Below are 55,390 nucleotides of genomic sequence, written 5' to 3' on the forward strand. Positions count from 1 at the left end.
GATCGGTCATACCGCCACGGTGCCCACACCGAAACATTTGCGCCAGTTCTTATGTGGCCAACAAGCGCCGGATTCCGGACATCTCGCTCGGTCGCGGTTGCATTCTAGGCGAAGAATCGCCGCAACTGATCAGCGATGACTCGGGGGTTGCCGCCGGAATCTTGTGCGCCGCCGTGATTGAGCCCCGGAAGTTCGATGCGCGTCGCCGCGGGCAACACGCTTTGCAACGCGTCGAGGGTGCCGGTGAAAAGTGTGGGAGCGCCTGTGCCGCAGAGAAGTAGAACGTCGGCGGTCACGTTCTGGTAGTCGTCGAGGGTGCCTTCGGTCGACTTGACGACGTTCAACTCCTCTTTCCACGCGATGATCAAGTCACGCAGCGAGGCGTCGTCGCCGGTGACCCTCTTGGCGTCGGCCCACAGGATCGCCCGGCAGATCAGCGGCTGAGTCATGATCGTGCCCAACAGACGAAGCGGCGCGGCGACCTGCTGTACCCGGGGGTCGCCGTCGGCGGCACCCTTGGCCAGACTCGCCATCGCGTCGGCGATGTCGCCGCTGTCCACGAGACGCTGCCCACGGTCGATGGTGGTCTTGAACTTGTCGAGGTCCGGCTGTCCGACGAACAGGACCGGTTCGAAGACAGCGACTTTGCGTATCGCCGGAACGGACATCGAGGCATGTAGCGCGAACAGGCCACCGTCAGCGGCGCCGAAGACATTCTCCGCGCCGGTGGCGGCGATGATGGCTGCGAGGTCTTCGTCCTCACGTTCGATGCAGTAGTGCGGACCGTACGGTCCGCTCATCCCGCGGCCGCGCCGGTCGGGCAGGTAGACGGTGAACTCTTCAGCAAGAGCGCCTGCCAGTTTCATGTAGTGCTGAGAGCCCAGCGCTCCGCCATGCTGCAGCACTATGCCGGGGCCGTGACCGAGCTGACGAAAGCCCAACTTCGTGCCGTCTTTCGATGCCACAAAGTGTTTCTCGTACGCACCCGGCATTGCGCAACCTCCCGCTCCCCTGGGACGATTCGAGGCGATATGTAGCGCCGGTACTGCGATAATCCTATTACCGACAGCGGGGGTGGCTGATGGTGATTCAGCAGCGGGTGGAGGTTTCAGAACCCGTCCGCCGGGAGCCGGCTCAACTCTGGCACCCGGGCGAGGGCGAGACGGTCGAGAGACCGGAGGGTCTGGCCGCGCCGCCGCCGTTGACCCCGCCGTCGGAGGCGGATCGTTATGTGACCGTTGACGAGCGGGTCGGGAACACCATCGGGGTCGTCTTCGCTGCATGGCCTGTTGTCGACGAGTTCGGGCTCCGGTTTCCAGACCAGCCCGAAGCCGCCTGGTTCGACGCCGATGATCTCCAGGCTGTCGTCGACAGGCTCCGCTCCCAGGCCGGAGATATGCTGCGGCCCTTACGGATCGGCGACACATTCTGGGTGCACAGTTTCTCTGCGAAGTCGCCGAGCGACTGGGAAGCTCTGCGAGACATCACCTCGCAGGCGCGGACGATGGCCAAGGTCGCCGTCGCCGTGGCAGCGCTGGGAGAGGTCCGGCCGCCGGTGGATGACATGACCCTCGCCGCCGACGACGAATATTCGGGTGTGACAGAACAGGTCGCCCAAATACCAGGGGGGCCGGCGACGGCCCGTCCGACGATCTGAGCGGGCCTCGATGAAACCGCTGCCGCTGGAGGACCACCGACTGACCGCGGCCGACTTCGTCAATGCGGTCCGAGACAATGACCTCGTCTACTTCTGCCTGAGCGTCGGAGATGCCGACGCTCAAGTGATTGTGTTGCCCCTGGGACCCGATGGCATCCGCCGGGTGATCGTCGTCGATGCCGGTGTCACCGATAAGGTCATCGATCTTCTCGACGCGCTGGAACAGGTGGGCCTCATTTCATTCGCCAACCCGGCGGACGCCACCATCGCGCTCGTGGTCGCGACCCATCCACACCACGATCACATCGCAGGTATGGCCCAACTCTTTCAGGCCCGCGGTGAGCACGTAGCCGAGGTGTGGGAGCCTGGGTTCTTCCACACCGCCGCGTCCTACCAGAACATGCTTCGAGAGATCGGTACCCGCACGAACATCGTTTACACCCAGCCGACCAGCGGAATGCATCGTTTCTTCGGCCAGGTCGCGGTGACAGTGCTGAGCCCCTCGATTCACCTGCGAAACCGTTTCGACACTTACGGAGTCGAGATCAACGACTCCTCGATCTCGTTGCGGATCGAGCATCCCGCCCGCGCGCTGGCCGACCTCGCCTCGCTCGGCGGACAGTCCAACTGGGCGGCCAACCCGGCCTCGGCGACGCTGATCCTCGGCGGCGACGCCCAGACGTTGTCCTGGTCGTTCGTGGCGACCGACTTCCCGTTCCTGGCGGCATCGGGCAGCGCGCAGGCCAGGGCGATCGCGGCCGCGACGGGAAACCGAGACCTGCTGTCGGCCGACGTTTTCAAAGTTTCGCACCATGCGTCGAAGCACGGCGTCAACTTGGAACTCGTCGAACGCATCCATCCTGCGATCACCCTGGTGTCGTCGACTGCCAGCGGCACGAAATACGGCTTCCCCCACACCGTGTCTCAGGAAGCCATTCGGGAGGCACTCGATCCCGTCGCGAGCAAGCTGAACCCTGCCACCGGGCTGCCCAAAGATCACAAATCCGACGCCGAGTTGCGCATTTTCTACACCAGCGATACCACCACCGCACCGGACAGTCCCGACGCCGGATCCTTCGGCCTGCTACTGCGGGGACGGCGTCGGGAGTTGTGGCGCTTCGGCGACCGTCCGACCCAATCGGTCGACTTCAGCCGCGCCAAACTGTGGACCTAGATTTTCGACCCCGCTCGGGGCTGCTAGATAACGATTTGAAACCTGTTGCGTTGCAACATGAGACACGACAGCAAACATTTCGATCCGCGACATTATGGTCGTCTGGTGCACCGGCGAACTGCTCTCAAGCTCCCGTTGTACCTGGCAGCGGCCGCGGCGCTGACCAAGATTCCCGTCGCCTCCGCTGCGGCGAGTCGATGGTCGGCAGATCGCGCGAACGCCTGGTACGCGCAGCAAGGCTGGTTGCTTGGCGCGAACTATGTCACGTCGACCGCCGTCAACCAGCTGGAGATGTTCCAGGCGGGCACCTACGACGCGCGCCGCATCGCGGGCGAGTTGAGCGTGGCCCGGCGCATCGGGATGAACACCATGCGGGTGTTCCTGCACGACCAGTTGTGGGCGACCGATCGGGCCGGGTTCAGCAGCCGGCTTTCCGAATTCGTGGCCATCGCAGCGAGGCACCAGATCAAGCCGCTCTTCGTTTTGTTCGACTCGTGCTGGGATCCCTTACCGAAGGCGGGCCGTCAACGCGCACCCATCAAGGGGGTGCACAACTCCGGATGGGTTCAGAGCCCGGGCGCCCATCGTCTTCGGGACCCGGCCTACACCCGCGTGCTGCAAAGCTATGTCACCGGCGTCGTGGGCATGTTCGCGAACGATCCTCGCGTGCTCGGCTGGGACGTCTGGAACGAGCCGGACAACCCGTCGAAGGACTACAGCGATGTCGAGCACCAGGACAAGATGGAACTGGTCGCCGCCTTCCTCCCGCATGTCTTCCAATGGGTGCGCGCCGTCAACCCGATTCAGCCATTGACCAGTGGCGTGTGGCAGGGCCACTGGAAAGATCCGGGAAGCCGCAGCAAGATAGCCGGCCTGCAGCTCGAGCACTCCGACATCATCAGTTTCCACAGCTACGCCGAACCCGCTGAATTCGACGCCCGCATCGACGAACTCACCCCGCTGGGGCGCCCGATCATCTGCACCGAGTACCTGGCGCGGAACTTGGGGAGCACGGTCGAAGGAATTCTTCCGATCGCCAAGCGGCGCAACGTCGGCGCCTATAACTGGGGGTTCGTCGCCGGACGCACGCAGACCTATCTGCCCTGGGATTCGTGGCAGCAGCCGTACACCGAGCTCCCTGACACGTGGTTCAGCGATCTGATCCACCCCGATGGACGAGCCCACAATGACGACGAGATTCGCGTCATCCAGAAGCTCGCAGGGGTTGGTCAAATTGCGACGGGCGCACCCGCCGTTCGTTAGGGGGCGCGTTTTCGCGGTGCGGCCGAACGGGGTGGCCGTTCACGCATGTGATCGCGCACGCGACTCATGAGGTCACCGAGTATGTGCACGTCGCCGTCGGAGAGTGCGCCGTACAGCAGGTCGCGGACCACGTCGATGTGACCGGGAAGAACCTTGGCGACCAGCGCACGACCCGCCTTGGTGATGTCAACGACGGTGGCACGCTTGTCATCGGGGCTGCCTTTGCGGACGATCAGTCCCGCCGTCTCCAGCAGTCCTGCCTGATGCGTCAGGCCGCTGCGGCTGTAGACCACACCGTCGGCGAGCTCAGTCATGGTGAGCGGACGCTTGGCGTCGACCAGTTTGGCCAAGACCTCGAACTGCACATAGCTGAGGCCGCCCTCGGCCTGCAACTGTTCCTGCACCGCGTGCTGAAGCAGGCTGACCGCCTCGGTCAGTGCGAAGTAAGTACGCATTTGCGCAGGCTTCAGACCGCTCGCCATGGCGTCATCCTAGTGTTTCAACATCGAAGCAATAAGTAACGCCGCGTGTTCAGCTTTCTCAGCGGCGGGTGAATTGGGTGACGAGCAGATCCAGCCGCTCCGATTCGTTGCCCGGGCGTAGTCGTCCGGTACGGCCGAGGGTGACCAGCCCGTGCAACGTCGCCCAGAGGACCTCGGTGAGCGCGTCGGCATCCTGTTCGTCGGTGACGAGGCTGACCGCGTGACGCAACTCGGTAAAGGCTGCCTCCAGCTGGGGAGGTGTGTCGTCGGCGGCGAAGCGTAGCGCGGTGGTGCGGGTGAACATCGCGTCGTAAACGGCGGGGTTGTCGCGGGCGAAGTCGAGGTAGGCGCGGGCGCTGGTGTGCAACGCCTCGGCCGCCGCGCCTGCACCGCGGCGAGCGACCCTGATCACCTCGGCGAGCTCGCCGAACCCCTCGACGGCGATCGCATCGGCGATCTGTTCCATGCCGGTGAAGTGCTTGTAGAGGACAGGCTGGCTGTACTCGATCTCAGTCGACAGCCGACGTGTGGTCACGGCATCCCAGCCCTCGTCCTCGGCCAGCCTGCGGGCCGTCGTGACGATCAGCCGCCGCCGGGCGGCGCGCTCACGTTCGCGGCGGTCATCGATGGCCATGCCGAACTCTAGCACCGCTAGAATAGATAGCACCGCTATTGACAGCGAGATCCAACGGGGTTAGCGTTGCTAGCACCTACTCCCGAAGGGTGCTGTGACATGGCTTTGGAGCTCGCCAGGATCGCCGCACTGCTCGCGGTGCTCGGGACCGCAGTCGTATACGGCACCGACGTGTTCTGCGCGATTGTGCTTCGACCTGCCCTGGCGTCGCTCGACGACGGTGCGCTGGTCGCGATCATGGGACGAGTGCACCGATATGGGGACCGGCGCATGCGTGTGCCAGGAGTGCTCGGTGTCGTGGCCTCCGCGACGAGCGCGATGCTGGCCGCCGTCAGTGGACATTGGTCGCAGACGATCGCGGCGGGCGCCGCTCTGCTGCTGCTCTTGGCCTGGATAGCGCTCTACACACAGGTGAGCGCGCCGATCAATCGACAACTGACAGCGGCCGTCGATGCCGGCGCAACATTGTCGAATGGACGTGTGCTGCAGACAAAGTGGGATCGCGTCATCGATGCCCGTGCAGCGCTGCAAGGCCTGGCGGTGGCTGCCCTCTGCGTAGTGCTGATGATCCCGTGACCGCCATCGCCATCGGCTATACACTCGCCGGACTCATCGCAGCGGGCATCATCTTCATCGGCGCACGCTTCATCGTCGCGCCGCGCGTTGCGGCCGCCGGCTACGGTGTGCTGCCCGATTCAGAGCAGACGTCGGTTCACGCCTACTTGCGCGCCAAGGGCGTGCGCGACATCGCATCGGGTCTGTTCGTCATCGTCCTGATGGTCGGCGGTGCGACCCACCTTCTCGGCTGGCTGATATTGGCAGCGACCTTCATTCCGATCGCCGACGCGACCATCGTGCTCCGCAACGGCGGCGCCAAATCGATCGCCTTGGGAGTCCACGGCGGCACCGCTGTCGCCATCACTTCTGCGCTGCTACTCCTTCCCTAGGCGCGTTCCCTAGGCGCGTTGCTGGACCACCCGAGACCGGCATCGCGGAATTACTTCGACATCGAAGTAGTTACTCCACTTGAATGCTTCGAAATCGAAGCACTACTGGAGGAGGAGAACATGAAGGCTGTGCGATACCACCGCTACGGCGGCAGCGATGTGCTGCGGTACGAGGAGGCCCCGCGGCCGGTACCTGGGCCGGGGCAGGTTCTGGTGAAGGTGGCGGCGACTTCGTTCAACCCGGTGGACGCCGGTATCCGCGGCGGCTACCTGTCCGACGTGTACGAGATCAGCTTCCCGCACATCCCGGGTGTGGACGTCGCGGGCACGATCGCGGAACTCGGCGACGGCGTCCAGGGATGGAAGGTCGGCGACGCGGTAGTCGCGTTTCTGCCGCTGGACGCTGACGGCGCGGCCGCTGAGTTCACCCTCGTGCCGGCCGAGTCGCTGGCGGCCGCGCCGCGTTCGGTGGACCTGACCGATGCGGCAGCGTTGCCCGAGGCTGCGTTGACAGCGTGGCAGGCCCTCTTCGACGTCGCCGGTCGAGATCGAGGGGGCACCGTTCGACGTGGTGCTCAACCTCGTCAGCACAACCGACGAGCAGACCGAAGCGTTGATCGGCGCGATCGCCGACGGCGGCTTCCACGTGGGCACCATGGTTTTCGGGCCGCAGAACCCCGGCCGCGGAGTCCGCTCGCAGCGAGTATTCGTCCGCAGTGACGCCGCGCAGTTGGCGGGGCTGGTCGGTCGCGTCGACGAACGACAGCTGCGCATCGAGGTCGCGGACCGCCGGCCACTGGAACAGTCCGCGGCCGTGCATGAGGACTCCGACGCAGGACGTCTGCGGGGAAAGACGATTCTCCTGGCCGCCACGAGCAATTGACACGGGGCCCAAATGTTGACGGGAGCGACGAAAAATCGAGAGCCCGAGCATATTTCGTCACCTTCTAGTCCCTTTTTGTTACCCGATCCCACCCGAAGCGCGACAATCACGTCCAATCCCACGACAAGGAGCGACAGATGAGCCGTCTAACCGCCAGGAGCTCAGAAGCGTGCAACGCCGCGGGGCGCCGACGTCACTGCTTGTCGCGCCACCGGAGCGGATCGACCTCGAGCGCGGCCCGGTCCCAATCGCCCAAATCAGCGGCCGCCCGATAGGTCGCATGCAGAAACTCCAGCAGGGTGCGGTCCGGGTCGGCGGCGGTGCGTACCGCCTCATAGGGCAACAGAAACTGCTTGTAGTCCGTGCTGTAGAAGGCCTGCGAGGGCTTCACGGGATAGTCGGCGAAACCCTCAGGCTCGGGATATGCGTATGCGTAGAAAGCGCCTTCTTCACCGCCGCCGGCCCAGAAGCCGCAGCTGCTCAGCTCGTGCGAATAGCCCTCGACCATCACCCAGTCCCCGCAGTTCGGCGCACCGCCCGGATGCTCGGGCGCGGTGCGACCGGAGAACCGGGTGCACGCCAGATCCATTGCGCCCCAGAAGAAGTGCACGGGGCTGACTTTCCCAAGGAAGTGCGAGCGGAACTCGTGCAGCACGCGGTCAGCGGACACGAGTTGACGCCAGAACAGGTGCGCCGCCTGGGCGTCATAGGAGGCGTGCGTGTGGTCGTCGGCGAACGGGATCGCGGGATCGACTTCGTTGGGGCTCGCCCGAAGCTGCACAGCGATGCCGAGTTCGTCGAGCGCAGCCATCACTTCGGCATAGAAGGCGGCGACCGACTTGGGTTCGAGCGCGATCTGACGGAGGCCGCCGTCACTGCAACGGATGTGCAGCCGGTGCTCGATGAAGTCGAACTCGATGTCGAAGACGCCGGCTTCGTAGGGAATCGCCGAGGTGGTCAGGCCTCGCGGACTCACGTACAGGGTGACCTGCCACCAGTGGTTGACCAGCGGTGCCTGGGCGAGGCGTATCTTGCCGACGATCTGTGTCCACATGTGCAGGGTCTCACGCGTGGCAGTCCAGTCATCGACCCGCAACGACGGCCAGTTCTGCGATGCCGCAGCCGCTTTCGTGGTGATATCAGTCATCTACGCACTCTAGCGTTCCCGCTTGGCCGGGGCCGCTAGTCTGCCGAACGGTTGCCCTGGTGTACGGGCGACTCCCAGGTGTAGGGCTCCTCCGGATGGCCGGATCCACCGAGGATGAACGAGCGGTCGCTGCGGTTGGCGCGCGCAATCGTCGCCATCCATGTCGCGACCGTGCTGAAACGGTTGCGCACGCCGGTGAGAAACGCGATGTGGATGAAGCCCCAGCCGAGCCAACCCATCATGCCCGCGAGCTTGACCGGTCCCGCCTGCACCACCGCATGACCGCGGCTGATGTACGCCGCCGACCCGAGATCGCGGTAACGGAAATCCTTGCGCTTGCGTTGAGCGACATCACGCCGAATGCAGGCCGCAGCATGCCAGCCACCCTGCATCGCGTTCTCCGCGACCCCCGGCAACCCGTCGCGACCCGCCAGATCACCGATGACGAATACCTCGGGATGCCCCGGCACCGACAGATCGGGGTCTACGGTGATGCGGCCCGACCGATCGGTGGCGGCGTCCAATTCCTTCGCGACGTGCTTCGCGAACGGCACAGCCTCGACGCCGGCGGTCCACAGCACCGTTCGGGTGGCGTAATCCTGTTTGGGACCACCGTCTTTCGGGCTCACCGTGACGCCGTCGCGCCGGACGTCGGATACGTGCACGCCGAAGTGCAGCTCGACCCCCAACTCCTCCAGTATCCGCGACGCCCGTTCGGACAGCGCCGGCGCAAAGCTCTTGAGCACCCTGTCGCCGCCGTCGAACAGCAGCACCCTGGCGTCCTCCGGCTCGATGCTGTGGAATTCGTTAGCCAGTGAGCGGGTCGCGAGTTCCCGTATCTGTCCGGCCAATTCGACGCCGGTGGGGCCGGCGCCGGTGACGGCGAACGTGAGCCACTGCTCCCGCTCTTGGCCTGGCGGCAGGGTCTCGGCGATCTCGAAGGCGGCGAAGACTCGACGCCGGATGCTGAGCGCATCGTCGAGTGTCTTCATACCGGGCGCCCAGGCGGCGAACTCCTCGTTCCCGAAATACGACTGACGCATGCCCGCGGCGATCACCAGGTAGTCGTAGTCGACGTCGAACTTCGACTCGTCGGGCCGACGGGCCGTGACGCGCCGCGCCTCGGGATCTAGCCGGATGGCCTCGCCGAGCAGTGTCTTGACGTTGCGGTGGCGTGACAGTTCTTCACGCAGCGATCGACTGATCTGGCCGATGCTCAACGTTCCGGTCGCGCACTGGTAGAGCAACGGCTGGAACACATGGCACGCTGCGCGGTCCAGCAGGGTGACGTCCACGTCGACCCGGCCGAGGCGACGGGCGCAGAACAACCCCCCGAACCCGCCGCCGATGATGAGAACTCGAGGTCGCCCACTGCTCATGTAGCAGTCCGTACCCGTTTCGGCGGGTGCTACCCACGGGTTGCCGGGCTCGCCTGATACGACGCGATGTGCCAGTCCTTGCTCGTGCGGATGACGACGACCCCGATGTTGAGGTGCACGGTGTCGCGGTCCCGGAAAGCGAAGTCCGCGGCGAGGTAGCCGAGCGCCACATCAGCGCCGAGCCGGCGGGACTCCAGGATCCGGTACTGCACCGTCATGCCGGGCGGCTGCGCGTCGTAGTACTCGAACACCCCCTGCGGCCCGACGCTGTACGGCCGCAGCCCCTGAAAGATGGCGTCATCAGCGAAGACGCCGGCCACCCGGTCTGGATCGTTCGCGTCGATTCCGTCCCTCCACGGGTCCAGTACCGCGCGCAGGATCTCCTCAGCGCCCAGCACTTTGACCACCATCGACATGCAGGATCTCGCCGGTGACGAAGCCGGCCGTCTCCAGGTAGAGAACGGCGTCGACGACGTCGTCGATGTCACCGAGCCGTCCCGTCGGGTTGAGTGTGGCAAGCGCCGCGTGCGTGGACGGGTCGTGCATCGGTGTGTCGATGATGCCGAGCGCGACCGCATTGGACCGGATGCCACGACCGGCATATTCGACGGCCAGCGCCTTGGTGGCGGCGTTCAGCCCGCCCTTGGTCAGCGACGCCAGCGCCGACGGCGCCTGCGAGTTGGCCTGGTCGACCAGGCTGGTGGAGATGTTGACGATGTGGCCGCCGGTCGGCATCACTGCCAGCGCGGCACCAGTGACCTCGAAGAAGCCGCGCAGATTCACGCCGGTGATGGCGTCGAAGTCACTGTCGGTGTATTCGGTGAACGGTTTGGGAATGAAGATGCCCGCGTTGTTGACGACGGTGTCGACCCGGCCGAACCGCTGCATCGCGGCATCGATCACGCGCTGGCCGACACCGGGGGAAGAGATGTCACCCGCGACTGTGAGCACCATCGGATCGTCACTCTCGCCGATGGTCCGCGAGTTGGCGACGACCGCGTAGCCCAGTTTCCGGTAACCCTGAACCAGTCCGGCGCCGATCCCCTGGGAGGCGCCGGTGATGACGGCGACCCGTGTCGAAGTGTTCATTGTTGTTCCTTTCCTTGCCATGCCCGGCTCAACGTGCCGAGATAGGGCGGCTATGCCTGGCAGACGCGACGAATCACCTCCCTGCTGGGAGGCCGAGGCTATTAGGCTGACCCGATGGAGCTGCGGCAGCTGCGCTACTTCGTCGCCGTCGCCGAGGAACTGAACTTTGGCCGAGCGGCTCAGCGTCTGCGCATCGCGGGTCCGTCGCTGTCTCAACAGATCAAAGCCCTGGAAAAAGACCTCAAGGTGACCCTCTTCGAAAGGGACCGAAGATCGGTCGTTCTCACACCTGCGGGCGCGGCTTTGCTTCCGGATGCGCGGGAGTTGGTCAGCGATGCCGACGAATTACGCAGGCGGGCAATGGGTCTCGGAGTATCACAGCCTGTCCGTGTCGGCTACGTGAACTGGTGCCCGGTCGACTGGGCGCAGCGTGCGGCAGGAGTGGCTGAGCTGCGGGTGGATACCTGGGTGATGCCGTCACACGCCCAGGCGGCACGGGTCGCGGAGGGCAGCCTCGACCTCGCGATCTGTTGGGTCCAGAACAGCGACCTCGAGAAGCTGTCGCTCGAGGCGCGACTCCTCGGGGTCGACCGGCTCTATGCGCTCGCCGCCGGTTCCGACGAGTCCCCCGTCGAAGCCGGTGACACCGTGGTGCTCGTCGACTCCGATGCCGCCAGTTGGTCGTCGTGGAATCGCTACGGAGAGCAGTTCGCTTCCGCGACCGGCGCCCGTGTCATGCACACCGACGACGGCGGTGTCACCGGAGCGACGTTCTTCGAGCATGTGCGAGGGTTGCGCCGCGCGGTCCTGAACAATCCCAAAGGCCAGGACGAAGCACTGCCGAAAGATCTGGTGCGTCGACCGGTGGTGAACCCGTCACCGTTGTGGACGTGGTCACTGGTGTGGCGGCGGGGTGAGGACAACCCCGCGATTCACGCCCTGATCGACGAATTCACCCGAGGTGTCGGCGACTTCGGACTCGGTGACCCATCCGTGTGGTTGCCTGCCGACGATCCGCATCAGCCCGGCGACGAGAGCGGCGGCTGACACCACCACCGCAGCGACGAGCATCGCGGTACGAAAACCGTTGTGGAGCAACGGGCTCACCGCGGCGGGTCCGGCGATCTGACCGACTGAATAACCGGCCGTCAGCAACGCGACAGCCCGCGGATAGCGCAGCAGACGCCCGGCCGCCAGTGACAGCGTGCTGACACCGATGAATGTCCCACCGAAGAGCACCGCGCCGACCAGTGCTGCGGTCACCCCGCCGAACAGGCCGGCTACGGCGATGCCGGTGGCCTGCACGCACAGCGCTGTCGCGAGCAGACCGGGGTGTGACCAGCGAGAGCTGAGTGCAGCCCATAGCGCCGCCGACGGCACTGTCGCCAAGCCGACCACCAACCACGCCCCGCCACCGAGCCAGTGGGGCGCATCCTGGGCGACCGCGGCGACCAGGAACGTGCCCGCGATGATGTACCCGATCCCTTCGAGGGTGTAGCTCGCCGCGAGCAGCGCGAAGGCACGATGCGGTGGACGGCGCCCGGGCCGGTCTGACGACTCCGGCGTCGCCCCTTCTGGTGCGGGATGCATGGTCCAGGCGACGGCGGCCAGCACCGCCGCCGCTGCGGCCGAAGTCCACCACGCCAACCGCCACTGACCGCTTGTCAGCACGACGACTGCCGACAACGCGATACCGCCGCCGACCCCGCCCAGTGCCCAGCCGGCGAGATGGGCGGGCCGCTCATGCAGGTGTTCCAGCAAGGTGTTGACGGCGATCACGAAGACCAGCGCACTGGCGACGCCGGCCAACGCGCGCAGCAAAGCCCATTCGATTGTGCTGGCGATCAACGGCATTCCGACCAGACTGGCGACGAGTACGACCAGGGAAGCGCGGCAGACAGCGACGGAACGGGCAAGTCGAGGCCAGATGGATCCGGCCAGTGCGCCCGCGAGGTAGCCGGCATAGTTGGCCGTCGCCAGGGTCGCGGAGGTATGCGTCGTGATGCCCGCCTGCGCGGTCATCAGCGGCAGGATGGGCGTGTACGCGAACCGGCCTATCCCCATGGCCGCGGCGAGGGCTGCGGCGCTGCGCACGACGTGTCCGTGGTATTGCATTTCCCCATCGTGAAGCGCCGCGCGCCTCGTCGGCCATGTCTGATCTGCTCGTAGCTGTAAGGCGCTGCCTCCCAGCCGGGACGCGAAGTCGAGCATTGTGTGTTCTTGCAGTCGAGCGATCGGGTGTGATCGCCATAGGAAGGGAGACGTCGATGACGCAGAACGTGATCGCATTGGTGACCGGCGCCAATCGAGGTCTGGGTCGGCAACTGGCCGCAGAACTCGTAGCGCGTGGAGCGAAGGTGTACGCAGCGGCGAGGCGGCCGGAAACCGTCGATCTGCCGGGCGTGGTGCCAATTCAACTCGACGTCACCGATCCGGAGTCCATCCGGCGTGCGGCGGCCGTCGCCGACGACGTCACCGTGCTGGTGAACAACGCCGGCATTTCGACGCGGGCCACGTTGCTCGACGGACCCATCGACGACATCCGCGCGGAAATGGAAACGCACTACTTCGGAACGCTGAACGTCAGCCGGGAGTTCGTCCCGATCATCGAGCGCAACGGCGGCGGCGGCGTCCTCAACGTTCTGTCGGTCCTGTCGTGGACCCACCCACCGACCTCCGGCGCCTACTCAGCGGCCAAGGCTGCGGCGTGGGCTCTCACCGATGCGATGCGAACAGAGCTGGCTCCCAAGGGGATTCACGTGGCCGCCCTGCACGTCGGCTACATGGACACCGACATGGTCAGTTACATCCCGCCAGAGCAGAAGACCGATCCGGCGCAGGTCGCCGCGCTGGCCGTCACCGGGCTGCTCAACGGCGAAAAGGAGATCCTCGCCGATGAACTGTCCCGAAAGGTGAAGGCGGGCCTGGCCACCGCGAACGCCGGCAGCGAGTGACCGCCGATCAGCGGAAGCGGACGTCCATGGTCGCCATACCGAAGATCTTCTTGCCGTCCGACTTCGCGGCAACGATCACCACACCGCTGCGCGTCGCCGGGTCCAACGACTTGACGCGCCCGCTGAACTCGATGTCCGTACCCCCGGTGGCCGACACAACGGCCGGCGCAGACAGCCGAACCGTGTAGCGCGTCACCGCGCCGGGATCTCCCGACCAAGCGGAATGGAAGCCGGCACCCAAACCCATGGTCAGCATTCCGTGGGCGATCACGTCGGGCAGTCCGGCCAGCTTCGCGATGGTCTCGTCCCAATGGATCGGATTGGCGTCACCCGCCACGCCGGCATAGTTCACCAAGTCGCCGCGAGACAGCCGGGTGTGGTGCACGGGCAGCTGGTCGCCGACCTTCACGTCGTCGAACGACGGCGTTCCCGGCGTGCGGGTGAAGCCTCCGTCGGCGATCCGGATCTCGCCCTCGGGGCGGAGTTCTTTCTCGTACTCGCCATCCACACTGGGGATGTCCAGGATGTTCATGTCGTGCATCATCGCGTTCTGCACAGCCGTCTTGACCCCCGCGTCGATGTCCTCGGCGGTGACCCCGACGACGGTCGTGTGCAGCGTGTGCACGCGCTCGCCTGCGGTATCGGTGAACGTGTTGGTGACGGTGATGAAATCCCGGCCCGCCGTCCTGCGCACCGACGTCAGCTCGACGTCGATGGTCAATTCGTCGCCGGCCACGATCGGGCGGTGTTGCTCGAAGACCTCTTCGGTCTGCAGGTACGTGTCGTATCCGACGACGATCGACTCGAACATGCGTCGGTTGCACTTCATACCGGGCGTCGACGTGAACGTGACCGGCGCGACGACGTCCGAATAACCCAGCTCAGCGGCGGCGGCGACGTCCCAGTGCGCGGGGTGATAGTCCTGCACCGCGCGGGCGTATTCACGCACCTTCTCGCGGCCGACCAGGTAGGTGCCGTCCATTTGGTAGTAGTGGCCGACCCGCGCTTCGATCGGCGACGTTTCTGCTGGTGCAGTCATGTACTGGCTCAACTCTTCCGTCGGCTTGATCGGAGCCGACCAAAGCACACTAACGCGCAGGCACCCTGATCCCGGAATCCTGCGATTGCGCCCCCGCAACCTGCCTAAGCTGGTCACGCACATGACGGTCGACAGGCGAATGAGGGTCGACGGCGAGCCCGCATCCATCGAGCCCGCCGAATTCCTCGACGTCACACTGCCTCAGCTGTTCGCCGAAGCGACAGATCGGCTGGGTCCTTCGCTGCGGGAGATGCAGCCGCGGCCACTCACCCTCACCGTCGACGGGCGATCCTGGACGCTGCGCGCCGACGATGCCCGCGTCGCCGTCACACGGGGTCCGAGCACCGGCTCCGCCATCCGGGTCGACGCCGAGCAGCTCGACGCACTCGTCGCCGACAAGGTCACCCCGATGGGCTGGTTGGCCAGCGGCTCCCTCGATATGACGGGACACCTCTCCGACATCCTGAATTGGTGGCTCCTGGTCCGGGCCACACTCGACGGCACGACACCCCATCGCACCGGCGCGATCGAATTCGAGGATCGCGCCGGCGGACCTCTCGACCTCAGCCGTTCGTTCACCCCCGCCGATCCCGCCGCCGACATGGCCTGGTTCCTCGAACAAGCCGGCTTCCTCCACATCAAAGGTCTGTACAGCGAAGACGAGATGGCCGCCGTGTCCGCCGAAATGGACCTCGCCGCAACGCGTTACGCCGATGGCGACGGCCGGTCATGGTGGGCCGGCCTCAAGGACGGATCTCGTGCGCTGGTGCGGATGCAGCGGTTCCACAAGGAATCTCCGCTCGCTGCCGAACTGGTCGCCGACGAACGCCTGACCCGCATCGCTTCGTTGACGGGTGACGGCCACGTCGCCGGCGGATGGGACGGCAACCGACTCGAAGCGCTCTACAAACCCATCGGCGTCGTCCACGGGATTTCGGACATCCCGTGGCACAAGGACTGTTCGCTTGGCAGGCACAGCTACGACTGCTGCGGACTCACCGTCGGTATCTCGGTCACCGGCGCCGACGCGATGTCGGGTCAGCTCCGCGTCGTCGCCGGTTCACATCGAGCCCTCGTCTGGCCTGCGCCCAGCCTCCAACCTGGCCTCGATCTTCCGGTCGTCGACCTGGCCACCGAGACCGGCGACGTCACGGTGCACTGCTCGTGCACGCTGCACATGGCTGCGCCGCCGGTGCAGCGCGAACGACGCGTGATGTACACCAGCTTCAGCCTGCCCTCGCTCGGCGGCGCCGACGCCGACCGCAAGGAGCTGCGCAGGATGGCCGACGCGGCACCTTTGAACACAAGCCAGTAGCTCACGGATTTCAGCGTGACAGTGACGACTCGAAGAACGCCACCTCCAGGTGCATTGCCCGCCGGTAGGCCTGCCTGACGGCAGGGCTGTCATCGGCGTGCTGGTCGAGGAGCCCCTCCAGCTGGGACGCCAAGCTCTCGAAGCCGGGATCGGAATAGGTCTGCACCCACTCCGCGTACGGTCCCGCCGTCTCTGCATCCAACGATGTCCCGAGCCAGGCGTAGAGGCGCATGCACGGTGTCATCGCCGCCAGTGTCACACCCAGGCCGGACGTCGCGGCGGTGGCGAGCAGGAAGTCGGTGTACGCCAGCGTCGCCGGTGACGGTTCGACACCGGCCATGTCGATACCCCAGCGCGCGGCGTATGAGTTGTGCAGACCCAACTCATCGGCTACTCCGGAGATCAAGCCGGCCAATGCGATCAGCGTGGGGGTATCGGTGCTGCGAGCCAGCGCCAAAGCGTAAGCGCGGACGAAGGATTCGAGGAAAAACGCGTCCTGTGCGACGTAACCCGCGAAGACGTCTCGATCCAGCGAGCCGTCGCCCAGCCCGCGGACGAACGGATGCGCCAGCGCGGCGGCGGCCAGCTCGCCGTTGGCGGACCACAGCTGAGTGGAGAGGCTCATGCCAGTGCCATATCCCAGAACGCCACCTCACGCGTCAGCACCTCGGCGACCACGTCGTCGTGGCCTTCGGGGGTTGCCAGTTCCCCGAGCGCGTCCACGTATGCGGCGAAGCCGGGCGCGGTCCAGTGCTCCACGAACTCACGCAGGGGTGAAGTGCTCGAGACCGCCGACGACCACGCGACTAGGTACACCCGCTCGATGACCCAGAGGGCCGTCAGTGCCGCGTCGACAGGCATCGTGTCGAGCCGCAGCAGCAGTTCGCGGTAGGCGGCCGTCGCCGCCAGGGGCTGCGCCGGGGCGACGCCCCGCTCGGCCGACTTCACCTCGAACCAGTCCAGCTCGTCGACCAGGGCCACACATCCCCCCGCGAGCACCCCCTGAGCCGGGCGCGGCGCCCGCGCGAGCAGCCGCGCCTGAAAGGTCAGCAGGTCGGCGACAAACAGTGCGTCCTGCGCCAGCCACCGGTCGAAGTCCGCGTCGCCGATGGTGCCGTCACGCACCGCGTCGAGGAACGGATGCCGGGTCGCGGCGGTCCAGAGGGCATCGAGCACGCCCGAAAGACTAGTCCAGGGTCGAGAAGTGTTACGCCCAGGCAATGTGTCCGAAATCGGATGCGGGAATGCCCACAGAATGAACAGTGATGCTGAACTAGCCGCCGAAACGATCATGCGGGGGATAGGGCGCCGACGGTTCGTTCAGGCGGTGGCCGCACTGAGCGCGGGAGCAGGCCTCGCCGCATGCGCATCGTCCCCGGGCGCGGATGGCGGAGCATCGGCGAGCGCCGGTGAGATCCTGCAGCCCGGTGGCGGCCCCATGCCGGGCGATCACTACCTCGGTTCGGAGCCCGACCAGGTGCTGTGGGGTTACGTTCCCACGGTGCACGCGCAGTCGGTGCTGCAGATGCGGTCAGGGCAGACGGTCACCATCGACGCTGTTTCGCACGAAGGCATACTCGAGGACCAGGGTCGAAACCCGGTCGAGTACTTCGGCGGTCACGGCGTACGCGAAAGAGACGTCCTGAAGGACGCGATCGATATCGCTGCCGGATACCGGCGCACCCCACGCAATTTCGATGTCGACGGACCGCACATCGTCACGGGCCCGATCTTCGTCGAAGGCGCACAGCCGGGTGATGTCCTGAAGGTCGAGACGCTGGAGGCGGTTCCCCGGGTGCCCTATGGCGTGGTCTCCAGCCGGCACGGTAAAGGGGCGCTTGCGTTGTCCGCGAAGGGCGAAGCGCCCGCGGGCGTCAGGTTGGACGAGGTGATGCCGCCCGCGGCAACCGACGGGCGCAAATCCAAGGATCCCGCCAGATACGGCAACGTGTCGGTGTTCACCGCAGTCGAAGAAGGCAACGGTGTGATGCCGTTCGGTGAGCGGCGGCAGTGCGGTTTCCATTGCGGCCCTTCATGGGAATGATGGGCGTCGCGTACGCGGACGCTCCGGGGTTGACCTCGCCGAATGCGAACTCGGTACCGCCGACGCTGGGCGGCGGGAACATCGACATCGGCCTGCTGGGGCCGGGGTCGGCGTTCTATCTGCCGGTCTTCGCCGAGGGGGCGCTCTTCTACGTCGGCGATCCGCACATGGCGATGGGCGACGGCGAAGTCGCGCTGACCGCCATGGAGGGATCGTTGCGGGGAACGTTCCGCCTCACGGTGTGCAAGAAGGGCACCGCCGATGCACCGTCGGTTGCCTTCATGTACCCCTTTGCGGAGAACCAGGATTCGTGGATTCCGATCGGGCTGTCCGACCCAGACGGCGCGGCCAATGAACAGGGAAGCGACCTGGACGTCGCGATGCGTCGCGCCGTGATCAACGCACTGAACTTCCTGGAGAACGATCGCGGCATGGATCGTCCGACGGCCTACGCATATCTCTCCGCGGCGGCGAACTTCGCCGTCAGCCAAGTGGTCGACAAGACGGTCGGGGTGCACGCACAGATTCGGAAAGCGCACTTCGCCTGACCGCCGGCCGGCGGCGAGCCCGCGAATCCATCGGTAACGTCGTCGGTGATGACAGACAATCCCGCTGAGGTAGTCGAAACGATCGACGACCCGCCACGGCGGTCCCGCAAGCTCGGCCGGCTGGCGGTGGTTTTGACCATCGTGGTGCTGCTATTCGCCGTGCCGTGGTGGACCCTGCTGGGGGCGGGGACGGCGTGGCCTCCCGCCGTCTTCGTAGCGGGCACGCTGCTCTTCGTCGTCGCCACCGGCGCTCTGCCGACGCTGATGGTGCTCGGCCACGGCCGCCGGCATTCCGACCTGGCCGCCGTCGCAGGCGATGCGCTGCTGGGTGCGACGTGGGTGCTGTTCGTCTGGTCGGTGCTGGGCCAGGTGGCGGGCCTGCTGCTGCTCGCCGGGGGAGTCGGGGATCCGGCACGGTCGAGGTGGGTCGCGGGCGGCGTACTCGTCGTGACGCTGGTCCTGGTGGCGTGGGGCTACGCCGAGGCGATGCGGGTGCCGCGGGTACGAGAAGTCGATGTTGCCATCGCCAGGCTCGGCCGAGGTCTGGACGGGCTGCGCGTCGCGCTGATCACCGACACCCACTACGGGCCGATCGACCGGGCACGATGGTCGGCTGCCGTGGTCGCGCGGGTCAATGAACTCGGCGCCGACGTCGTGTGCCACGTCGGTGACATCGCCGACGGAACCGTCGAGGTACGCGAAAACCAGGCGAGCCCGCTGGCGGCGGTGGATGCCACATCGGCGCGGGTCTACGTCACCGGCAACCACGAGTATTTCAGCGAGGCGCAGGGCTGGCTGGACTACATGGAGCGCATCGGGTGGGACGCGTTGCACAATCGGCACATCGTCGTCGAACGCGGTGGTGACCGCCTGGTCGTCGCCGGGGTGGACGACGCCACCGCGAAAGCCTCGGGTGTGAACGGGCACGGCGCAAATCTGGATGCCGCACTGGCGGGTGCCGACCCGACGCTGCCGGTCCTCCTTCTCGCCCATCAGCCCAAGCAGGTCGGGCGCGCCGTGCGTGCGGGCGTCGACTTGCAGGTGTCGGGGCACACCCATGGCGGCCAGATCTGGCCGTTCAATTACCTTGTCCGACTGGACCAACCGGTGGTGCAGGGTCTGAGTCGCCACGGTGAGCGGACGCAGCTGTACACGAGCCGCGGGACGGGCTTCTGGGGTCCGCCGTTTCGGGTATTCGCGCCGAGCGAGATCACTCTGCTGACGCTGCGCGCCGCTGTTGTCTGATCAGCGGCCCCGCCACTGTGGCGGGCGCTTCTGCTGCCACGCCCGAATTCCCTCGGCGACATCCTCGGTCGCGGCGGCGACCTTGCGCATCGTCTCGCCGAAGCGGACCGACTCGATCCACCCCATGTTCGCGGTGCGCCACGCCACCTCCTTGGTGGCGCGCTGGGCCAGCGGCGCGGCCTTCGTCAGCGTCTGCGCCCAGGCACGTGCCTGCGCCTGCAGCTCGTCGGGCTCGACCAGCTTCCACACCAGGCCGACCTCTTTGGCACGTTCGGCCGACATCGGCGCACCGGTCAGCAACAACTCCATGGCATCGGCCCAGCGCAGCCGCTCGGGCAGGCGGATCGCGCCGACGATGGTGGGGGTCCCCAGCGTCACCTCGGGGAACGAGAACGTGGCCGTCGTAGAGGCGATGACGAAGTCGCAGAACAGAATTCCGGTCACCCCATAACCGACGCACGGGCCGTTGACGGCCGCGATGGTCGGCTTGAACAGTTCCATCCCGCTCTCGAACGAGTTGATCGTCGGCTTCTCCCAGAACGTGCCGCCGAAGGTGCCCACCGATCCCTCGCCGTCTTTGAGGTCGCCGCCGGCGCAGAACACACTGCCGTTGGCGGTCAGGATGCCCACCCACGCGTCCTCGTCGTCACGGAACCGGTCCCAGGCGGCGTTCAGGTCTTGGCGCAGCGCGCCGTTGATGGCGTTGCGTGCCTCTGGACGATTGAGTGTGATCGTGGCGATGTGATCGTCCAACTCGTAGGTGACCAGGCTCATGGCTGCACGATAACCACGCGACATACGGTCAGTGAATGAACTTCGAGGAGTACCGGACGTACGACGCCACCGGGCTGGCGAAACTGGTCGCCGACAAGCAGGTGTCCGCGGCCGAACTGCTGACGCTGGCGCGGGAGCGGGCCGCCGCGGTGAACCCGCGGATCAACGCGATCGTGCGTGACGTGCCCGCTGCGCCGACCGCGGAGCTCACCGGACCGTTCGCCGGCGTCCCGTTTCTGATCAAGGACCTCGGGCAGGACTACGCCGGTCTGCCGACCTCGGCTGGTTCACGCGCGCTGATGTCCGTGCCCGCCGCCGAGCACGCCACCGTCGTCCAACGCTGGATCGACGCGGGCCTGGTCATCTTCGGCAAGACCAACACCCCCGAGTTCGGCGCAAAGGGGATCACCGAACCGGTCGCGTGGGGGCCCACCAACAATCCGTGGGATCTGCAGCGCTCGCCGGGTGGCTCGTCGGGCGGGGCGGCGGCGGCGGTCGCGGCGGGCATCGTGCCGTGTGCCGGGGCGAGCGACGGCGGCGGATCGATCCGGATCCCGGCCGCATGCTGCGGGCTCGTCGGATTGAAGCCTGGCCGTGGTCTGACGCCGTTCGGTCCGGCGACGGGCGAGGCCATGCACGGCGCGGCGGTGCAGGGCGTCGTCTCGCGCACCGTGCGCGACACCGCCGCGATGCTCGACGTGATCGTCGGCGGCGAACCGGGCGGACCTTTCGTGCCCGGATTGCCGGATTCGCCCCTCGCGTCGAACGTCGGCGCGGAGCCTCCGAAGCTGCGCATCGGTGTGCGGGTGCCGTGTGCCATCACGCCGTCGCCGCATCCCGAGGCGTACGCGGCCGTCGAGTCCACCGTCGCCGCGCTGAGCGCGTTGGGCCACCACGTCGAGGAGCTGCCCGAGGCCCCCTTCGACGATGCCGCTCTCGCCAGGGAGTTCCTGCTCGCGTGGTTCGTCAACACCGCGTGGGAACTCGCCGAGGCCAAACGCGTGTCAGGCGCGGGCGACGACGCGTTCGAGCGTGACACCCTGATCCTGGCGGCGATCGGCCGTGCGACCAGCAGCGTGGACTATGTCGACGCGGTCCAGAAGCGCCACGAACACACCCGCCGGCTGACGACCTTCTTCGAGTCGTACGACCTCTTGATGACGCCCTCACTGGCGACCCCGCCCCCGAAGACCGGCGAATTCGACCTCCCGGCCGCGCTGCAGAAGGGTGCCGACCTGCTGCTCAAGACCCGGACCGCCAGCATGCTGCGGTTCACCGGAATCGTCGACGACATGGTGGACAAGAATCTCGGCTGGGTGCCGTACACCCAGCTGGCGAACATCACCGGGCGACCCGCGATCTCGCTGCCGCTGCACTGGACCGCGGCCGGTCTGCCGCTGGGTGTTCAGTTCGTCGCCCCGCTGGCAGGTGAGGCGCTGCTCATCCGGCTGGCGGCCCAGCTCGAGCAGGCGCTGCCCTGGGCGCAGCGCATCGCGCCGGTTTAGTGGCGGCGCCACGTGCTGACCAAGGACGGCCAGCCGCTGGCCTGGCAGGTCAGTACGAGTAGCGACTGACTTTCTCCGGGTGGATGACGAACCGAACTTGGTCCTCGGCCAGGATGTCGTCGAGGTCCTTCGCGCGCACGGGGTCGTTCAGGTCCCAGTAGCGCGCGGCCAGTCGGGCGGCCAGGTCCCGTCCGCCGTCGGTTTCCACGCTGGCGCGGCCGGCGACAGACACCCATCGCTCGCGTTCACCAACGGGGGCGGCAACGACGATCGAGGCGCGTGGGTCGTCGCGCACCCGCCGCACTTTCAAAGTGTCTGGCCCCGTGAACAATTGGATTGTCCCCTCGGCGGTGGCCTCGAACCACACCGGTCGGGGCTGCGGCGGAACCGGACCGTTGGCGACGGTCAGAAAACCGTGCAGCGGACGGCGCAGAAACTCGAGGTCCTCCGCGGTCAGCGACGCATCAGAACTCATTCCTGGGTGGACTCGTCGTCTTCGTCAGCCTCCGTCGGCAGTGCTGCCGCTCCCGGGGTGGCGGGCGTGGTGAGGACTTCGTCGGTTTCGTTCGCAGGCTCCGGAGATGTCATGACGGACCCTTACCCGCGATCCGAACGGCGAAAACGGCTACGGCATGATGCGCAGGTGACATACCGACCGCCGAGCCTGGCCGACGTTGTCGCCACCCTTGAAGTCGAACGGGTCGACGAACACCACTTCCTCGCGACGCAGCTAGACAATCCGGCTCACCACATCGTCGGTGGACACATCGCGGGTCAGGCGCTCATGGCGGCGAGCCTCACCGCTCCCGGCCGAACCCCGCACAGCGTGCACGTCTACTACATCCGGGCCGGCGACGCGCGGTCCCCCGTCGACATCCACGTCGACGTGGCGCGTGACGGCGGCGCGCTGTCGACCCGCCAGATCACGGCGCGTCAGAACGGACTGATCCTGCTGGAAGCGCTCGCGTCGTTCAGCGAGCCCATCGAGTCAGTCGACTATCACCAGCCGATGCCCGACGTCGCCGCCCCTGAATCGCTGCCACCCATTCAGGAGCAGCTGGCGGACTACGCCGACGAGCTGGGCGGCCATTGGGTCCGGCCGCAACCGTTCGATCTGCGCTACGTCGACGCCCCACCACGGCTGGCGATCGAGTTGCCCGAGCTGCCACCGCGTATGCGAATGTGGTGGCGGCCCAACGGTTCTGTGTCCGCCGATCCGGCGCTGGGCAGCTGTCTGTTGACGTACCTGTCGGGTACGACGATGGTCGAGGTGGCGCTTACCCGGCGGCGGCAGACGCCACTGAGTGCCTTCAACGCGCTCATCGACCATGCGCTGTGGTTTCACTGGCCGGTCGACCTCTCGGATTGGGTGCTGTCCGACCAGTTTTCGCCGAGCGGTGTCGCGGGCCGTGGACTATCGACGTCGACGATGTACAACCGCTCAGGGCAACTGGTCTGCATCGCGACCCAGGAGCTGTACTTCGGCAGAAAATGACCCGCGATCAGCAAGCACGTAGGCTAATACGGTGTCTGACCCGATCGAAACCCTGATGCTGGCCAACCTGCTCGCGGTGTTCAACGAACGCGACGAGAAAACGCGGCGCCCCGCGATCGAGCGCACCTACGCACCCGACGTCCGATGGACCGACGCCGAGGGCGTGTCCACCGGACGTGACGCCTTGGAAGCGAAATGCGTTGCGCTACAGAATCAATTGGGAGACCAACAGTTCGCGGCGGCCGGCCCGGTGCACGTGCTGCCCGACTTCGGATACCTGGCCTGGAACCTCGTCGACCCGACCACCGGACAAACCGGCATGTCCGGCTTCGATGCCGCCGTGATCAAGGACGGCAGGATCGCCGAGCTCTACACGGTGCTGATTCCGCCCTCCTAGCAAGCATGAGTTGGCGGTGGCTGGGTACACCTACCGGGACTTGTCTCGATACGGAAGGTACCTATGACCGCGTCACCACCGCGGCTTGACCAGCGCGATCTCGCCGACGCCGAACGCGTCGTCGCGGCGGTGTCCTCGGCCTTCTCGGCCAAGGTGGTCGGCCAGCACGACCTGCGGGAGTCGTTGCTGATCACATTGCTGGCCGGCGGGCACCTGTTGATCGAGAGCGTGCCCGGCCTGGCCAAGACCACGGCCGCCCGCGTCATCGCCGAGTCGATCCAGGCGGGGTTCCGGCGCATTCAGTGCACCCCCGACCTATTGCCCAGCGACATCATCGGCACCCAGATATACGAGGCGGCCACCAACTCCTTCGCCACCCAACTGGGGCCGGTGCACGCCAACATCGTCCTGCTCGACGAGATCAACCGATCCAGCGCAAAAACCCAGAGCGCGATGCTCGAGGCGATGGAAGAACGCCAGACCACCATCGCAGGTGTGGAATACCCGATCCCCGAACCGTTTCTGGTGATCGCCACCCAGAACCCGGTCGAGCAGGAAGGCACCTATCCGCTCTCGGAGGCGCAGACCGACCGATTCATGTTGAAGGAACTCGTCCGGTATCCCTCCGTCGACGACGAGGTCGAAGTCGTGATGCGGATGGACGCCGGCCTGTACGAGAAGAACTACCGAACGCCTCCGGTCGTCGGGATCGACGACATCCGGCGTGTTCAGGCCCTCGTGGGAACCGTGTACATGGACCGCGAACTGATCGCCTACGCCAGCCGGCTCGTGAGCGTGACGCGGGAGCCGGAGCAGTATCTGCCGGCGAACATCGCCCGGTTGATCGAATACGGAGCGAGCCCCAGAGCGACGATCGCGTTCTGCCGTACCGCCCGCGCCCTCGCCGTGGTCCGGGGCCGCAACCACGTCGTGCCCGATGATGTCGCCGCGCTGGCGCACCGCGTCCTGCGCCACCGCCTGATCCTCGGTTTCGAGGCGGCCAGCCTGCAGATCACACCCGACGTAGTGGTCGACGCGGTGCTGGCAGCGGTGCGGGTGCCGTGAGGTCATGGGCAAGTATCTCGACCGCACCAAGCAGTTCTTCGGGCGCGATACGACCGGACTTTTGGACGGCGGGCGGTATGCACTGGTACACACCCGCAGCCTCGAATTCGACGACCTACGACCCTATGTGCCGGGCGACGACGTCCGCGATATCGATTGGAAGGCCACCGCACGGTCGGGCCACGTCCTGATCAAACGTTTCGTCTCCGAGAAGCACCATAAGATTCTCGTGGTCGCCGACGCCGGCCGGAATACCGTAGCCCAGGCGCCATCCGGCGAGCGTAAGCGTGACATCGCAGCCCATGTCATCGGTGCAATCGGGCTGATCACCTTGCGGCGGTCCGACGAGATCGGCATGGTGTTCGGCGACGTTCGTGGATGCGTCGACATCCGACTGCGGCGCGGTGAGACACACATCGAGAGCATGCTGCACCGGTTCGATCACCACACCAGGACCGCACCAGCGCCCAGCAATGTTGTGACACAGCTGAATTGGGTGGCGAAGCACTATCGACACCCGCTGTTGATCTTCGTCCTATCCGACGAGCCGGAAATCAGCGACGGACTCGGCGAGACACTGACCCAACTGACGGCGCGGCATGACGTGCTGTGGGCCATGGTCGCCGACATGGCGGCGGTCGGGTCCGTCGACGACGAGGGCGACGGTTACGACGTTGCCGGCGGCCGGGTCGTCATGGGCGGCGCGGCGCTCGGACCGGATGTCGTCGAGGCGTACCGCAAGGCCGAATTCGCCCGACGGGAACACCTTTCGACGTTCTTGACGAGGCACGGCGTGCCACACGCGAGGTTTACCGGCAGTACGCGCATCCGAGCCGGACTGACATCGATGACCGGAGCGTTCGCCCGTGTCAGATGAGCTGGTCCGGTTCGTCCTCGGACCCACGCCGTACTCGTCGTGGTGGCTGTGGCTCGCGGTCCTTTTGTCGTTGACCCTGATCGGTTGGTACGCCGGGGTGTTCGTGTTCACGATGCCGGGCCGTCGGTTGCGCGGCCTGCCCGTCATCGGAACGGCGCGCAGCGAGCTGGTCAAGCGACGGTCCGCCCACGCCGTGCGCGCAATCGGTGAGCGCTATCGCGCGGGTGAACTGGCGTCGGCTCCCGCCGCTGCGGCGGTCAGCCGCGAGCTGCGGGCGTTTCTGCACGCTGCCACCGGTGTGCGTGCTGAATACATGCAAGTCCACGCCATCGCTATTGGCGAGTTGGCCGTGGCGGCACCGGTTTTGGCGGACCTGATCGACGCTCAGTTCAACGCCGATTCGAGCGTCGACGTCGCATTCGTGAGTGACTCCGCCGAGGAGTTGATCCGCACATGGAACTGACGTGGTGGGTCGTGGCGATCGCCGGATGTCTCGGATTGGCGAGCTGTATCTCGGCGGTGCTGTTGAGGCCGACGCGTACCGAGCGGCGGCGGCTGCGTCTACTGGCGAACGTCGACCGGCTGACGCGCCTGCCGGAGTACCGACGCGCAGCGCGGCTGCGCACGCTGTCGGCCGTCGTCGCCATCACGTTGCTGACGGTGATCTTCGGAGCGGCCGTGGTCGCTGCCGCCCGACCGATTGGATTACCCTCGGCCGCAAGGCAATCCCAGGAGGCCCAGCCCGAGGACATCATGCTGTGCATGGGCGGTCCGCCAACCGACCCCGATGTCCGGGCAACGCTGCGACGCTTCGCGACCGAAGTCGCGAACTTCAGCACGCAGCGCATCGGGTTGACCACCGCCGACCGGCGAATCGTGCCGATGACGCGCGACTATCAATACGCGGCAGGTCGATTCAATGCCTACGCCGGTGGGTCGGGCGATGCCGCTGCGTGGGCTCCCGCCCTGGACTACACGAACTACGCCGGCGGTGTCGAAGATGTGCTGGCGATGTGCCTGACGGGCTTTCCGTCGGTTGACCAGTCGAACGCACCGCGGCGTTCGCTCATCTACGTCGGACCCGGGTCGCTACGCTCCCCCGGCGACCCCCGCCCCGCGCTGTTCACCCCCGACGGGGTCCGCGATCTGGCGCAGGAAGCCGGTGTGCAGGTCAACCTTATGTTCACCGAGACGGACAACGGAGCACTGGACGCACTGGCGCGTGAGAGCGGCGGCCGCTCGTTCCCGGTGAACTCGGATACGAACGCCGACCTCGCCGAGATCAGGGATCACCCCCCACCGTCGACTGAGTCTCAGAATGCCGCCGTCAGCGCTGTCGAAACGCCCGATATACCACTGGTATTGGCGCTGTTAGCGCTCACCGCATTGGTGCTGTGGCCGCTGGTGGTGCGACCATGACGCTGCAGCCGGTCCTGCCGACACTGCTCTTGGTCGCTATGGCGGTGCTGCTGATCGCCGCGCAGATTCTCGCGTTGCGGCGGTGGCGAGCCTCCGGGCGCAACCGGACGGCGCTATGGCGGTGGCTCCTCATCAGCGCCGCGGCTCTGCTTCTCGTCGTGGCAGCGAGTCGTGTGGTGATCCTGGTCGACGACGAGAGCACGACACGCAGCGCGGGCGACCTGGAACCGAACGTGTTCCTCGTCGTCGACCGATCACCGGACATGGCGGTTCGCGACCTCGACGGCCGCACCCGGATGGACGTCGCGCGCGACGACCTCGAGGTATTGGTCGACCGCTATCCACGCGCACGCTTCGCGGTCATCGGATTCGCGTCGGCTCCGTCGCTGGACTGGCCGCTGTCGGCTGACACATGGAGCCTACGTCCGGTCCTGGACACCTTAATCCCCTATGCGAACGGGCCCGACACCGCCACCCAGACCAACGCCGGCGCGGCGGGCACCGTGTTGAGGTACCAATTGATCAGCGCGGTCCAGCAATATCCACGGGCCACGACACTCGTCTTCTATCTGGGCGCAGGCGCACCTGAGTCCGAGCTCCCGCCAAGGGAATTCGCACCGCCTGCCGGATCGGTCGACGGTGGCGCTGTGCTCGGTTACGGCACTTCCGTCGACGAGGCCGCGCTACGAGGTGTCGCCGATCAACTCGGTGTCCCCTACGTCGCGCGGCCCGACGCCGCACCTCTGTCCGCGGAGCTGCCGGACGGCGCAACGGATGCGCCGACCACCGCACTCACCTCAACCGAAACAGGCACCGAGACGTACTGGTTACCGGCCGTCGGCGCCGCGATCCTCATCCTGATCGAGCTCTACCTCGTGCTACGCGACCTCCGGCGCAACCGAGTCGTCAGCGCGGAGGTGGCCACGTGACCTGGTGGCGGAGCGGTTCCGCGCGGCTGCGGCTGCGACGGCGATTGCTGGTGTTCTCCGCGCCGATCGCGCTGCTTCTCGTCATGGTGATCGTCAAGTCGCTCTCGGTGGTGATCGCGGGGGAGTCGGCCGTCACGGCGTTCACCGAGCGGGACAACGCGGGGTTACGCCGGGCGGTCGACTCGTTGACCGTGCTCAATGTCATCGAACCGGCCAAAGCGTATTTCGCCGCAGGCAGTCTCGCGGTGCTCGACAACAGGCTGGAGGAGGCGGACCGCCAGTTCAGCGAAAGTCTGTCGCGCAGCCCGACCGGTGAATCCTGTTCGGTGCGGGTCAATCTCGAACTCGTCCGCGAGACGTTAGGCGACCGGGCGGCTGCCGTGCTCGACGGCCGCACCGCGGTCGCGTACTTCATCGGTGCGCGAACCGTGGTGCAGGAAGCTCCGCAGGGGTGCTTTGCGGGCAACACCGATCCGGATCCGCAACGGCAGGCACTACGCAACGAGGCACTGCCCCGTCTGAATCAGAAGATCGGCGCCGCGCAGGTCGCACCACCGCCGCCTCCGCCAGCGCCTGAGGTCCCGGCCGCATCACCGCCGCCAGCGCAGGCCGGTGGCACGACAACGGAGGACGGTTCACAGTTGCGCCTCGAGCCCGGCACCCCGATGGAGCGCTTGCAGCAGATACTTCGCGACGCCGCGGAGCGCGACGGGACTTGATCGGTTTATCCGCCGCCGGTGACGATGTTCGACGACAGCGTGAGCATCTGGCCGTTCTTGCACACGCCCCAGCGACCGCCCCAGCCGGACGTCCACACCACGGGTTCGCCAAGCCAGACCTGGGTCGGCTTCGGCGGGGCATGGGGTGGCGGTATCTCGCCCTGGGGGATCGAGCACGGAGGCGGCTGGGCAATAGCGAGCCCGGCACCAAAGCCGAGGCTCGCCGCAGCAAGCCCGCCTGCGAAGGAAATCGCGGCGACAGTGGTCTTGATCGAAGGCATCTGCATCACTCCAGCATCGCGACTCGTCCGGCTAATTAGTAGACGTAACCACCTTACGGGATGGCTAAACGCTCTGACGGCACTGTGACATCCGACCCGGGATATGTAACGCCGACGCGATCCGTATACGGTCCAGATATGACTCGAGTGGCGGTAATCACGGGCGGCGCGGGCGGCATGGGCCTGGCCACGGCAAAAGTCGTCGGCCCGGACCACACCTTGGTGCTCTGCGACGTCAGGCAGGAACGTCTGGACGCCGCCGCCGAGACGCTGAAGGGTCTCGGAATCACCGTTACCGCCGTCAACTGCGACGTCACCGGCCGGTCGGCGGTCACCCGGCTGTTCGAAACGGCAACCAGCCTCGGGACCCTCGCCTCCGTCATCCACACGGCGGGAGTCAGCCCCAGCATGGGCGACGCCGACTACGTCATGCGGACCAACGCGGTGGGGACGGTCAACGTCGACGAGGTCTTCTACGAGACGGCGCCCGAGGGCGCGGCGATCGTCAACGTCGCATCGATGGCGGCCCACATCCTGCCCGACGAGCTCATTCCGGTCGCGGAGTTTCCGAAAGCCCTGACCGACGAAGCAGCCTTCATGGCGGCGGTACTGCCTGCCTGCGACATCGCCGGCGACGAGGCGCGATCCGGTATCGCCTATGCGATCAGCAAGAGCTTCGTCCGGTGGTACAGCGCATCGCAGTGCGAGCGGTTCAACGGCAAGGGTCTGCGCATCGTCTCGGTCTCTCCGGGGTCCGTCGACACCGAGATGGGCAGGCTCGAGGAGCAGGCAGGCGCCGGAGCGATGGTCGCCGACGCCGCGGTCCCGCGCTGGGGCAAGGCCGAGGAGATGGCCGACCTGCTGGCGTTCTGCGTCAGCGACAAAGCCGGCTATCTCACCGGCACCGACATCCTAAACGACGGCGGTGTGGTCGCCTCGATGAAGGAACGTGCCAGGGTCGCCGCCCAAAACGGTTGAGCCGCAACGGCGTCAGCCGCGGTACTGGGCGACTTTCTCGGCGAACTCGTCGAGTATCCGCAGCGACTCCTCGCGCGGTTTGGTGGGCAGGAGCAGCGCCACCTGTCCATATCCGAGGTCTTCCATCGCGCGCCAGTATTCGGGATCGGCGGGTGTGCCGAATTGAGCCAGGGGCGCATCGCGGCCCCCACCGGCCCGGATCTGCTCGATGCGTCTGGCCAGGTGGTCGACGGGAAGCGGATTGGAGATCCAGCCGGCGTCGTGCCGGATGATGCGCTTGACGGTCGCATCGGAGTCGCCGCCGATATAGATGGGCGGATAGGGCTTCTGGACCGGCTTGGGCCGCAGGTACGACGAATCGAAGTCGACGTACTTGCCGTGATACTCCGCGGGCTCGGTGGTCCACAGCGCCTTGATGGCCTCGATGCGTTCGTCGAGCAGCGCCCCACGCGTCTTGGGGTCCGTGCCGTGGTGGCGTAACTCCTCGATGTTCCACCCCGCGCCGACGCCGAACACGAACCGACCGCCGGAGATCAGGTCGATGCTCGCGGCTTCCTTCGCAGTCACGATCGGATCGCGCTGAATGAGCAGCGCAATCCCGGTGAACAGCTCGATTCTCGAGGTGACGGCCGCGGCAGCGGCCAGCGTGACGAACGGGTCGAGCGTCCGGTAGTAGATCGACGGCAACTCGCCGCCCATCGGGTACGCCGACTCCCGGCTCGCCGGAATGTGGGTGTGCTCGGCGATTACGAGCGACTCGAAACCCCGCTCCTCGACCGCCTGTGCGAGCGATACGGGGTCAATGCCGTCGTCGGACACGAATGTGGAGATTCCGAACTTCATGAACCACTCCCGTCGTCTCAGTGCTCAAGGCCCCGTCGGGGCGTTGTATTCCCCGCCCGCAGCAGGACAAGCGTTTTGTTCAAGACCAGTTCGGGGCGGCCGTTGAAACTGGGGCCTATGAGCGAGCAGGCCTTCACCCCGGCTACCGGACGGTTCGGGGCGACGCGGTTCTACGACCCCGTCGTCGCATTGACACGTGAACGACTGTGGCGGTCTCTGGCCGCCATGTACGTCGCGCCCCGGCCCGGCGACGTGATCGCCGATGTCGGTTGCGGCACCGGATCGTTGGCCGTGTTGCTGGGCCGGGTGGAACCGCGTGCACAGATCATCGGGCTGGACCCCGACCGCGAAGTGCTTGCGCTGGCGCGAGACAAGGCGGACGCGGCCGGGGTCACGGTGGACTGGCGCGTGAGCATGGGCGACGCGTTGGTGGACGCGGTGGGCGCTAACTCGGTGGATACGGTGGTATCCAGCTTGGTGCTCCACCAATGCCCGCTCCGGATGAAGCGAGCCGTGCTGGCGTCGATATACGAGGTGTTGAAGCCCGGCGGGAAAGTGGTGATCGCCGACTTCGGGCTGCAGCGTACGACGCTGATGCGCACGGCATTCCGCATCGTGCAGCTGGCCGACGGTAAGGAGGACACCCAGCCGAATGCCGACGGCGTGGTGCCGAAGCTGTTGTCCGAGTGCGGATTCAAAGACGTCCGCGAGGCGGAGGTCGTACCGACGGTGAGCGGTTCGATCTCCGTCTATGTCGCGCTCAAGGAGTGACTGCGCACGATCGGAAGCAGTGCTGCCGGCGTGAGTCCCATCATTTCGCGCATCTGCCGGGTGAGGTGGGCCTGGTCCGCGAAGCCCGCCTCGGTGGCCGCGTCAGCCAATGACAGACCCCGTTGCAGCGCCTCGGCGGCACGTCGGAGCCGCGTCCACACCCGCCAGCGGGCCAACGGCATCCCCAACTGTTGACGGGCCAGCGCGCGAAGACGCTGGGGTGAGAGCCCGACTTCGGCGGCCAGATCGGAGAGCGCAATGTCGCTGCCCGCCAACGTGTTCAGTGCTGCGACTAGGCGTGGGTCCAGGTCGTCGGACCCACGATGACCCGCCGGGCGGACGTCGTCCTCGCCCAGGTTCTGCAGTTCGGGTGCCGCGCAGATCCCGTTGCCGTAGCGCCCACGCAGCCCATCGGCGAACGCGCAGTGCGGTTCAACGAAGTAGGTGAGTACGTCCGCTGTCGCGAGCAGACAGTGCCGCTGCATGGGCGACACCACGAGCGCGGCACCACGATGGGTGACGTCGCCTCCGTCCACGACGCCGACGTCGTCGCTCATCCCGATCATGATCTGGAATGCGGCGTGACGATGCAGGGTTCCCGCGGTCGTCGGTCCTCGGTACACCGCGTAACCCTCGCCGACAGCGAAGCGAGGAATCACGCTGGCGCCCAACGTGTTACCAGACGCGAACCCAGTCGACGAGCATCTCAGCGGGGTAGGTGCCGCCACTGGGATCCCCGCCGCCGGAACCGGCGACCGCAAGCCCCAAGATCGGGAACAGCGTGTAGCCGGGCGTGTTGAACTGGTAATTGGGCAAGCTGTCGGGCGTGACGGTGAAGTACGGTGCCGCACCGGGTGTGTGGTCCAGCCAGAAGCTGATGCCTGACTCCGTCCACTGTGCGCGCCACCGGTGCCACGCGCTGTCGGGTGCGATGGTGTGGCTGACGTGCTCACCGCCGTTGAGGTTGGCGTGGACGGTGGTTCCGGGGGCCCAGCTGCCGTTGCCGTACCACTCGATGATGTCGACTTCGCCGCCGTTGGTCGGACTGTTGTTGGCCAGGTACCAGGCCGGCCAGCACCCGGGGGTCAGGCAGTCGAACTTGACCCGGGCCTCCCAGGTGGTGTTGATGGGCCCGCGGTACCTGCCGAACAGTTTGCCGCTGTAGTACGTGTCGCCGTCCTTGGCCGCACGGAGGACGAGGTTGGAGTTGCCGTCGACAAAGAGGTTGCGCCGGTCGTCGCGGTACTGGCCGACGTTCTCAGGCAACTCCCAGAAGGTGGGGTCCTCCATGGTCTCGCGTTCGTACGCGGGCTCCCATTTCGAGAAGTCCGGGGCCGAACCCGCCTCACCGTCGAAGTTGTCCTCGAAGAGGTACTTGGCGGCTGGCGGGTCAGCGTGCGCGGCGGGCACGGACACGGTGGCCGCGAGCGCGCCGATGCCGGCGATCTGCATGACGCGGCGACGATTCAGTTCAGGAACCACAGGACTAGGTAAGCGCTTATGTCCGCGAAGCGCAAACCCCTTCCGATCTTGGCGGCCGTAGGGCTAGCGTCCCCGGCATGAGTACGGCGTCCACCCAAACCGGCCCGACACGCGCCCCCACCAGCACTCGAAGGGCAGTTCTCAACACCGTCAAGGGCTCGGCGGGCAACCTCGTCGAATGGTATGACGTTTACGTCTACACGGTGTTCGCGTCTTATTTCGAGGCCCAGTTCTTCGACAAGGCCGACACCAACTCGACGGTGTACATCTACGCCATCTTTGCGGTGACGTTCGTGATGCGCCCGGTGGGATCGTGGTTCTTCGGTCGGTTCGCCGACCGTCGCGGCCGTAAGGCGGCACTGATGTTCAGCATCACGGTGATGTCGACGTGCTCGTTCGTCGTGGCGATCATGCCAACGCGCGAGACCATCGGGTACTGGGCGGCGGTGATCCTGGTGCTGGCCCGGCTGGTGCAGGGGTTCGCCACCGGCGGTGAGTACGGGACGTCGGCGACCTACATGTCGGAGGCGGCGACTGCCAACCGGCGCGGTTTCCTGTCGTCGTTCCAATACGTGACCCTCGTCGGTGGGCACGTGCTGGCGCAGTTCACCTTGCTGATCGCGTTGCAGTTCCTCGACGACGACGCGATGCACGACTGGGGTTGGCGCATCGGCTTCTTCATCGGCGGCATCGCAGCGCTGGTGGTGCTGTGGATCCGCCGCTCGATGGACGAGTCGCTGAGCGAGACGCATCTGGAGGCCATCCGCGAAGGCAAGGACCGCGACGCCGGCTCGCTGAAGACGTTGTTCACCACGCACTGGCGACCGCTGCTGCTCGTCTTCCTCATCACCGCGGGCGGCACGGTCGCGTTCTATACCTATAGCGTCAACGCACCCGCAATCGTCAAGTCCACCTTCGGATCTGACCGTGCGATGACGGCGACGTGGGTCAACCTGCTGGGCCTGATCTTCCTGATGCTCTTGCAGCCGCTGGGTGGACTGCTCAGCGACCGGGTCGGACGTAAACCCCTGCTGGTCTTCTTCGGGGTGTCCGGCGTGATCTACACCTACTTTCTGCTGACGTTCCTGCCGGAGACGACATCGGCGATCACGGCGTTCCTCATCCTGGCCGTCGGCTACATCATCATCACCGGCTACACGTCGGTGAACGCGATCGTGAAAGCGGAACTGTTCCCCGCCGAGATCCGGGCGCTCGGAGTGGGTTTGGGCTACGCGCTGGCGAATTCGGCGTTCGGCGGCACGGCCCCCATGCTGTATCAGGCCGCCAAGCCCGATCACATCACCTTGTTCATCATCTATGTAACGGTGATAATCGGCGTGAGCCTGCTGGTCTACATCTTCGCGCTGAAGAACAAGAGCGAGACGGTGCTGGATCGCGAGCAGGGCAGCGCGTGGGCGGTGCCGTCAGCGGTGACTCGCAAGTGACGACGCCGGAGATTCTCCACAGCTCAGCCCTGGCTGAGGAGATCCTCGAGTCGCATCGCCACTTCGCGCATGGTGATGACGCCGGCTTCGATAGTTACAAGGCGCACGTGTACCGCGTCATCAACTTCGCGCGGGCGCTCACGCCTGACGAAGGCAACCGCGATGACAAGCTGGCCATCGCGTCCGCATTCCACGATCTGGCGGCATTCGACACGATCGACTATCTCGTGCCATCCATCGAGGCGCAGGACGCCTGACTGAAGGAGACCGGCCGCGAAAGTTGGTCAGATGAGTTGGCGCTCATCGTCGCCGAGCATCATCGACTTTTCGGTTATGGATCCAACCGCCCCCACGCGGCACTGGTGGAGGCGGTCCGCCGGGCCGACCTCGTCGAGGTCAGCCAGGGCCGGATCAGGTTCGGCCTTCCGCGTTCCTACGTCGACGACGTACGGGCGGCGTTCGACGCCGACGAGTTCTTCAACCGAGTAGTGCCCTCCGGGGCTGTGCGTGCAATCCGTAAGCTGCAGCAGCCCGGGTTCTTACGTCCTCGCAACGCATTGATCCGCTCGGGCCACAAAGGTATCGATCACTAGGTCCACTAAGCGACGTTGTCGTTAATTTGTTGCGGCCCAGTGCTTGTCGGACCCCTCTGTTTTGATGGGGTCATGTCTTCGATCGCCGCCTCCGACGGGGCGGTCGTGCGTCCGAAGGACCGGCTGGAGGTGTTGTTCGGCGAATTGGGTGAGTTGATGGGTCAGCGCAACGCCATCGACGCGCGCATCGTGGACATCGTGGCCGAGATGGACCACGACAACCTGGTCGGCATGACCGGGTGTCGCTCGCTCTCGGCTTTGGTGGCGTGGAAGACCGGCTCCTCGACCAGAAACGCCGGGAAGATCGCCGCGATTGCGCACCGGGCCCGACAGTTTCCGCTGTGCATGGCGGGCCTGCGCGAAGGCCGGTTGTCACTGGACCAGGTCGCCATCATCGCCGAGAAAGCCGGCGCAGGTTCTGATGGGCACTACGTGACGTTGGCCGAGGTCGCCACCGTCAGCCAACTCAACACCGCCCTCAAGGCCGAACCACCCCTGCCATCTGAACCCGACCCCTGGCGCGACACCCCACCCGAGGCCGAACCCGCACCCGAGCCGCCGCCGCGGCCCACGATCACCACCACCCACAGCGACGAGCAGACCACCACCTGGAAGATCACCCTGTCACACCTGGACGCCGCAACCTTCGACGCCGCCGTGCAGTCCCATCTGGATGCTGCGGTCGCCGCGTGGAAACGCGACCACGACACCGACACCCTGCCCGCCGCGGTAGCGTCGCCGTTTCCCACCAAGGGTGAGGCGTTCATGAGCCTGGTCGAAGCCGGCTGGGACGCCGACGCTACCCGCCGCCCCCACGGCCAGCACACCACCGTCGTGGTGCATCTCGACGTCAAAGACCGCATCGCCAACCTGCACCTGGGCCCGCTGCTCACCGACGCCGACCGCCGATACCTGACCTGTGACGCCACCTGTGAGGTGTGGTTCCACCGCGACGGACAGGTCATCGGCGCCGGGCGCAGCACGCGCACCATCGGCCGCCGGCTGCGCCGCGCGCTGGAATACCGCCATCCCACGTGTGCGGTGCCCGGCTGCGGGGCTACCCGCGGACTGCACGCCCACCACATCCAGCATTGGGAAGACGGCGGCCCCACCGACCTGGACAACCTGGTCCTGCTGTGCCCCTACCACCACCGGGCCCACCATCGCGGGGTCATCACCATCACCGGACCCGCCGACAGCCTCACCGTCACCGACAGCGATGGCCGAACCCTCACCCCGGGATCACTGGCCCGCCCACCCACTCGCCCCCCACCCAACGCCGCGCCCTACCGCGGACCCACCGGCGAACGCGCCCAATGGAAGTGGTACGACCCGTTTAAGCCCACACCACAGAGCGACAACTAGGGGAGGGCCTGTCGCGCCTTCGCGCAGATCTGTCCGACGGCTCCTGGTATATCGACCTCGGATACCGCCTACTTGTCGCCGATGTCGCTCAACCGACCCGCAACAGCACGTCTGCGACCGCCGACGGCTGGGACAGAAACGGCGAATGACTGCCGGGCAACTCGACGATGTCGGCATCGATTCTGCGAGCCACCCGCTTGGACCAGGAGGGGTTGACCACAAGGTCCTCGTCGCACACCACGGACGTACAACCCACCGACGGGTGCTCGGCCAGCGAGCACGGTAACGTCCACGGGTATCCCGATTGAGGCCGAAGATGATCGATCGCCGCAGTCGCGGTCGCGTCGTCGCAGTCCGCGTAGAACACGTTGCGGGCGAACTCGAGATCGGCCCACGTCGTGCGCAATTGGTCGTCGGGCTCGGTCAACCCCTGCAGCCATCCGTTGCCGAACTCCGGGCTGACCATGTCGGGCTCCGCTTGCCACTGATCGAGGAGGCTGAGTCCGGCCGCCGGAACGGCCGCGCACAGATACACCAAATGCCGAACCGGGCGGCGGCCCGGAATCAACGCTCCCGTGGCGCCGGCCAACGAATGAGCGACCACCACGACGTCGTCGTCGCACCCGCCAAGGGCGTCGCACACGAGATCGGCGTACGCATCGAAGTCCGCAGTCCCGTCATCACTCGGCAGCTGTGGCGCAAGTACCTCATGCCCGGCCCGCTCCAAGAGCGGCGCCACGCGTTCCCAGCACCACGCGTCATGCCATGCGCCGTGGACCAGCGCGAACGTCGTCACGCGCCGAGCGTATCCCTAGTCCATCCGCCCCGCGTCGATCACGCGAAGGACGGCCGCGCCCTCCTCGTCGGACGCCTCCAGGTCCACCTCCGCTGAAAAGCCCCAATCGTGGTCGCCTGCAGGGTCGTCGAGGATCTGACGCACCCGCCACACGCCGGGCTCACGGTCGATGATCAACAGCGTGGGACCGCGCGCGTCGGCTCTCGTAAAGATCTCGTCGTGCTCGGCGAAGTACTCGTCGCCCACGTCCTGCCAGCGGTCCGACGTCCATCCCGAGCCGGAGTCCAACTCGCCGAGTTCATCCCACCGCCGCCGCGCGAACAACTCGACCCGGCGGAACAGCGCATTGCGCACCATCGCGGTGAACGCCCGTTCGTTCCCCGTCAACGGGCGCGGCCGGGCCGGCACCGCGACCGGCGCCTCCAACGGCTGGTCGGGGTTGGTGAGCTCCTCCCATTCGTCCAGCAGACTCGAATCGACTTGGCGTACAAGCTCGCCGAGCCACTCGACGATGTCGGTGAGCTCTTCGGTCCGCGCCGAGGCAGGCACACCCGACCGCAGCGCCTTGAACGCATCCGACAGGTAGCGCAGCACCGCGCCCTCCGCGCGGGTCAACCCGTACACGCTGACGTACTCACGGAACGTGAACGCCCGCTCCCACATCTCGCGCACGACCGCCTTGGGCGACAGCTGACCATCGGCGGCCCACGGGTTGGTCCGCAGATACACCTCGAACGTGTACCCGAGCAGTTCCTCCAGCGGCCGCGGATAGGTGACGTCGTCGAGCAGTTCCATCCGCTCGTCGTACTCGATGCCCTCGGCCTTCATCGCCGCGATCGCCTCACCCCGAGCCTTCTTCAACTGGGCGGCCATGATCTGGCGCGGGTCCTCCAGCGTCGCCTCGATGACCGAAACCACATCCAGTGCGTATGTTTCCGACTCCGCATCGAGCACCTCGACCGCCGCCAGCGCGAATGTCGACAACGGTTGGTTCAACGCGAAGTCCGGGGGCAGATCCACGGTCAGCCGGTAACGGCGCCCATCGGGCTCGGGTTCGGCAAGCCGCTCCACGACACCCGCCTGCAGCAGCGACCGGGCGATACCCACCGCCTCGCGGATGTGCCGCAGCTGGCGCTTGCGTGGCTCGTGGTTCTCAGTCAATAGCCTGCGCATCGCGGCGAACGGGTCACCTGGGCGGTCGACGACATCGAGGATCATCGCCGTCGACACCCGCATGTTGCTGGTGAGCGGTTCCGGGGTGGCGTCCACCAACTTCGTCATCGTCTTCTCGCTCCACGGCACCATGCCCTCGGGCACCTTGCGGCGCACCAGCTTTCGCCGCTTCTTCGGGTCGTCGGCCACCTTCGCGAACTGTTTGAGGTTCTCCACCTCGTGGTCGGGCGCCTGGACGACGACGGTGCCCGCAGTGTCGTAGCCCGCCCGTCCGGCCCGTCCCGCGATCTGATGAAACTCGCGGGCGTTGAGCAGCCGGGTGCGCGTCCCGTCGTACTTCGACAACGCGGAGAACACGACGGTCCGGATCGGGACGTTGATGCCGACGCCGAGAGTGTCCGTGCCGCAAATGACTTTGAGCAAGCCGGCCTGTGCCAACTGCTCGACAAGGCGTCGGTACTTGGGCAGCATCCCGGCGTGGTGTACACCGATTCCGTGCCGGACCAACCGCGACAACGTCGTCCCGAACGCGGAGGAGAACCGAAAGCCACCGATCAATTCGGCGATCGCCTTCTTCTCCTCCTTGGTGCACACATTGACGCTCATCAGTGCCTGCGCGCGCTCCAGCGCCGATGCCTGGGTGAAATGCACCACGTAGATCGGCGCCTGCTTCGTTTGCAGTAGGTCGCCGATCGTCTCGTGCATCGGCGTGGTGGCGTAGTAGTGGTGCAGCGGGACCGGCCGGACCGCGTTGGCCACCAGCGCCGTCGGCCTGCCGGTGCGCCGGGTCAGATCCTCGCGCAGGAACGTGACATCGCCGAGTGTGGCTGACATCAGCAGGAATTGGGCCTTCGGCAACTCCAGCAGCGGAACCTGCCAGGCCCACCCCCGGTCGGGGTCGCCGTAGAAGTGGAACTCGTCCATCACCACCAAGCCGATGTCGGCAGAAGCGCCTTCGCGCAAGGAGATGTTGGCCAGCACTTCCGCGGTGCAGGTGATGATCGGTGCGCCCGCGTTGACGGCGGCATCGCCGGTGAGCATGCCGACGTTCTCCGCACCGAACACGTCGCACAGCGCGAAGAACTTCTCGCTCACCAACGCCTTGATCGGCGCGGTGTAGTAGCTGCGCCGCGTCGCCGCCAGCGCCGCGTACAGCGCGCCCGTCGCCACCAATGACTTGCCCGAACCGGTCGGCGTCGCCAGCACCACGTTCGCGCCGCTGACCAATTCGATCAGCGCTTCCTCCTGTGCGGGGTAGAGCACGGTGCCCTGCGCCTCGGCCCACGCCGCGAACGTGGTGAACAGCTCGTCGGGGTCGTCGAGGCGCGGGGCAGTCAGGATCATCTCGAGGACCAGCCTGCCCTACGGCCGTCGGTCAGCCGAATTCGAGCAGCGTGTAGGCGCCGCGGTGTTGTTTCGTCGGCTTCCACTGCCAGAAGGCCGGGAACAACTTCTCGAACACAAAGCCTCGCCCCTTGGGCATCGGCAGGTCGTGGACGGCTCGGATACCCGGCACCGTGTTGGCCAGATCGGCCAGTTGCTTGGGGGACAGGCTGAACGGCATCGGGGGGACGCGATAGCGCCGTGAGGAGCGCATGCCCTTCGGCGCCAAGCGCTTCACCATGACCGGCGGGAGGTCGAAGATCATCTGACCGCCGGGAAACCGCCGAGCGCACTCGGTGATCAGGGACATCGCCTCGGCCGGTTGCAGATACATCAGTAAGCCCTCCGCGGTGATGAAGACACCGTCGCTCGAGTCGACGGCGTCCATCCAGGAGTAGTCCAGCGCGGACTGCGCGAGGGTGGTGATGCGCTCAGACGCCGGCAGCAGCCGCTGGCGAAGGTCGATGATCGGCTGGAAATCGACCGTGATCCAACGGAATCCGTAATCGGGTAACGCACTACTGAGGCGCCAGAAACTCGTCTGCAGGCCTTCGGCGAGGGCGACCACGGTGGCGTTCGGATGCCGAGAAAGGTAGCGCGTCGCGGCTCGATCGAAGGCGAGTGACCGCAGGGCCATCTCCTGACCCTTGCGGCGGCCGAACTTGTCGAAGTCGAAGTCGATCGCATCGACGAGCCGGATCGCCATCGGGTCGTCGATGATGGCGTCCGGGTGGCGGGCTTGATATGCCCTGCCGTTCAGCGTCAGCAGTGCCGTTTCCGAGACTCCGGTGAGCATGCTGGCGTCGGCGCGGTCGCCGGATGTGTATGCCACGCGGCATCAAGCCCGGACGGGCAGCGGGCCGGTGATGTTCGACGGTCGGCACCACAGCGCAACCAGGAGGCACAGCACGGCGGCCACGGCGAAGGCCGCGTGCACGCTGAACGCGTCGGCGGTTCCGCCGAGCAGCGCGGCGGCGAGCGGTCGTGACCCGAGGAAGCCCACGAGCCAGAGCGCCATGATCCGGCCCCGCAACTCCTCGGGGGCGCGCTCCTGCACGACGGTGCTCAGCCCGGTCATCGCCCAGCCGAAGCCCAGGCCCGCCAGCGCGAACCCGCCGATCGCGAGCGCAGGTTCCGTCGCGGCCACGAGCACGCCGCAGCCCGCACCCAGCCCCGCCAATCCGATCGCCGACACGTTCGCCGACGCCATCCGGCCGCCCATGATCGCCAGCGCCGCCATCCCCAGTGCCGCGCCGATGCCGAAGCTCGCCGACAGCACCCCGATCAGACGTGCGTCGCCGCCCAGTTCATCGGCCATCGATGGGGCCAACGTGATCGATGAGTCGGAGGCGAAGCCGACCGCCCCCACCGCGATCAACGCCAGCAGCAGTGGGCGGTCGCGCCACACGTATTTCAGGGCGACCCGGACGCGGTAGTCCGTGCCGTCCAACCGTACTGGCGGCGCCGGAAAACGCACGATGAGAAGGCAGACCGCAAACACCAGGTGTAACGCGGCGCTGACACCGAAGCCGGCCGCCGCCCCCAGATGGGCAGCGAGATAGGCGCCGGACGCGGGACCGACGATGCGTCCGATCGTCATGGGAATGCTGTTGAGCGCCATGGCCGTTGAGAGCTCACCGTCGCGAATCAGATCCGGCACGATGGACTGCATCGCCGGACCACCGACGACGAACCCGAAGCCGACGAGCAGCGTCCCGAGGAGCACGGGCGCGGCCACGGACACGCCCTGCTGCGAGGGCTCGACGAACAGCCATGCTGCGGTGAAACCGGAGCCGGCGACACACAGCACCCGGCCGAGCAGGATCTGCCGAGCAGGGTTTCCGGTGTCGGCCCATTTACCGCTGGTCGGACTGAGGATCAGCTGCGGCGCGAACTGGACGACGCCGACGAGACCCACCATGAGTGCGGATCGCGTCGCGTCGTACATCACGATCGCCGCGACGATGCCGTGCGTCCACACGGCGACGACCGAGATCATCTTTCCCCAGAAGAGCGCGCCGAAGACCGGGTCGAACATCAGCCGCAGCGCGCTGCGGGGCCCGGTCGGGGCGGTGACTTCAGCGGTCATCGGCTCACCGAGTTCTCGAAACGGTCGGTCAGTCGCTCCAACAGGGCGACGAGGGTATCGACGTCGGAGTCGGGCCAGTCCGCGATCGTCTTGGCGACCAACTCGCGTCGCCGCTCCGTCACAGTCGCGAGTGCGCTGCGGCCGAGATCGGTCAGCACCAGCACGCAACGGCGTTGGTCGTCGGTGGCGAACGCCTTTGTCAGCAGCCCGGCGGCGACGACGGCGCCAACCGTGCGGCTGGCGGTCGAATGCTCGACGGCCATGTACTCGGCGACGTCGCTGACCGAGGCCCCGTCGCCGGAGTTCTCGACGGCCCGCAGCACGCGCAGCGTCGACACGTTCGCGACCGGGTCTCCCTCGAGGAGCCGCCGACGCCAACTCGGCCGCTGACGTACGACATGAAGGCGCGTCAGCAGCTCGTCGAGATGGTCGTATCGCGAATGCGGCACGCATATATGCATAGCACATACATATTTACTATGGTCGAGCGGTGACCGTGACCTACGACGACGCACTCCGCGAACAGGTGCGTGCCCAACTCGCCGGGCACCGGCGCCGCGCCGTGACCGATCCGACGAAGCGGCACGCCGCCGTCGCGGTGGTCCTGGTCGAGTCCGAACTCGGGGAGGATCGGGTCGATCCCGCGAACGTCGACGACTGGATTGACGGTCGGCTGATGCCGGAGGAGGGCCTCGATGGCCGCATGGTCGACGTCTCTGGCGGCGCCGCGTTTCTGCTCTGCCGAAGGACGTCGCGGCTGACGTCGCACCCCGCGCAGTGGGCGCTGCCCGGTGGCCGGCTGGACCCGGGCGAGGATGCCGTCGACGCGGCGTTACGCGAGCTGGACGAGGAGGTCGGTGTCACGCTGCCGCACTCGTCGGTGCTGGGTCTGCTCGACGACTACCCGACGCGGTCCGGCTACGTGATCACGCCGGTGGTCATCTGGGGCGGCGGCCGGCTGGACCTGCGTCCCGCACCCGACGAGGTGGTGGCGGTCTACCGTGTCGGGCTGCATCAATTGCAGCGCGACGATTCGCCGCGGTTCATCACCATCCCCGAAAGCCCGCGCCCCGTCGTTCAGATCCCGTTGGGCAACGACCTGATCCACGCACCCACCGGCGCGGTCCTGCTGCAGCTGCGCTGGCTCTGCCTCGAGGGCCGCACCGATCCGGTCGACGAGCTCGAACAACCCGTGTTCGCCTGGAAATAGCGTCAGGCGAGTCCGCTCAGCGCCGTCGGCAGCGGCGCACGGTGCAGCACACCGAGACGCTGGGTGGCTCGGGTCAGCGCGACATACAGCTCGGCCGCGCCCCGCGGTCCCATGGTCAGGATCCGGTCCGGGTCGACCACCAACACGGCGTCGAACTCCAGACCCTTGGTCTCCGACGGCGGCACCGCACCGGGCACATCCGGTGGCCCGATCACCACACTGGTGCCCTCCCGCTGCGCCTCCACGTCAACGAATTCGTCGATGGCCGAGGCCATCTCGTCATCGGTGACCTGCCGTGACCACGGCATGACCCCGCACGCGCGCACCGAGTCCGGAGGTCGGATGTCGGGTGCGAACTCCGCGAGCAGCGCGGCGGCGACGGCCATGATCTCCGCGGGCGTGCGGTAGTTCACCGAAAGGGAACGGTAGACCCACCGGCCTGGCACATACGGTTCGAGCATCGTGTCCCAGGTCGTCGCGCCGGCCGCCGACCGGCGCTGGGCCAGATCGCCGACCACGGTGAACGAACGGTTCGGACAGCGGCGCATCAGCACCCGCCAGTCCATCTCGGACAGTTCCTGCGCCTCGTCGACCACGACGTGCCCGTAGGTCCAATCCCGGTCTGCGGCAGCGCGTTCGGTGAGTTCCCGGGTATCGCGCTCGATGAAACGTTCGGCCAGGTCCTCGGCGTAGAGCAGGTCCTGGGCGAGCAGATGGTCCTCGTCGTCCATCAGATCCTCGCGGCTGACGAGCAGGTCGAGCACGCCGGCGGCGTACGCGGCTTCGGCGTTGCGTTCTCGCGCGGCGGTGTCGTCGGCGGTCTTGTCGCGGCCAAGCAGGTCGACGAGTTCGTCGAGCAGTGGCACATCGGCGATGGTCCAGGCGTCGCCGTCGGCGCGGTACAGCACCTCGTCCGCCTTCGCGGCGCGTAGACGTTCGCGCGACGAGTACAGCTCGGACAGCAGAGTCTGCGGCGTGAGCTTCGGCCAGAGTTCGTCGAGCGCGGCGGTGAACGCGGCGTTGTCGGCGAGCTCGTCGATCAGGTTGGTGCGCAGCTGTTCCCACGCATCGCGGTCGTCGCGGGTGAGCCAGCCCTTGCCGATCCGCGCGATCGCGCGCTCGGTGAGGACGTACGTGACGATCTCGGTGAACACCTCGCGAGCTTCGTTGTGCGGCCGGTCGCTCGTCCGTGCCTCCTCGCGGGCCCACTCCGCGGTCTCGGCGTCGATGCGCACCGTGACGTCCGACAGCTCGATCGGGAGCGGATCCTTAGGCAGCCGTTGCCGATCCGCGACGGCGGCGGCCAGCACGTCGAGCATCTTCAACGAGCCTTTGAGCCGCGCGACCTCGTCGGCCTCCTCGGCGGTGGTGCGCAGACCGGGTACGAGGTCACCGACCGTCATGAACACGACATCGGACTCGCCCAGCGACGGGAGCACCCGGCCGATGTGGTCGAGAAACGCCGGGTTGGGGCCGATCACGAGGACACCGTGGCGTTCCATGCGCTTGCGCTGGGTGTACAGCAGATAGGCCACGCGGTGCAGCGCCACCACAGTCTTGCCGGTGCCGGGTCCGCCCTCGATCACCATGACGCCGAGATGATCGCTGCGAATGATCTCGTCCTGCTCGGCCTGGATCGTCGCGACGATGTCGCGCATGCCCTCGCCGCGCGGCGCGTTGATCGCGGCCAACAGTGCCGCATCCCCACGTTCGTCGCCGGTGGGACGGCCGAGGACCTCGTCGGTGAAGTCGACGATCCGTCGCCCGCGGGTGTGGAACTGGCGGCGCAGCCGCATGTCCTCCGGCGTCGCGGCGGTCGCGATGTAGAACGCGCGAGCCGCGGGCGCGCGCCAGTCGAGCAGCAGCGGCTCCTTGTCTTCGTCGAGAATGCCGATGCGGCCGATGTACGACCGTTCGCCGGTGACGCTGTCGAGCCGGCCGAAGCACAGCCCGCCGTCCGCAACCTCGAGGCGAGCGGCTTGTTTGGCCAGCGCTCGCACCTCGACGTCGCGTGCCACGAGCGTGCCGCCGTCCATGCGGTCCACCGGGGCTCCGAGCGCGTCGCTGTACTTGCCCTTCACCCGCGCGCGTTCGGCGTCCAGCCGTGTGTACAACCCGTCGACGTAGGTCTGCTCGGAGCGCAGCTCGTCGTCGTAGTCCTGCTTAGACACATGCCCCCAAATCGTCAGCTGGTCGGTCGCTCCATTGTCGCTTCCTACACGGTCCGCTCTGAGCAGGCGCAATGCAGCTTATGCATAAGCTGGCGGCCAATGTTCATCGTGGTGCTCAGCGCGGTCCTGGCGCTCATGAACGTCTATGTGTGGAAGCGGTTCGTCAAGGACACCACCCGGCCGGGCCGCACCCGACGGACCCTGGCGGCGGTGCTCGTCGGGCTGGGGGTGCTGCTGCTGGCGGCGCTCGTCGTGCCGCGGTTCACCGATGTCTCCAAGGCCGGCTGGTACGCGTGGCCGGGCTACCTGTGGTTCGGGGTGCTCGTCTACCTGTTCCTTACATTGCTCGCCCTCGAGCCGGCGCGGCTTGCGTTGCGCGGCTGGGCCAAGCGACAACCGCAAGCACCGACAGCAGCCGAAGAGCCTGCCGAGCCCGACCGCCATGCGCTGAATCGCCGGATGTTCCTCGCGCGAGCGAGTGCGGTCGCCGCCGGGGCGGCGTCGGTCGGCCTCGTCGGCGTCGGCACGGCCACCGCGCTGGGACCGCCTGACCTGCTGCAGGTTCCGGTGCGACTGCGGCGGTTGGATCCCGCGTTCGGCGGGTTCCGCATCGCGTTGGTGTCCGATATCCATCTCGGGCCGCTGGTGGGGCGGGCGCACACCGAGCGCATCGTCGACATCATCAACGCCGCGCAGGTCGACCTGGTCGCGATCGTCGGGGATCTCGTGGACGGCACCGTCGCCGAACTCGGGCCCGCGGCCGCACCGTTTCAGGATCTGGCCGCACCGGAGGGCACATTCTTCGTCACCGGCAACCACGAGTACTTCGTCGAGGACACTGCCGAATGGCTGAACGAGCTGGAGCGGTTCGGGGTCCGGACGCTGCGCAACGAGAACACCGCGATCCGCCGCGGCGGCGCTGCGTTCGATCTCGCGGGCATCAACGACATCGCGGGGGAGCAACGCGACGACCCGCCTGACTTCGATCGCGCCCTTGCGGGTGTCGACGCCTCACGACCGACGATCCTGCTCGCACACCAACCGGTCATGGTTTCCGAGGCGGCCGCCCGCGGAGTCGACCTACAGCTGTCCGGTCACACCCACGGCGGGCAGATGTGGCCCTTTCACTACGTGGTCGAAATGGTGCAGCCGTCACTGGCGGGCCTGTCGACCGTTGACGACACCCAGTTGTACGTCACCCGCGGGGCGGGGTTCTGGGGGCCGCCCGTCCGGATCGGCGCACCGCCCGACATCGCGGTGCTGACGTTGGAAGGCGAGTCTTAGCGGCGGTCATTGACATGTTGACACAAATAGCTAATCGTTGTGCCAACCGATACATCGGAGGGCGCCATGACCGCAGCTGCCGAGACTTCCGCGACGCACGACACCGGATCGGTACGGCCGAAGGTTCTGGTCGAGTTCCGTAAGCACAGCGGGAGCACCCTCGGGGGCTTCTTCGGCGCTGCCGCATTCGACGAGGTTGCCCTGGTGCCGGTGGCGGCGGCGGTCGACAAGACCGGGCGTTTTGCCGCCAACTTCGCTGATCGTGGTGTGCGCAGCGGGTTTTCGGCCCTACTCGCCATCTGGGGCGACGCCACCGACAAGGTCGCCGAGGCCGACCGACTCAAAACGATGCACCGCGAGGTGCGAGGTAAGGGCACCGGCGACTTCGCCGACGTGCGCTACAGCGCGCTCGACCCCAAACTGTGGAACTGGATTGCGGTCAGCGGAATGTTCGTGGTGCTCAACTCCTTCACGCCGTGTACCGGAATCGTGCTGTCCGACGCCGAACGTGAACTCGCCTACGCCCAACTGCTCGACGCCTTCTCGGCGCTCGAGTTGCCGGGCAAGAACTCGAAGTTGCCTGCGACCTATGCCGAAGCCGAGGACTACTACGAATCGATGGTCCGGGATGAACTGCAGGCCAACGCATTCCTGCAGAGGGTCACTCTCGATCTGACCCGGCTGCCCCTGCCGACCCTGGTGCTCCCCGCGCCGTTGCGCCGGCTGCTGACGCCGCCGTGGCTGGTGTTGCGACCGGTCGCGGGCCACGTGCTCAAGGTGTGTTCCTTCGGCATCCTGCATCCAGGGATCCGCGAGCTGACCGGCTTCCGGTGGGAGTCGCGCCACGACCTCGAGTTCGCGTTGTACACCCGTGTACTGCAGCTGGCGTGGCGGGTACTTCCCGACAAGCTGTTGCTGATCCCGTTGGCGCGCAATCGAATCGAATACGAGAAACTGGTCCATGTGCATCGGTCGGTTGCGCTGGATTCGTTCGCGCCGCCGACTGGCTGCCCCGTTCGCTGATTAGGCTGACTGGATGCGCCGCACCAACGCCAGCCCCACCGAGCAGGAGGCTGCGATTCTGAAGGCCGCCGCCGAGGAGGTGGCGCTCGTCGGCGTGGGCCGGCTGAGCATGGAAGTCATCGCGCGGCAAGCGGGTGTCAGCCGCAGCACCCTGTACCGGCGCTTCCCCAGCCGGGAGGCATTGGTCACCGAACTGGGCAGGCAGACTTTCGATTTCGCGATGGCGCGGCTGCAGACCGTGGCGATCGACAGCGGACCCGCCGACGCCGCGGTTGCGACATTCCGCGAAGGGGTCCGGCTACTCACCGGTGAACCGGTGATGCGCCGGTTCCTGCAGTTGGACGGCGACTTCACCGCGGTGACGGGAATGTTCGACGAGGCGAGAGCCTTCCTGAGCAGTGCGGCCACCTCGATGGCCAAGGCGCTGCGCGCGGCGGGCGCGACGATGCCGGACGACGACCTGCTCGCCGTTTCCGAACTGCACATCCGGTTGGCCGTCTCGCTGGTTCAGGTCAGCACCGGCGTGCTCGACGTGACCGACGACGATGCGGTCGCCACCTACGCCAGAACCCACCTGGCGCCGCTCGTGCGCTGAACCGGGCTGTCACAGAAGCCCGCCTGTCACAGAAGCCATGCCTGGGCGGTCATACCTGGCGACAGGAACGACCCAACAGGAAGGCGAATCATGAGAATCGTCGTCATCGGAGGCACTGGATTCGTGGGCTCCAAGCTGGTGCACACACTGGAGGAGCACGGTCACGACGCCGTGGCCGCCGCCCCGTCAACCGGAGTGAACACGCTCACCGGTGAGGGTCTGGCAGCGGTCCTCACAGGCGCCGAGGTCGTCGTCGACGTATCGAACTCACCGACGCTCGACGACGCCGCCGTGGACTTTTTCCGGACGGCGACCACCAACCTGCTCAACGCCGAGAAGGCCGCCGGAGTGCGGCATCATGTCGCGCTCTCGGTGGTTGGCACCGATCGGCTCGCCCCGCAGAGCGGCTACTTCCAGGCAAAGCTGTTGCAGGAGAAGCTCATCAGCGAGGGGCCCACCCCGTTCTCGATCGTCCGCGCGACGCAGTTCTTCGAGTTCATCAAGACGCTCGCCGACTCAGCGACCGAAGGTGACGTGGTGCGGACGCCCACCGCGCTGTTCCAGCCGATGGCCGGCGTCGACGTCGCCGAGGGCGTTGCGATCACCGCGGTCAACGAGCCGGTGAACGGCATCGTCGAAATCGCTGGGCCGGAGGCATTCACGCTTGCCGGCGCCATCAGCACCTCGCTGACTGCACGCGGCGACACCCGCACGGTCATCGCCGACCCCGAGGCGCGCTATTGGGGCATCGCCCTCGAGGAACGCACCCTGGTCCCCGCTGACGGGGCCACGCTCTTCGACACCAGGTTAGAGGAGTGGATTCTCGAAGCGGCCGCAAAGGCCTAGCGGTGGACGACGTTCATCGAGGGTTAGGCGCAAGGCTACGTAAAGCCGGCTGGTCGAAGACTACGGGTTTTCCAGGGTCCGCTTTCGCGCTCCGGTTGCCAGGCTGGGTGTCATGAGTCAACGAATCAATTACGCAGAAGTTGCTCCCCGCGGCGTGAAAGTGCTTGCCGGCACAAATGCCTACGTCAGTCAATCGGGTCTTGCCCCGGAGCTGTTGGCCGCGGTGAACCTGAGGGTCTCGCTGATCAACGGCTGCGCCTACTGCATCGATATGCATTCCCGCGAGTTGCGCGAACTCGGGGTGTCCAACGAGAAGATCGCGCTGGTGCCGGTGTGGCACGAGGCGGAACAGCTGTTCGACGAACGCGAAAAGGCCGCCCTGGCATGGGCGGAGACCGTTACCCGCGTGTCGACCACGGGTGTCCCCGACAGCGACTACAAAGCCGTGTCGGCGCACTTCGGCGACAAGGAACTGGTGGACTTGACGATCGCGATCAGTCTGATGAACGCCTATAACCGGCTGGCGATCAGCTTCCGCAACGTGCCCGCCGGTGCGGCGGGGTAGGGCCCGCACTACGGGGCGACGTCGCAGCGCTGGAACCCGACATCGCGTAGGTCACGTCCCGCAGAAGGTTCGGTACTTACCGAAGTCCTCAGGCGCGGGTTCGGCGTAGCGCTCCAGGCCGGCACGTTCGTCGTACGGTGCGCTCACCGCCTCCAGGAGGCGCTCCAGCGCAGTCAGGTCGCCGTCGGTCGCCGCAGCCAGCGCCTCCTCGACGAGGTGATTGCGCGGAATGTATATCGGATTGACCCGATCCATCAGCTCAGCGTCCGGGTTCAGCGCCCGCCACCGCGAGAGCCATTCGTCGAACCCGGCGAGGTTCATGAACATGCCGCGCGCCGGCTCGGTGTCGCCGCGGGCCGCTCGGCCGAGGTTGCGGAAGAACGAGGTGAAGTCGACGTGGCTTTCCGCGAGCAGCGCGAGTACGTCGTTGATCAGCGGAGTCGCCACGTCCTCAGGGATGTCTTTGGCCAGCCCGACCTTGGCGCGCATCCCCGTCGCCAGCGCCGCCTGGAGCTCCACCCCGAAACCGGTGAGGCTCTCCTGGGCGAGCTGCACCGCGCGGTCCTGATCGCCATCGATCAGCGGCAGCAACGTCTCGGCGAACCGGGCAAGGTTCCAGCCCGCGATCGACGGCTGATTTCCGTAGGCGTAGCGGCCCCAGGAGTCGATCGAGCTGAACACCGCCTCTGGGTCGTAGGCCTCCATGAACGCGCACGGCCCGTAGTCGATGGTTTCGCCGGAGATCGTCATGTTGTCCGTGTTCATCACGCCGTGCACGAAACCGACGAGCATCCATTGCGCGATCAGGGCCGCCTGGGCCGCACCCACGCCGCCGAACAGCGCGAGGTAGGGATTGTCGGCGTTGGCCGCATCCGGATAGTGACGGGCAATGGCGTAGTCGGCCAGTCGCCGCAGCAGGACCTCGTCACCGCCGGCCGCCACGTATTGGAAGGTGCCGACGCGCAGATGGCTGCTTGCGACGCGGGCCAGCACCGCGCCGGGCAGCGGAGTTTCGCGTTGTACCGCGCGACCCGTCGCGACCACAGCCAGCGAACGGGTCGTCGGGATACCGAGGGCGTGCATCCCCTCGCTGATGAGGTATTCGCGCAGCATGGGTCCGACCGCCGCGAGACCGTCTCCACCACGGGCGAACGGCGTTCTGCCCGAACCTTTGAGGTGGAGGTCGCGGTAGCCGCCGTCGACGGCGGCGAGTTCGCCCAGCAGTAGTGCCCGGCCGTCGCCGAGGCGGGGAACATAGCCGCCGAACTGATGTCCGGAGTAGGCCTGGGCCACCGGCGCGGCGCCGTCGGGGACCAGGTTGCCGGTGAGAAACCGCACCCCCTCGGGCCCACGCAGCCAGCGGGCGTCGAGGCCGAGCTGGGTGGCCAACGGATCGTTGAGAACAAGGAGACGAGGCTCGGGGGCGGCTTCGGCCTGCCAGCGGACGGCCAGCTCGGGCAACTCGCGCGCGAAGCGGTCGGCCAGGGCGATCGGCGTATCGGAGCCTGTGTCGGGTGCAACGCTCACGCCACCCAGCCTACGGACGGTGACAGGCCCGGTCTGTAGGGTGAGGTCCCCGGCAAATGCGTGCGGTCATCGGGGACCCGCCGCGCCGCGGGACGTTGGAGATTCGATCAGGGAGCAGTTCGGTGACGCTGAATACCATCGCGCTCGAGCTCGTCCCGCCGAACGTCGAAAACGGGCATGAGCGGGCGCTCGAGGAAGCGCAGAAGGTGCTGAGGTGCGCCGCGGAGACCGGCCTGCACGGCCGGATCCGGCACGTGATGATTCCCGGAATGATCGAAGAGGACGACGACCGGCCGATCGAGATGAAGCCGAAGATGGACGTCCTCGACTTCTGGAACGAGATCAGGCCCGAGCTGAGCGCGATGAACGGCCTGTGCACCCAGGTGACGGCGTTCCTGGACAAGGCGGCGCTGCGTCAGCGGCTGACCAAGCTGAGCTCGGCGGGATTCGACGGCATCGCCTTCGTCGGTGTGCCGCGCACCATGAACGACGGCGAAGGGTCCGGGGTCGCGCCGACGGACGCCCTGTCGATCTACGACGACCTGGTGCCCAACCGCGGAGTCATCCTGATCCCGACCCGCGAGGGCGAACACGGTCGCTTCAACTTCAAGTGCGACCAGGGCGCGACGTACGGCATGACCCAGCTGCTGTACTCCGACGCGATCGTCGGGTTCCTGCGCCACTTCGCGAGGGAGACCGACCATCGGCCCGAGATCCTGCTCTCGTTCGGCTTCGTGCCGAAGGTCGAGTCCAACATCGGCCTCATCAACTGGTTGATCCAGGACCAGGGCAACGCTGCCGTCGCCGCCGAGCAGGAGTTCGTCAAACAGTTGGCCGCCACCGAGCCGTCGGAGAAGCGGCTGCTGATGGTCGATTTGTACAAGCGGGTGGTCGACGGGGTCGGCGAGCTGGGGTTCCCGATCAGCATCCATCTCGAGGCGACGTACGGGGTGTCCGTCCCGGCGTTCCAGACGTTCGCGGAGATGCTTGCCTACTGGTCACCCGACAAGCCTTAAGCCTCCGGAGTCAACACTCCACCCGGCACCTGCTCCGGCTGCGACGGTGTCAGGACATGCGTTGGCACCTGCGATAATGGCGCCCGGCCGCTCTGCCCCTCCGCCGGAGGGGCCACGCACTTGTTGGTCTTGCTGTCCCAGCTGCCACCCGACTTCCAGCAGCATTCATGAACTGCGTCGGTGCCTCTGTTGTCGAGCAGCACATCGTCCGGAATGTTCTGTATGCAGCGGTCGTATATTCCGATGTCCCACGCCGGTAGGGCCGTGGCGACTGCGGCCGATCCGAGCACCAGTCCCACCGCGAGTGTTGGGACCGCGAGGAGGCGGGCTGAGCTGTTCATGTCATTTCCTTTCGCTGAAGTTGCGGTTGAGGAAATGCTCGGCCAAACGGGCACGCGCGCTCTAGTCACGGATCTGTACCGATGGTGGTCCCGAATCTGTAGTAGCCAGCGGCATCGATCAGCGGTCTACTGGTAATACGTTTGCTGGACCGTCACGGGGAGGGTGCGCATGTCTGGATACGGTCAGTTTTGTCCCGTAGCGAAAGCCATGGAGCTACTCGACGAGCGATGGACGATGTTGGTGGTCCGCGAGCTGCTTGCGGGCAGCACGCATTTCAATGATCTGCGTCGCGGCGTGCCGAAAATGTCGCCGTCGCTGCTGTCCAAGCGACTGCAAACCTTGACCCGCGCCGGCGTCGTGCAGCGGTCCGAGGTTGGCAACCGCACGGTGTATACGTTGACCGAATGCGGCCGCGAACTCGTCGCCGTTGTCGAAGCCCTCGGGATGTGGAGCGTGCGCTGGTTCAGCGATCTCGTCGAAAAGGATCTCGACCCGAGTGTGCTGATGTGGGACATCCGCCGCACGATTCCGCTCGATGAATGGCCGAGAGCGCGGACCGTGGTCGCGTTCCGGCTGTCGGGTGCGCCGCCCAAGTCCTCGTCGTGGTGGCTGATGGTCGCGGACGGTGAGGCGGAGGTCTGCGACTTCGATCCGGGATATGACGTCGCGGCGACGGTGTCGACAAGCCTGCGGGCGCTGACGCAGATCTGGCGCGGCGACCAGTCGTGGCAGCGGGCCGTACTGGACGGATCGGTGTCGATCGACGGCACTTCCGATGCGCGCCGTGCGGTGCCGATGTGGATCGGTCAATCGACACTAGCTGCAGTGCCGCGACCGGCCTGACTTATCCTGGCGCGAGTGCCCGAGCTGTCCGCCGCTGAGCTCCGCCAGCGCCTCGATGGCCTGACGATCCGCGACGCGGCACGCCTTGGCCGGCGTCTCAAGAACCTTCGCGGCGCCGGGCCCGACAAACTGCGCGGGATCGCCGATCAGATCACCGCCGGCGAAGGCCTGATCGCGACCCGGCTGGCCGCGGTGCCGGCGATCACCTATCCCGACCTTCCGGTCAGCGAGCGCCGCGACGAGATCGCCAAGGCGATCACCGACCACCAGGTCGTCATCGTCGCCGGGGAGACGGGTTCGGGGAAGACGACGCAGCTGCCGAAGATCTGCCTCGAACTCGGCCGCGGTATCCGCGGCACGATCGGCCACACGCAACCGCGCCGCCTCGCCGCACGCACGGTCGGACAACGCATCGCCGACGAATTGGGCACACCACTGGGCGACGCTGTCGGCTACACCGTGCGGTTCACCGATCAGGCCAGTGACCGCACCCTGGTGAAGCTGATGACCGACGGCATCCTGCTCGCCGAGATCCAGCGCGACCGCCGACTGCTGCGCTACGACACGCTCATCCTTGACGAGGCGCACGAGCGCAGCCTCAACATCGACTTTCTGCTCGGCTATCTCCGTGAGCTGCTGCCGCGACGGCCCGACCTCAAGGTGATCGTCACCTCCGCGACGATCGAGCCCCAACGGTTCGCGGCGCACTTCTCGGGTGCTCCCATCGTGGAGGTGTCGGGGCGGACATATCCGGTCGAGATCCGTTATCGGCCTTTGGAAGTGCCGGCGGTTGCCGACGACAGCGACGACCCAGACGATCCCGACCACGAGGTCGTGCGTACCGAATTACGCGACCAGACCGAGGCGATCGTCGACGCCGTCGACGAACTATCCGCGGAACCGCCGGGTGACGTCCTGGTGTTTCTATCGGGTGAGCGTGAGATCCGCGACACCGCAGAGGCTTTACGTCCTCTGAAGAACACCGAGGTGCTGCCGCTCTACGCCAGGCTGCCCACCGCCGAACAGCAGCGGGTCTTTCAGCCCAGTCAGAGCGCGCGGCGAATCGTGTTGGCCACCAACGTCGCCGAGACCTCGCTGACGGTGCCGGGCATCCGCTATGTCGTCGATCCCGGCACCGCCCGGATCTCGCGGTACAGCCGAAGGACCAAGGTGCAGCGGTTGCCGATCGAGCCGATCTCGCAGGCGTCGGCCGCCCAGCGCGCCGGCCGATCGGGCCGCACCGCACCCGGTGTGTGCATTCGCCTCTACTCCGAGGAAGATTTCGAGTCGCGTCCGCGCTACACGGATCCGGAGATTCTGCGGACCAACCTGGCCGCGGTCATTCTGCAGATGGCGGCGCTGAATCTCGGTGATATCGAGACGTTTCCGTTTCTGGACCCGCCCGACCGGCGCAGCATCCGCGACGGCATCGCGTTGCTGCAGGAGCTCGGCGCCTTTGATGTTCACGGCGCCATCACCGATATCGGCCGGCGCCTGGCACAGCTGCCCGTCGACCCGCGCCTGGGGCGAATGATCCTGCAGGCCGACGAAGAGGGCTGCGTGCGCGAGATTCTCGTGCTCGCCGCCGCGCTGTCGATCCCCGATCCGCGTGAGCGCCCGGCCGACCGCGAGGAGGCCGCACGTCAGAAGCACGCCCGGTTCGCCGATGAGCACTCGGATTTCGTGTCCTACCTGAATCTGTGGCGCTATCTCGGTGAGCAACGAAAGGAACGTTCGGGCAACGCGTTTCGCCGGATGTGCCGCGAAGAGTTCCTGCACTATCTGCGCA

The 55,390-nt window shown here is 66.6% G+C and carries 59 protein-coding genes and 3 pseudogenes (2 of these 62 only partly in view); 36 read left to right on the top strand and 26 right to left on the bottom strand.

Annotated features, from left to right (window positions below):
- Together M1248_RS20130 and M1248_RS20135 are read right to left on the bottom strand one after the other, a co-directional pair.
- On the bottom strand, positions 1-10 hold the 5' end (the start) of the coding sequence (locus M1248_RS20130) for an HD domain-containing protein (RefSeq protein WP_163688855.1). It extends 668 nt beyond the left edge of the window; only the first 10 of its 678 coding nucleotides appear in the window; the start codon lies at positions 8-10; the stop codon falls past the left edge of the window.
- 94 nt (positions 11-104) lie between these two features.
- Positions 105-965 (bottom strand): alpha/beta fold hydrolase, encoded by an 861-nt coding sequence (locus tag M1248_RS20135; RefSeq protein WP_232076209.1) that lies wholly within the window; start codon positions 963-965, stop codon positions 105-107.
- A gap of 116 nt (positions 966-1,081) precedes the next feature.
- On the opposite strand from M1248_RS20135, the gene M1248_RS20140 reads away from it, so the two are divergent.
- The 3 genes from M1248_RS20140 (at position 1,082) to M1248_RS20150 (ending at position 4,094) form a co-directional block, all read left to right on the top strand.
- Positions 1,082-1,657, top strand: coding sequence for a hypothetical protein (locus M1248_RS20140; RefSeq protein ID WP_317149516.1), 576 nt, complete (start codon positions 1,082-1,084; stop codon positions 1,655-1,657).
- Between the two features lie 10 nt (positions 1,658-1,667).
- Positions 1,668-2,831: a ComEC/Rec2 family competence protein gene (locus M1248_RS20145; RefSeq protein WP_317149517.1), complete on the top strand. Its 1,164-nt coding sequence runs from the start codon at positions 1,668-1,670 to the stop codon at positions 2,829-2,831.
- A 105-nt stretch (positions 2,832-2,936) separates the two neighbouring features.
- Positions 2,937-4,094, top strand: a complete 1,158-nt coding sequence (locus M1248_RS20150; RefSeq protein ID WP_197905543.1) for a cellulase family glycosylhydrolase — start codon at positions 2,937-2,939, stop codon at positions 4,092-4,094.
- Here M1248_RS20150 and M1248_RS20155 read toward each other — a convergent pair.
- Both M1248_RS20155 and M1248_RS20160 read right to left on the bottom strand, forming a co-directional pair.
- Positions 4,091-4,576 carry a MarR family winged helix-turn-helix transcriptional regulator gene (locus M1248_RS20155; protein WP_317149518.1) on the bottom strand — a complete coding sequence of 162 codons (486 nt, stop codon included), beginning with the start codon at positions 4,574-4,576 and terminating at the stop codon, positions 4,091-4,093. The genes M1248_RS20150 and M1248_RS20155 overlap by 4 nt on opposite strands.
- 58 nt (positions 4,577-4,634) lie before the next feature.
- On the bottom strand, positions 4,635-5,210 hold the full coding sequence (locus M1248_RS20160) for a TetR/AcrR family transcriptional regulator (RefSeq protein WP_317149519.1): 576 nt from the start codon (positions 5,208-5,210) through the stop codon (positions 4,635-4,637).
- 99 nt (positions 5,211-5,309) lie between these two features.
- Between M1248_RS20160 and M1248_RS20165 the strand changes: the two genes are divergently transcribed.
- From M1248_RS20165 to M1248_RS20180, 4 genes and pseudogenes are all read left to right on the top strand, one after another.
- Entirely contained in the window at positions 5,310-5,786 is a 477-nt protein-coding gene (locus M1248_RS20165) for a DUF1772 domain-containing protein (protein WP_163732300.1), read from the top strand.
- On the top strand, positions 5,783-6,157 hold the full coding sequence (locus tag M1248_RS20170) for a DUF4267 domain-containing protein (protein WP_317149520.1): 375 nt from the start codon (positions 5,783-5,785) through the stop codon (positions 6,155-6,157). Before M1248_RS20165 ends, M1248_RS20170 begins: the two co-directional genes overlap by 4 nt.
- A gap of 120 nt (positions 6,158-6,277) precedes the next feature.
- A pseudogene (locus M1248_RS20175) lies at positions 6,278-6,559 on the top strand (alcohol dehydrogenase catalytic domain-containing protein); the annotation flags it as partial.
- Positions 6,560-6,728: 169 nt separating this feature from the next.
- On the top strand, positions 6,729-7,040 hold the full coding sequence (locus M1248_RS20180; protein ID WP_317149521.1) for a zinc-binding dehydrogenase: 312 nt from the start codon (positions 6,729-6,731) through the stop codon (positions 7,038-7,040).
- A gap of 193 nt (positions 7,041-7,233) precedes the next feature.
- Here M1248_RS20180 and M1248_RS20185 read toward each other — a convergent pair whose 3' ends face one another.
- The 4 genes from M1248_RS20185 to M1248_RS20200 are packed head-to-tail and all read right to left on the bottom strand — an operon-like array spanning position 7,234 to position 10,655.
- Positions 7,234-8,187: a DUF5996 family protein gene (locus tag M1248_RS20185; RefSeq protein WP_317149522.1), complete on the bottom strand. Its 954-nt coding sequence runs from the start codon at positions 8,185-8,187 to the stop codon at positions 7,234-7,236.
- A gap of 35 nt (positions 8,188-8,222) precedes the next feature.
- On the bottom strand, positions 8,223-9,566 hold the full coding sequence (locus M1248_RS20190; RefSeq protein WP_163688866.1) for an NAD(P)/FAD-dependent oxidoreductase: 1,344 nt from the start codon (positions 9,564-9,566) through the stop codon (positions 8,223-8,225).
- 29 nt (positions 9,567-9,595) lie between these two features.
- A complete protein-coding gene (locus M1248_RS20195; RefSeq protein WP_317149523.1) occupies positions 9,596-9,976 on the bottom strand; it encodes a nuclear transport factor 2 family protein in 381 nt (126 codons plus the stop codon).
- A complete protein-coding gene (locus M1248_RS20200) occupies positions 9,951-10,655 on the bottom strand; it encodes an SDR family NAD(P)-dependent oxidoreductase (RefSeq protein ID WP_163732287.1) in 705 nt (234 codons plus the stop codon). Before M1248_RS20200 ends, M1248_RS20195 begins: the two co-directional genes overlap by 26 nt.
- A gap of 114 nt (positions 10,656-10,769) precedes the next feature.
- Between M1248_RS20200 and M1248_RS20205 the strand changes: the two genes are divergently transcribed.
- Complete coding sequence (locus M1248_RS20205) at positions 10,770-11,702, top strand: LysR family transcriptional regulator (RefSeq protein WP_317149524.1); 933 nt, start codon at positions 10,770-10,772, stop codon at positions 11,700-11,702.
- A 39-nt stretch (positions 11,703-11,741) separates the two neighbouring features.
- On the opposite strand, the pseudogene M1248_RS20210 reads toward M1248_RS20205, so the two are convergent.
- Positions 11,742-12,944, bottom strand: a pseudogene (locus tag M1248_RS20210) (YbfB/YjiJ family MFS transporter); the annotation flags it as partial.
- Between M1248_RS20210 and M1248_RS20215 the strand changes: the two are divergent.
- Positions 12,923-13,609 carry an SDR family oxidoreductase gene (locus tag M1248_RS20215; protein WP_163732280.1) on the top strand — a complete coding sequence of 229 codons (687 nt, stop codon included), beginning with the start codon at positions 12,923-12,925 and terminating at the stop codon, positions 13,607-13,609. The pseudogene M1248_RS20210 and the gene M1248_RS20215 sit on opposite strands and share 22 nt — an antisense overlap.
- Positions 13,610-13,616: 7 nt before the next feature.
- Here M1248_RS20215 and M1248_RS20220 read toward each other — a convergent pair whose 3' ends face one another.
- Positions 13,617-14,648 carry a fused (3R)-hydroxyacyl-ACP dehydratase subunits HadA/HadB gene (locus M1248_RS20220; protein ID WP_163732277.1) on the bottom strand — a complete coding sequence of 344 codons (1,032 nt, stop codon included), beginning with the start codon at positions 14,646-14,648 and terminating at the stop codon, positions 13,617-13,619.
- A gap of 121 nt (positions 14,649-14,769) precedes the next feature.
- On the opposite strand from M1248_RS20220, the gene M1248_RS20225 reads away from it, so the two are divergent.
- The gene (locus tag M1248_RS20225) at positions 14,770-15,963 is read left to right on the top strand and encodes a phytanoyl-CoA dioxygenase family protein (protein ID WP_317149525.1); all 1,194 of its coding nucleotides are present in this window, start codon (positions 14,770-14,772) and stop codon (positions 15,961-15,963) included.
- A gap of 10 nt (positions 15,964-15,973) precedes the next feature.
- On the opposite strand, the gene M1248_RS20230 is transcribed toward M1248_RS20225, so the two are convergent.
- Both M1248_RS20230 and M1248_RS20235 read right to left on the bottom strand, forming a co-directional pair.
- Positions 15,974-16,588, bottom strand: coding sequence for a TenA family protein (locus M1248_RS20230; protein WP_317149526.1), 615 nt, complete (start codon positions 16,586-16,588; stop codon positions 15,974-15,976).
- Positions 16,585-17,139 (bottom strand): TenA family transcriptional regulator, encoded by a 555-nt coding sequence (locus tag M1248_RS20235; RefSeq protein WP_317149527.1) that lies wholly within the window; start codon positions 17,137-17,139, stop codon positions 16,585-16,587. Before M1248_RS20235 ends, M1248_RS20230 begins: the two co-directional genes overlap by 4 nt.
- Positions 17,140-17,218: 79 nt before the next feature.
- On the opposite strand from M1248_RS20235, the pseudogene M1248_RS20240 reads away from it, so the two are divergent.
- Positions 17,219-18,555 (top strand): annotated as a pseudogene (locus tag M1248_RS20240) (acetamidase/formamidase family protein).
- 48 nt (positions 18,556-18,603) lie between these two features.
- Positions 18,604-19,800, top strand: a complete 1,197-nt coding sequence (locus M1248_RS20245; protein WP_317149528.1) for a metallophosphoesterase — start codon at positions 18,604-18,606, stop codon at positions 19,798-19,800.
- Here M1248_RS20245 and M1248_RS20250 read toward each other — a convergent pair whose 3' ends face one another.
- The gene (locus M1248_RS20250; protein WP_163732261.1) at positions 19,801-20,574 is read right to left on the bottom strand and encodes an enoyl-CoA hydratase/isomerase family protein; all 774 of its coding nucleotides are present in this window, start codon (positions 20,572-20,574) and stop codon (positions 19,801-19,803) included.
- A gap of 35 nt (positions 20,575-20,609) precedes the next feature.
- On the opposite strand from M1248_RS20250, the gene M1248_RS20255 reads away from it, so the two are divergent.
- Entirely contained in the window at positions 20,610-22,079 is a 1,470-nt protein-coding gene (locus M1248_RS20255) for an amidase (RefSeq protein ID WP_163732258.1), read from the top strand.
- Positions 22,080-22,128: 49 nt separating this feature from the next.
- Here M1248_RS20255 and M1248_RS20260 read toward each other — a convergent pair whose 3' ends face one another.
- Complete coding sequence (locus M1248_RS20260) at positions 22,129-22,554, bottom strand: pyridoxamine 5'-phosphate oxidase family protein (RefSeq protein ID WP_163732255.1); 426 nt, start codon at positions 22,552-22,554, stop codon at positions 22,129-22,131.
- A 168-nt stretch (positions 22,555-22,722) separates the two neighbouring features.
- Here M1248_RS20260 and M1248_RS20265 point away from each other — a divergent pair, with 168 nt between their 5' ends.
- The 8 genes from M1248_RS20265 (at position 22,723) to M1248_RS20300 (ending at position 28,980) form a co-directional block, all read left to right on the top strand.
- Positions 22,723-23,574, top strand: coding sequence for an acyl-CoA thioesterase (locus M1248_RS20265; RefSeq protein ID WP_317149529.1), 852 nt, complete (start codon positions 22,723-22,725; stop codon positions 23,572-23,574).
- 31 nt (positions 23,575-23,605) lie between these two features.
- Positions 23,606-23,971, top strand: a complete 366-nt coding sequence (locus M1248_RS20270) for a nuclear transport factor 2 family protein (RefSeq protein ID WP_163732249.1) — start codon at positions 23,606-23,608, stop codon at positions 23,969-23,971.
- 63 nt (positions 23,972-24,034) lie between these two features.
- On the top strand, positions 24,035-25,036 hold the full coding sequence (locus tag M1248_RS20275; protein ID WP_163732246.1) for an AAA family ATPase: 1,002 nt from the start codon (positions 24,035-24,037) through the stop codon (positions 25,034-25,036).
- A 4-nt stretch (positions 25,037-25,040) separates the two neighbouring features.
- Entirely contained in the window at positions 25,041-25,913 is an 873-nt protein-coding gene (locus tag M1248_RS20280; RefSeq protein WP_317149530.1) for a DUF58 domain-containing protein, read from the top strand.
- Positions 25,903-26,376, top strand: coding sequence for a hypothetical protein (locus M1248_RS20285; RefSeq protein ID WP_317149531.1), 474 nt, complete (start codon positions 25,903-25,905; stop codon positions 26,374-26,376). The genes M1248_RS20280 and M1248_RS20285 overlap by 11 nt, the downstream gene beginning before the upstream one ends.
- Entirely contained in the window at positions 26,367-27,332 is a 966-nt protein-coding gene (locus M1248_RS20290; protein WP_317149532.1) for a hypothetical protein, read from the top strand. The genes M1248_RS20285 and M1248_RS20290 overlap by 10 nt, the downstream gene beginning before the upstream one ends.
- A complete protein-coding gene (locus tag M1248_RS20295) occupies positions 27,329-28,261 on the top strand; it encodes a VWA domain-containing protein (RefSeq protein ID WP_317149533.1) in 933 nt (310 codons plus the stop codon). Before M1248_RS20290 ends, M1248_RS20295 begins: the two co-directional genes overlap by 4 nt.
- Positions 28,258-28,980 carry a hypothetical protein gene (locus M1248_RS20300; RefSeq protein WP_317149534.1) on the top strand — a complete coding sequence of 241 codons (723 nt, stop codon included), beginning with the start codon at positions 28,258-28,260 and terminating at the stop codon, positions 28,978-28,980. The genes M1248_RS20295 and M1248_RS20300 overlap by 4 nt, the downstream gene beginning before the upstream one ends.
- A gap of 5 nt (positions 28,981-28,985) precedes the next feature.
- Here the strand turns inward: M1248_RS20300 and M1248_RS20305 are convergent, their stop codons facing one another.
- Positions 28,986-29,261 (bottom strand): hypothetical protein, encoded by a 276-nt coding sequence (locus tag M1248_RS20305; RefSeq protein ID WP_083126542.1) that lies wholly within the window; start codon positions 29,259-29,261, stop codon positions 28,986-28,988.
- Between the two features lie 138 nt (positions 29,262-29,399).
- Here M1248_RS20305 and M1248_RS20310 point away from each other — a divergent pair, with 138 nt between their 5' ends.
- Complete coding sequence (locus tag M1248_RS20310; RefSeq protein ID WP_317149535.1) at positions 29,400-30,239, top strand: SDR family oxidoreductase; 840 nt, start codon at positions 29,400-29,402, stop codon at positions 30,237-30,239.
- Positions 30,240-30,251: 12 nt separating this feature from the next.
- Here the strand turns inward: M1248_RS20310 and M1248_RS20315 are convergent, their stop codons facing one another.
- The gene (locus tag M1248_RS20315; protein WP_317149536.1) at positions 30,252-31,082 is read right to left on the bottom strand and encodes an LLM class F420-dependent oxidoreductase; all 831 of its coding nucleotides are present in this window, start codon (positions 31,080-31,082) and stop codon (positions 30,252-30,254) included.
- 117 nt (positions 31,083-31,199) lie between these two features.
- On the opposite strand from M1248_RS20315, the gene M1248_RS20320 reads away from it, so the two are divergent.
- Entirely contained in the window at positions 31,200-31,853 is a 654-nt protein-coding gene (locus tag M1248_RS20320; RefSeq protein ID WP_317149537.1) for a class I SAM-dependent methyltransferase, read from the top strand.
- Here the strand turns inward: M1248_RS20320 and M1248_RS20325 are convergent.
- On the bottom strand, positions 31,832-32,512 hold the full coding sequence (locus tag M1248_RS20325) for an AraC family transcriptional regulator (RefSeq protein ID WP_317149538.1): 681 nt from the start codon (positions 32,510-32,512) through the stop codon (positions 31,832-31,834). The two genes, M1248_RS20320 and M1248_RS20325, sit on opposite strands and share 22 nt — an antisense overlap.
- A gap of 16 nt (positions 32,513-32,528) precedes the next feature.
- The gene (locus M1248_RS20330; RefSeq protein WP_163737910.1) at positions 32,529-33,305 is read right to left on the bottom strand and encodes a family 16 glycosylhydrolase; all 777 of its coding nucleotides are present in this window, start codon (positions 33,303-33,305) and stop codon (positions 32,529-32,531) included.
- Between the two features lie 107 nt (positions 33,306-33,412).
- Between M1248_RS20330 and M1248_RS20335 the strand changes: the two genes are divergently transcribed.
- The 4 genes from M1248_RS20335 to M1248_RS20350 all read left to right on the top strand — a co-directional run bounded on the left by M1248_RS20335 (position 33,413) and on the right by M1248_RS20350 (position 36,738).
- Positions 33,413-34,780 carry an MFS transporter gene (locus M1248_RS20335; protein ID WP_163732221.1) on the top strand — a complete coding sequence of 456 codons (1,368 nt, stop codon included), beginning with the start codon at positions 33,413-33,415 and terminating at the stop codon, positions 34,778-34,780.
- The gene (locus M1248_RS20340) at positions 34,777-35,037 is read left to right on the top strand and encodes a hypothetical protein (RefSeq protein ID WP_317149539.1); all 261 of its coding nucleotides are present in this window, start codon (positions 34,777-34,779) and stop codon (positions 35,035-35,037) included. Before M1248_RS20335 ends, M1248_RS20340 begins: the two co-directional genes overlap by 4 nt.
- A 36-nt stretch (positions 35,038-35,073) precedes the next feature.
- Positions 35,074-35,373, top strand: coding sequence for a hypothetical protein (locus tag M1248_RS20345; RefSeq protein ID WP_317149540.1), 300 nt, complete (start codon positions 35,074-35,076; stop codon positions 35,371-35,373).
- A gap of 72 nt (positions 35,374-35,445) precedes the next feature.
- Positions 35,446-36,738, top strand: coding sequence for an HNH endonuclease signature motif containing protein (locus M1248_RS20350; RefSeq protein ID WP_317149541.1), 1,293 nt, complete (start codon positions 35,446-35,448; stop codon positions 36,736-36,738).
- Between the two features lie 88 nt (positions 36,739-36,826).
- Here the strand turns inward: M1248_RS20350 and M1248_RS20355 are convergent, their stop codons facing one another.
- The 5 genes from M1248_RS20355 to M1248_RS20375 are packed head-to-tail and all read right to left on the bottom strand — an operon-like array spanning position 36,827 to position 42,640.
- Complete coding sequence (locus M1248_RS20355; protein WP_317149542.1) at positions 36,827-37,534, bottom strand: alpha/beta hydrolase; 708 nt, start codon at positions 37,532-37,534, stop codon at positions 36,827-36,829.
- Positions 37,535-37,549: 15 nt separating this feature from the next.
- Positions 37,550-40,051, bottom strand: coding sequence for a DEAD/DEAH box helicase (locus M1248_RS20360; RefSeq protein WP_163732209.1), 2,502 nt, complete (start codon positions 40,049-40,051; stop codon positions 37,550-37,552).
- Positions 40,052-40,082: 31 nt separating this feature from the next.
- Positions 40,083-40,886, bottom strand: a complete 804-nt coding sequence (locus M1248_RS20365; RefSeq protein WP_317149563.1) for a class I SAM-dependent methyltransferase — start codon at positions 40,884-40,886, stop codon at positions 40,083-40,085.
- A gap of 42 nt (positions 40,887-40,928) precedes the next feature.
- On the bottom strand, positions 40,929-42,179 hold the full coding sequence (locus tag M1248_RS20370; RefSeq protein ID WP_317149543.1) for an MFS transporter: 1,251 nt from the start codon (positions 42,177-42,179) through the stop codon (positions 40,929-40,931).
- Complete coding sequence (locus M1248_RS20375) at positions 42,176-42,640, bottom strand: MarR family winged helix-turn-helix transcriptional regulator (RefSeq protein WP_163732202.1); 465 nt, start codon at positions 42,638-42,640, stop codon at positions 42,176-42,178. Before M1248_RS20375 ends, M1248_RS20370 begins: the two co-directional genes overlap by 4 nt.
- Before the next feature lie 29 nt (positions 42,641-42,669).
- On the opposite strand from M1248_RS20375, the gene M1248_RS20380 reads away from it, so the two are divergent.
- Positions 42,670-43,389 (top strand): NUDIX hydrolase, encoded by a 720-nt coding sequence (locus M1248_RS20380; protein WP_163732199.1) that lies wholly within the window; start codon positions 42,670-42,672, stop codon positions 43,387-43,389.
- A 2-nt stretch (positions 43,390-43,391) separates the two neighbouring features.
- On the opposite strand, the gene helR is transcribed toward M1248_RS20380, so the two are convergent.
- Positions 43,392-45,560, bottom strand: coding sequence for an RNA polymerase recycling motor ATPase HelR (gene helR, locus M1248_RS20385; RefSeq protein ID WP_317149544.1), 2,169 nt, complete (start codon positions 45,558-45,560; stop codon positions 43,392-43,394).
- Positions 45,561-45,659: 99 nt separating this feature from the next.
- Between helR and M1248_RS20390 the strand changes: the two genes are divergently transcribed.
- From M1248_RS20390 to M1248_RS20410, 5 genes are all read left to right on the top strand, one after another.
- Complete coding sequence (locus tag M1248_RS20390; RefSeq protein ID WP_317149545.1) at positions 45,660-46,844, top strand: metallophosphoesterase; 1,185 nt, start codon at positions 45,660-45,662, stop codon at positions 46,842-46,844.
- 66 nt (positions 46,845-46,910) lie between these two features.
- The gene (locus M1248_RS20395; protein WP_163732193.1) at positions 46,911-47,867 is read left to right on the top strand and encodes an oxygenase MpaB family protein; all 957 of its coding nucleotides are present in this window, start codon (positions 46,911-46,913) and stop codon (positions 47,865-47,867) included.
- Between the two features lie 13 nt (positions 47,868-47,880).
- Positions 47,881-48,462, top strand: coding sequence for a TetR/AcrR family transcriptional regulator (locus tag M1248_RS20400; RefSeq protein WP_163732189.1), 582 nt, complete (start codon positions 47,881-47,883; stop codon positions 48,460-48,462).
- A 90-nt stretch (positions 48,463-48,552) separates the two neighbouring features.
- A complete protein-coding gene (locus tag M1248_RS20405) occupies positions 48,553-49,308 on the top strand; it encodes an SDR family oxidoreductase (protein ID WP_317149546.1) in 756 nt (251 codons plus the stop codon).
- A 112-nt stretch (positions 49,309-49,420) separates the two neighbouring features.
- Positions 49,421-49,873, top strand: coding sequence for a carboxymuconolactone decarboxylase family protein (locus M1248_RS20410; protein WP_163732181.1), 453 nt, complete (start codon positions 49,421-49,423; stop codon positions 49,871-49,873).
- Between the two features lie 51 nt (positions 49,874-49,924).
- On the opposite strand, the gene M1248_RS20415 is transcribed toward M1248_RS20410, so the two are convergent.
- Complete coding sequence (locus M1248_RS20415) at positions 49,925-51,400, bottom strand: protein adenylyltransferase SelO (protein ID WP_163732178.1); 1,476 nt, start codon at positions 51,398-51,400, stop codon at positions 49,925-49,927.
- A 122-nt stretch (positions 51,401-51,522) separates the two neighbouring features.
- Between M1248_RS20415 and M1248_RS20420 the strand changes: the two genes are divergently transcribed.
- On the top strand, positions 51,523-52,416 hold the full coding sequence (locus M1248_RS20420) for a mycobacterial-type methylenetetrahydrofolate reductase (RefSeq protein WP_163732175.1): 894 nt from the start codon (positions 51,523-51,525) through the stop codon (positions 52,414-52,416).
- Here M1248_RS20420 and M1248_RS20425 read toward each other — a convergent pair.
- On the bottom strand, positions 52,413-52,757 hold the full coding sequence (locus tag M1248_RS20425; protein WP_163732172.1) for a hypothetical protein: 345 nt from the start codon (positions 52,755-52,757) through the stop codon (positions 52,413-52,415). The two genes, M1248_RS20420 and M1248_RS20425, sit on opposite strands and share 4 nt — an antisense overlap.
- Positions 52,758-52,926: 169 nt before the next feature.
- Between M1248_RS20425 and M1248_RS20430 the strand changes: the two genes are divergently transcribed.
- The gene (locus tag M1248_RS20430; protein ID WP_317149547.1) at positions 52,927-53,601 is read left to right on the top strand and encodes a helix-turn-helix domain-containing protein; all 675 of its coding nucleotides are present in this window, start codon (positions 52,927-52,929) and stop codon (positions 53,599-53,601) included.
- Between the two features lie 15 nt (positions 53,602-53,616).
- Positions 53,617-55,390: the 5' portion of an ATP-dependent RNA helicase HrpA gene (gene hrpA / locus M1248_RS20435; protein ID WP_317149548.1), read on the top strand. Its footprint extends 2,123 nt past the window's final position; the window shows 1,774 of its 3,897 coding nt (coding positions 1-1,774); its start codon is at positions 53,617-53,619; its stop codon lies off the right edge, out of view.

Origin of the sequence: Mycobacterium sp. 29Ha (assembly GCF_032883055.1) — a bacterium.
GTDB lineage: Bacteria > Actinomycetota > Actinomycetes > Mycobacteriales > Mycobacteriaceae > Mycobacterium > Mycobacterium gallinarum.

Coding starts and splice junctions, on each gene's coding strand:
- M1248_RS20140 (WP_317149516.1), top strand. CDS start 1,082: ATGGTGATTCAGCAGCGGGTGGAGGTTTCAGAACCCGTCCGCCGGGAG.
- M1248_RS20145 (WP_317149517.1), top strand. CDS start 1,668: ATGAAACCGCTGCCGCTGGAGGACCACCGACTGACCGCGGCCGACTTC.
- M1248_RS20155 (WP_317149518.1), bottom strand. CDS start 4,576: ATGGCGAGCGGTCTGAAGCCTGCGCAAATGCGTACTTACTTCGCACTG.
- M1248_RS20160 (WP_317149519.1), bottom strand. CDS start 5,210: ATGGCCATCGATGACCGCCGCGAACGTGAGCGCGCCGCCCGGCGGCGG.
- M1248_RS20165 (WP_163732300.1), top strand. CDS start 5,310: ATGGCTTTGGAGCTCGCCAGGATCGCCGCACTGCTCGCGGTGCTCGGG.
- M1248_RS20185 (WP_317149522.1), bottom strand. CDS start 8,187: ATGACTGATATCACCACGAAAGCGGCTGCGGCATCGCAGAACTGGCCG.
- M1248_RS20190 (WP_163688866.1), bottom strand. CDS start 9,566: ATGAGCAGTGGGCGACCTCGAGTTCTCATCATCGGCGGCGGGTTCGGG.
- M1248_RS20195 (WP_317149523.1), bottom strand. CDS start 9,976: ATGGTGGTCAAAGTGCTGGGCGCTGAGGAGATCCTGCGCGCGGTACTG.
- M1248_RS20200 (WP_163732287.1), bottom strand. CDS start 10,655: ATGAACACTTCGACACGGGTCGCCGTCATCACCGGCGCCTCCCAGGGG.
- M1248_RS20205 (WP_317149524.1), top strand. CDS start 10,770: ATGGAGCTGCGGCAGCTGCGCTACTTCGTCGCCGTCGCCGAGGAACTG.
- M1248_RS20215 (WP_163732280.1), top strand. CDS start 12,923: ATGACGCAGAACGTGATCGCATTGGTGACCGGCGCCAATCGAGGTCTG.
- M1248_RS20220 (WP_163732277.1), bottom strand. CDS start 14,648: ATGACTGCACCAGCAGAAACGTCGCCGATCGAAGCGCGGGTCGGCCAC.
- M1248_RS20225 (WP_317149525.1), top strand. CDS start 14,770: ATGACGGTCGACAGGCGAATGAGGGTCGACGGCGAGCCCGCATCCATC.
- M1248_RS20230 (WP_317149526.1), bottom strand. CDS start 16,588: ATGAGCCTCTCCACTCAGCTGTGGTCCGCCAACGGCGAGCTGGCCGCC.
- M1248_RS20245 (WP_317149528.1), top strand. CDS start 18,604: ATGACAGACAATCCCGCTGAGGTAGTCGAAACGATCGACGACCCGCCA.
- M1248_RS20250 (WP_163732261.1), bottom strand. CDS start 20,574: ATGAGCCTGGTCACCTACGAGTTGGACGATCACATCGCCACGATCACA.
- M1248_RS20255 (WP_163732258.1), top strand. CDS start 20,610: ATGAACTTCGAGGAGTACCGGACGTACGACGCCACCGGGCTGGCGAAA.
- M1248_RS20260 (WP_163732255.1), bottom strand. CDS start 22,554: ATGAGTTCTGATGCGTCGCTGACCGCGGAGGACCTCGAGTTTCTGCGC.
- M1248_RS20275 (WP_163732246.1), top strand. CDS start 24,035: ATGACCGCGTCACCACCGCGGCTTGACCAGCGCGATCTCGCCGACGCC.
- M1248_RS20280 (WP_317149530.1), top strand. CDS start 25,041: ATGGGCAAGTATCTCGACCGCACCAAGCAGTTCTTCGGGCGCGATACG.
- M1248_RS20290 (WP_317149532.1), top strand. CDS start 26,367: ATGGAACTGACGTGGTGGGTCGTGGCGATCGCCGGATGTCTCGGATTG.
- M1248_RS20295 (WP_317149533.1), top strand. CDS start 27,329: ATGACGCTGCAGCCGGTCCTGCCGACACTGCTCTTGGTCGCTATGGCG.
- M1248_RS20305 (WP_083126542.1), bottom strand. CDS start 29,261: ATGCCTTCGATCAAGACCACTGTCGCCGCGATTTCCTTCGCAGGCGGG.
- M1248_RS20310 (WP_317149535.1), top strand. CDS start 29,400: ATGACTCGAGTGGCGGTAATCACGGGCGGCGCGGGCGGCATGGGCCTG.
- M1248_RS20315 (WP_317149536.1), bottom strand. CDS start 31,082: ATGAAGTTCGGAATCTCCACATTCGTGTCCGACGACGGCATTGACCCC.
- M1248_RS20320 (WP_317149537.1), top strand. CDS start 31,200: ATGAGCGAGCAGGCCTTCACCCCGGCTACCGGACGGTTCGGGGCGACG.
- M1248_RS20330 (WP_163737910.1), bottom strand. CDS start 33,305: ATGCAGATCGCCGGCATCGGCGCGCTCGCGGCCACCGTGTCCGTGCCC.
- M1248_RS20335 (WP_163732221.1), top strand. CDS start 33,413: ATGAGTACGGCGTCCACCCAAACCGGCCCGACACGCGCCCCCACCAGC.
- M1248_RS20350 (WP_317149541.1), top strand. CDS start 35,446: ATGTCTTCGATCGCCGCCTCCGACGGGGCGGTCGTGCGTCCGAAGGAC.
- M1248_RS20360 (WP_163732209.1), bottom strand. CDS start 40,051: ATGATCCTGACTGCCCCGCGCCTCGACGACCCCGACGAGCTGTTCACC.
- M1248_RS20365 (WP_317149563.1), bottom strand. CDS start 40,886: ATGCTCACCGGAGTCTCGGAAACGGCACTGCTGACGCTGAACGGCAGG.
- M1248_RS20370 (WP_317149543.1), bottom strand. CDS start 42,179: ATGACCGCTGAAGTCACCGCCCCGACCGGGCCCCGCAGCGCGCTGCGG.
- M1248_RS20375 (WP_163732202.1), bottom strand. CDS start 42,640: ATGCATATATGCGTGCCGCATTCGCGATACGACCATCTCGACGAGCTG.
- M1248_RS20390 (WP_317149545.1), top strand. CDS start 45,660: ATGTTCATCGTGGTGCTCAGCGCGGTCCTGGCGCTCATGAACGTCTAT.
- M1248_RS20395 (WP_163732193.1), top strand. CDS start 46,911: ATGACCGCAGCTGCCGAGACTTCCGCGACGCACGACACCGGATCGGTA.
- M1248_RS20400 (WP_163732189.1), top strand. CDS start 47,881: ATGCGCCGCACCAACGCCAGCCCCACCGAGCAGGAGGCTGCGATTCTG.
- M1248_RS20405 (WP_317149546.1), top strand. CDS start 48,553: ATGAGAATCGTCGTCATCGGAGGCACTGGATTCGTGGGCTCCAAGCTG.
- M1248_RS20410 (WP_163732181.1), top strand. CDS start 49,421: ATGAGTCAACGAATCAATTACGCAGAAGTTGCTCCCCGCGGCGTGAAA.
- M1248_RS20425 (WP_163732172.1), bottom strand. CDS start 52,757: ATGAACAGCTCAGCCCGCCTCCTCGCGGTCCCAACACTCGCGGTGGGA.
- M1248_RS20430 (WP_317149547.1), top strand. CDS start 52,927: ATGTCTGGATACGGTCAGTTTTGTCCCGTAGCGAAAGCCATGGAGCTA.